Source organism: Nonomuraea recticatena (assembly GCF_039533245.1).
Taxonomy (GTDB): Bacteria; Actinomycetota; Actinomycetes; order Streptosporangiales; family Streptosporangiaceae; genus Nonomuraea; species Nonomuraea roseola.
Map to the genome: position 1 here is coordinate 1 of NZ_BAAATE010000039.1, position 53,528 is coordinate 53,528.

The following is a 53,528-nucleotide window of genomic DNA, read 5'->3' on the forward strand; positions in this document are numbered from 1 at the left end:
GACCCTGTCTTGATCGCACCGCCGAACACGTAGACGAACATCAGCATCATGGCGATCGGCATGATCGCGGTCGTGATGATGGTGTCCGGGCTGCGCGCGATGTGGCGCAGGGATCGTCCCAGCAGGACGGTGGTGTCGCCGACGAAGTGCTTGGTCATCGTGGTTCCTTCTGCGTCCGTAATGAGATGCGGTGTTCGGCGCCGACGAGGGTGAGGAAGACGTCCTCGAGGGTCGGCTGCTTCTCGACGTATTCGACCTTGGCGGGCGGCAGCAGCTGCTTGAGCTCGGCCAGGGTGCCGTTGACGAGGATCCGGCCCTCGTGCAGGATCGCGATCCGGTCGGCGAGCTGCTCGGCCTCGTCCAGGTACTGCGTGGTGAGCAGCACCGTCGTACCCAGGCGGGCCAGGTCCTTGACGGTCTGCCACACCTCGATGCGCGCCTGGGGGTCGAGGCCGGTGGTCGGCTCGTCGAGGAAGATGACCGGCGGGTCGCCGATGAGGCTCATCGCGATGTCGAGGCGGCGGCGCATGCCACCCGAATACGTCGACGCCTTCCGCGCGCCCGCGTCGGTCAGCGCGAAACGGGCGAGCAGGTCATCGGCGATCTTGCCCGGATCCTTGAGATGCCGCAGCCGGGCGACCAGCACGAGGTTCTCCCGCCCGCTGAGGATCTCGTCGACGGCGGCGAACTGTCCCGTCAGGCTGATCGACTCCCGCACCTCCGCCGGGTGCGTGGCGACGTCGAAGCCGTGGACGCTCGCCGTGCCCGCGTCGGCCTTGAGCAGCGTGGACAGGATCTTCACGACCGTGGTCTTGCCGGCCCCGTTCGAGCCGAGCAGGGCGAAGATGCTGCCCCGCGCCACGTCGAAGTCCACGCCGCGCAGCACCTGCAACTCCTTGTACGACTTCTCCAGGCCCTGCACCTGGATCGCCGGGGCTTGCTGTGTCGCCATCAGACGCTCCTGTCTTCTTTCCTGGTGTCTTCGCCGGCGGCTCGGTCGATGGCGCTGGTGAAGCGTTCTCGCTCCCGGCGGATGTACCGTCCCACCGCGTAGTTCTGCACGAACGCCTCGACGAACTCCACGGGGTCCTCCCCGAAGATCTCGCGGATCGGGGTGCCGTCGGCCGCGCTCTGCTCGAACAGATCGGCAAGGTCCTCGAACATCGAAGCCGCGTCGGCGCCGTCCCCCGGCCCGAAGTGCATCAGGTACCGCTCCAGCGCCTCGACCGCTGTGCGATAGTTCTCGGGAAGCTGCTTGACGCGCGCCTTGTACTGCCGCCAGCGCTTCTTGTCCTCGAGCGGCCCGGTGACCACCTCCAGGTACTGCCGGTAGCGCCTCTTCGGTTCGTTCGACCCTGTGTCCATGGCTACTTACCTCCTTCGCGGAGCTTTTCGAGCCGTTCGGCAAGGAAGCTCCAGGTCCTCCAGAACTCTTCGAGATGCTCGCGACCCTGAGCGTTCAGGGAATACACCTTGCGCGGCGGCCCCTTCTCGGACGGGACCTTCTCCACGTCGACGAGGCCGCGCTGCTCGATCCTGACGAGCAGCGCGTAGATGGTGCCCTCGGCGATGTCGGAGAAGCCCTGCTCCCGCAGCCACGCCGTGATCTCGTAGCCGTACGCGGCCCTGCCGGACAGGATCGCGAGGACGATGCCCTCCAGCGTTCCCTTGAGCATCTCCGTCGCCTGCTTGCCCATGACACACCCCCTTTCAGCTACTCAGTGACGCTTGCTACCGGTACAAAGTATCACTGACTACCGGTACATAGCAAGACTGAATAGCTGAGGCGCGAGCCGAGAACACAAGTCGTCAGCTCGCGGCCATACCGCCGCAGAAGACGTCCTTGACGAGCTTGTCCAGCGCCTTCGGGAACGCCCGCGCCGGGTCGATCGCGGCATCCCCGCTGGTGATCGAGGCGGTCAGGGTCTTCTTGCCGTCGGGCGTGCTGTACATCAGCGACCCGTAGCCGCCCACGCTGCCGTTGTGGTTGAGGAGGGTGCCGACGCAGTCCGGGCCCGTGTCCTGCACGTACAGCCCGAGACCGTAGCGGCCGAAGAGGCCGCCGCTCTTGGGGTGCGGCTTGCGCATCTCGGCCAGCAGCGTGGCCGGGATGAGCCTGCCGCCGTTCAGCGCGGAGAAGAACGTGTGGAGATCCTTGGTGGTCGAGACCATGTCACCGGCGGCGGGCAGCAGGGAGGTGTTCTGGCGGGTGACGTCGACCACCTTCCACTGGCCGGCGTCCTCATACCGGTAGTAGCCGTGGGCGTGCGGCCCGCGGATGTGCGTCCGGTCGCCCGGCAGCTCGGTGTCTCGCAGCTTGAGCGGCCGCAGGATCCGCCGCTTCATCTCCTCGGCGAGCGAGCGGCCGGTGACCTTCTCGATCAGCAGCCGGGCCAGCGTGTAGTTGGTGTTGGCGTAGCTCCAGTTCGTCCCCGGCTCGAACTTCGCCGGCTTGGACAACGCCAGCCGTACGAGCTCCTGCGGTCGGTAGGTGTGGAACCGGTTGTCCACCCACTCCTTGCCCACCGAGGGGATCCCCGGCACGAACGTCCCGTCGAGGTAGAACTCGCCGGAGTAGTTGAACACCCCGCTGGTGTGCTGCAGCAGCATCCGCACGGTGATCCGCCGGTCCAGTCCGAGCTCGGGCAGATAGCCGGCCACCGGGGCGTCCAGTCCGATCTCGCCCTCGGCCACCAGTTGCAGGACCACAGTCGCGACGAAGGCCTTGGTGGTGCTGCCGCCCCAGAACCGCCCGTTCGTCGGCGGCTTCGCGCTCGCGCCCAGTTTGCGCACCCCGGCGCTGCCGACCCACTCGCCCCGGTCATCGTTCACGCGCATCTGCACCCCGGCGAACCCGGCATCGACGAAGTCCTGGATGGCCTTCTGCAGCTCCGGGCGGTCCTGCCCGGTAGCGGTTCTCGGCACCGCCCTGCTGTCCGCGGTGCCGGCCGGGGTGGCTACAGCGGGCGTGGCCGTCCCGGCCAGCAGCGCTGCCGCCAGCGCCGTGACCGCCACTCGCCGGGAGACCCGCGGTGTCCGAGCCTCTGCATGCTCGGCGGTGGTGAGGGATCTGCTCATGGTCGTTCCTCAATTCGCGACAGTACGTGTTTAGTGGCCTTCGAAAGCTACGTTGCATTCGAAATTCGGTCAATCAACAGGAGGACATAGACGCAAGTGAACGCCGCTAAATTGATGCAATGACGCTGCAGCCGAACGCAATGCGAAGTTGCAATGAATGGCGGCGAAGGCAATACTGGCGGCATGCCAGGAGGACGACTGACCCAGCAGGACCGCGAGCGCATCGCGGCCGGACTCGCCGCCGGGCTCTCCTACGCCGAGATCGCCAGACGGCTCGACCGGCCGACCTCGACGATCACCCGGGAGATCGGACGCAACGGCGGCCCCACCGGCTACCGGCCCCAGCAGGCACACCAAGCGACAGCGCAGCGAGCCCGGCGCGGCACACCGGCGCCCCCGCGCGCGGCCGGATCCCCTGGCGGCACGATGGAAGAGGAACTCATCGAGGTGGCGGTCAGGACGGGGCTGCCGAGGATGACCGCGCGTGTGCACCTCGACCTGCTGCTGTCCGAGGACGGCAGGCGCACCGCGGCCGAGCTGACCCAGAGACTGAAGATCAGCCCGGCCACCGTCTCCGTCGCCGTGAACTTCCTGGTCGAACAGGGCTACATCCGGCGCGAACGCGATCCGCAGCGGCGCCGCGACATCTACGTGGTCGAGGACGACGCCTGGTACACCTCGATCATGACCAGCAGGCGGCATACGCTCGAGACGGTGCGGGCCACGATGGCGGCGGCCGAGACGTTCGGCCTCGACAGTCCCGTGGGGCGACGGCTGGCCAAAGCAGGGGCGTTCCTGGAGCGGATCAGCCTGGACATGATGGACTCGGCCGACCGCTGGCGCTCGCTTTTGACGTGACGGGTCTCAGCCGAACCACCTGAGCAACCGGCTGACCAGCCCGGCTGATCGCCACCGCCCGCCGCCGGAGCCCGGAGCTTGGACGGTTCCGCCGGTGGGGATACCGGATCCAGAACCAGCCACCGGAGGCGAGATCCGGGCCCGCCCTCGCACACCGTCGTCCACGTCCGTCAGAACGTCGAAGGCGCCCTCGTCGAACCCTGTCCGGCGAGGGTCGTGCGAAGGATCTCGATCCACCACTCGAGCATGCGATCCCGCGCGGTCGCCTCCAGTCCGACGCTCCTGCGAAATTCGTCGCCGAACAACGGCTCCGTCGCGACGGCCTGGTGCAGTCCGGCCACCGTCAGCTGGATCGCCTCGCGTGTCGGCGGCCTCCGTCCGGTGGCGGCGCAGTGCTGACGCGCCTGGGCGTGCAGGTGGTCCACCACCTCATCGAGTAGTCCGCTGCCGGTGTCCCGCCAACCGGACCGGTGCAGCGCGAGCGCGAGTTCGGCGTAACCGTCGGCGTACTGCCCGTGCAGCGCGCGCACCAACTCGGCGGGGTCGATCGGGCCGTCGGTCCACGTCTCCAGCACGGTGTGCAGTTCGGCCTTCAGTTTGGCCCCGCCGAACCGCAGCAGCGACTCCAGGAGCTGTTCACGCGTGCCGAAGTGGTGGTTGACCGCGGCGTCGGACACCCCGATCTCGGCGGCGACGGCGCGCACCTGGACGGCGGCCGGGCCACCTGCGGCGAGCAGCCTGCTCGCCGCCTCGAGGATCACCCGCCTGGCGTCATCGGGTTTGCGTCTCACTCGGGTGACCACACACCCACCTTACCTTGACGAGCCAAGGTACTAGCCTTACCTTGAGGCATCAAGGTAAGGGAGGTGGTTCCGTGCCCGGACCATTCATGATGGCGGCGCTGACGGACCTGGCGGCGGCCTTGGGCGTCACGATCCACGATCCGGCGCCGCCCCGCGAGATCGGCTTCTCCCGTTCGGGCTGCCGGTTGCACGGGTTCGACTGGGGCGGAACCGGAGCCCCGGTGATCCTGCTGCACGGCGGCGGACTGACCGCGCACACGTGGGATCTCGTCTGTCTCGGCCTGCGCGGCGCCGCCCGGCTGGTCGCGCTGGACCTGCGTGGCCACGGCGACAGCGACTGGTCCGACGACTACCGCATCGACACCATGGCGGCCGACGTCGTCGCCGCGGCCGACCACCTCGGCTTCGATCGGGTCCGGCTGGTCGGCATGTCGCTCGGCGGCGTGATCGCGGCCCACGTCGCCGATGCGCGGCCCGACCTGGTGGAGCGGCTGGTGCTCATCGATGTCGCACCCGGTGTGGACTTCGACAGCACCCGGCGCGTACGGGAATTCATGGCCGGCCTCGGTCCGGTGCGAGAACTCGAGACGGTGGTCGAGGCCGCGATGCGGGTCAACCCGCACGCCGACCGCGCGAGCGTCGCCTACCGCATGAGCACGCTGTTCCGCCGGGCACCCGATGGCGATTGGGTGCCGAAGGGCGATCTGCGTCCACCCGACTTCCCCGCCATTCTCGCGGCCATCGATCGGCTGGCCGACCAGCTGACCAAGACGCCGGTGCTGCTGGTACGCGGCGGACGCAGCAGGGTGCTCCCCCAGGCCACCGCAGAACGCCTGGTCGGGCAAATTCCTGACGGGCGACTCGTGGTCGTTCCGGACGCGGGGCACAACGTCCAGGAGGACAACCCGGCCGCGCTGATCATCGCGTTACGCGCCTTCCTGACACGCTGACCACGGCGAAATGCCCGGGCGGGGCCAATCACATCGAGATGGGGCCGAGGTCGGCGGCTGTCTGGGCCAGGGCGCGGACAGCGGGGCCGTCGGCGGTGGAGCGCCACGTCAGGGCCCATTGGAGGGCCGGGGCGTCCGGCATGGGCAGGAAGACGACGCCGGGGGGACTGTTGTAGCGGGCGGCGACGTCGCCCAGCGGGTGGACGCAATGTCCGGCGGCGACCAGGGACAGGATCTCGTGGAAGGTCCGCGCGGCGGGCCCACGCGGAATACGGCGGCCGCGCGGTGTCCGTGTCGGGACCATGGAGGCGACCCAGTACTCGGGCGCCCCGGGGCCGAGGTCGACCACGTGGTTGTCGGCGAGGTCCTCCAGGGACGCGGTGCCGCGATCGGCCAGCGGGTGGTCTGCCGAGACGGCCAGCACGCGGCCTCCGGTCAGCACGGTGGGGCCGACCGTGAGGTCCGGTTCGGCGACGGGCAGCCACAGCACGTGCACGTCGTTGTCTCCGGTGCGCAGGGCGGTGAACGGGTCGCTGCCGTAGACCTCGCCGAACTGGACGTCGCTGCCGGGGTAGCGGGCGCGAAACGCGTCGACGAGGGGGCGTAGTACGTGCCCGGCATGGCCGAAGACGCCCACCCGCAGGCGCTGACCCGCGCCGAGGCCGGCTGCTTCGGCGCGGGCGAGTCCCGCCTGGAGGAGGTCGACGGCCTGCTGGAGGTCTTCGCGAAGGCGCCGGCCGACAGGGGTCAGGCTCACGTGGCGGCTGGTGCGATCGAACAGGGCCACGCCGAGGCGCCGTTCCTGTTTGCTGACGGCCTGGCTGACGCGGGCCGGCGACACGCGAAGCCGTTCGGCGGTGCGGCCGAAGTGCAGTTCCTCGGCCAACGTCAGAAAGATCTCGATGTCGCGCAGCTCCACCAGTAACCCCAGAGTTAATGATCCGCGCACGAAGCTTACATTGTTCCGCCGCTGACCTGCCTCGATGCTGGACACACCACCCCGGACAGGCGGCACACGCCTGATCGGCGCATCGACAAAGGCAGGAGGACCAATGAGCGACATACGGGCCATCGCCGACCGCGTCGAGATCGAGGCGCTACGCGCCGAGGTCACCGACGCGGTGATGATGCGCGACTATGACCGGGTCGCGTCGCTGTTCACGCCCGAGGGCGCGATGCGGTGGCCGCACATCGACAAGGAGTTCGTCGGCAGGGAGGCGATCCGCGCGGGGGTCGAGTGGGGGCAAGGGCTGTGGGAGTTCTTCGTGCAGAACGTGCACCCGGGCGTCATCCGGCTGGAGGGCGACACCGCGAGCGGCCGTGCGTACGTCCAGGAGTTCGGGCGGATGCGTGACGGCGGCTCACACCTGAATTACGCGCTGTACCACGACCGCTACCAGCGCACTCCTGAGGGCTGGAAGTTCAGCGAACGCGTCTATGAGGTCCGATATCTCGACCCCACCCCGCTCGCCGGCTCGCCTCCTCCCGCAGCGCCCGAAGCGCAGGCGTGACTCACGAGCGGCTCGAAGCCGAACGACACCTTCAAGTTCACCGGTGACCTGGCCATCCGCAGTGTCACCAGGCCGGCCACCATAACCGTCGAGCGGGCCGATGCCGTGCACGACGTGCGGGGCGATGTCCGGCGCCGTCACCGTCCGCCTGGCTGCGGCCGGATTCCTCGTCGGGACCGAACCTCAAGCCTCCGCCCCGTCAGCCGGCGGGGAAAGTAACGAAGAGAAGGAAACCTCTACCGTGATTCTGGTCACCGGCGCCGCTGGAAATGTCGGCGCCAACGTCGTCAGTCAACTGCTCGAGGCGGGCGAGAAAGTACGCGTCATGACCCGTGACCCCGGGGACCGTTCCTTCCCGGACGGCGTCGAGGTCGTGGCCGGCGATCTGACCCGGCCGGAGACCCTGCCCGCGGCGCTGTCCGGCGTCGAGCGGGCCTTCCTGTTCCCCGTCTTCACCGGGATCGGCGGGTTCCTCGACGCGGCGCGGCAGACCGGCCTGCGGCATGTCGTGCTGCTGTCGTCGTCTAGTGTCACCTTCTCCACACCTGGGTTGATCGGCGAGCAGCACCTGCAGGTCGAACGGGCGCTCGCCGCGTCCGGGTTGCCGTGGACCTTCGTGCGTCCCGACGCGTTCATGACCAACGACCTGGCCTGGGCGCCGCAGATCGCGGGCGGCGAAGTGGTCCGCGGGGTGTACGGCAACGCCGCACTGGCCCCGGTCGACCCGCGCGACATCGCCGCGGTCGCCGCCCGCGCCCTGCTCGATCAGCGCGCCGGTGAGGCCTACGTGGTCACCGGGCCGCAGTCGCTGACCCAGATCGACCGCGTACGGATCATCGCGGAGACGATCTGGCGGCCGTTGCGGTTCGAGGAGATGCCCAGGGCACAGTTCAGGGAGCAGCTGCTGCGCCACGGCATGCCCGCGCCGGTGATCGACGAGCTCCTCGACGGGCTCGCCGCGAGAGACGGCAAGACCGCGGAGACCTCGCCCGCCGTCGAGGAGGTCACCGGGCGGCCGCCTTTCACCTACGCGCAATGGGTCGCTCACAACGCGACGGCGTTCCTCCCGGCACAGACCTGACGGCGACCGCCCCGGATGCGGGGGAGGCCGACAACCGGCCCTCGATCTCTGGAACTGCGTGATGCCGCTGGGATCAAACCGGGAGGAGCGCTGTCGAACCCGTAGCTCGACAGCGCTCCTCCCGGACATCGCCAGATCTCCCGCGTCCAGGACGAGGAGCTGGGAGGCGTCCGCCTTGAGGTCGCTGACGACGGTGAGCAGGTATCCGTCGTCCTCGTTGGTCCCGCCCTCGGCCGGGATGAAGACGGCCTCGCCCGGCATGCGTCCGGCTCCGTGGCCGAACAGCCGCTGCTGCCCGGTGACGGTGTCGAACTTGATGGTGGAGTAGCCGTCCAGGCCGGCACCGGGGAAGGCGATGGCGTAGCTGTAACTCGTCGATCGCCTCTGCGGCCGACCTGTTCGCCGCGACTTGTCAGGTAGGGCAGCTATGGTCCCGAAGGTGACTACCGCCAAGCAGGTGCCGATACACTGCCCGGCTGGAAGGAGCTTCCTTCTGCTCGTGCTCCGCTGAGGCGGCCAGCAGGTTGCTGACGGATGGTGAAGGAGACCAAACGTGGATGCCCCACAAGAGGTGGGCGGGCCCGTCCCTACGGCGCCTGGCAGGGCCGCGTTGGAGGTGAGCTCGTTGTCTGGCCGTCCCGGTATACGCGCCAGCGGCGAGATCACTGTGGTTACCCGCCCGTCCTGGGAAGAGGCCCTGTCTGAGCTGGCCAGCAACCATGCGGGTGTGTCCTATCTGGAGTTGTCGGATGTGGGGTTCGTTGACGTGGCTGGGGTGACGGCGCTCGCGATCACCGCCATGAACCTGCCTGATGGGCGGGTCGTGGTGGAGCATCCACCGCCGCACCTGGCGCGTGTCCTGGAAATGTTCTGGCCGAACCTGCACCAGATCGAGGTGGCGCCGCGATGAGCATGGCGTCCATCAACGAGACGTTCAAGCATCCTGCGTTGTTCTATCGCACCGCGCAGGAGTACACCGACCAGACGGTGTCGTTCATCCGGGAGGGCCTGGCAGCCGGGGAACCGGTGGCAGTGGCGGTACCCGGCCCCAACCTGGAGCTCATCAAGTCGGGGCTGGGCACCGATGCCGATGGATTGTTGTTCCTGGACATGACCGACGCCGGGCGCAATCCGGGGCGGATCATCCCCGGCGTGCTCCGGAAGTTCGCCGACGCCCACCCGAAGGGACGGGTACGGATCATCGGGGAGCCGATCTGGGCCGGCCGCACCGCGACGGAGTATCCAGCGTGCGCGCAACACGAGGCATTGATCAACGCGGCCTTCGAAGGCCGGGCGGTGACGATCCTGTGTCCGTACGACGAGACGAGGCTGGATGCCGACGTGCTGACCGATGCGAGACTCACCCATCCCACCGTCATCAGCCAGGGCCGCGAGCAGGCCAGCGACGCCTACGACTGGGAAGCGATCGTCGCCCGCTACAACGAGGCGTTGCCGGCCGCCCCCGACGCTGCGGTGTTCTCCTTCGACGCCGAGGAGCTTCCCGCGGCCCGGACGTTCGCTGTCCGTCAGGCTCAGCGGCTGGGCCTGGACGGGACGAGGTTGCTGGATGCCGAGCTGGCGGTCGCAGAACTGACGACCAACAGCGTGATCCACGGTGGCGGGCACGGAACGCTGGCGATCTGGAGCGAGGCGGGACAGGTCGTGGTCGAGGTCCGCGACGCGGGGCGGCTTCTTGACCCGCTTGCCGGCCGCAGGCCGCCGGAGCAAGGGCAACTCGGTGGCCGCGGCCTGATGCTGGTGCACTATGTGACTGATCTGGTGCGCGTGCACACCACGGGCGACGGCACGGCCGTGCGCTTCTACCTCACTCCATGAACCCCGCAGGGTGGCCGCCCGCCCAGGCGGCCACCCTGCGGGCAGACCTTGTGCGAAGGTCCTCTCGCCGTTCGGTACGCCCGCGTGTGTGAGCGTATAAGGGCCGCTCCAGGGACCAGCGGGCCGCGCAGCCCGGACGAGCTCTGCCCGGGGGTACTCGGACATCAGGCGCCAGTCCACTGGGTCGCGCGGCGACAGCGAGCGGGGGAAACAAACGTTCACGCTGGTCACCGGGTACGGCATCGCCCGCGAAGCGCTCGCCTGCCCGCACCTGAGCAGCTCGCGCTGCTGCGGGTGTGGTTCCACATGGGCCGTCAGGGGCTGCGGAAGGTCGCACGGTAGGCCCGCGGGTTGGTGCCGACCTGTCTGGCGAAATGGTGCCGAAGGGCCTCGACCGAGCCGAATCCCGTCGTCCGCGCGATCCGCTCCACCGGCAGGCCAGTGGTCTCCAGCAGTTCCCTGGCCCGCCGCACGCGCTGGTCGAGCAGCCATTGCAGCGGGGTCAGGCCCAGCCTGGCGTGGAAGCGGCGCGACAGGCTGCGCGTACTCATGGCGGCCTGCGCCGCGATGTCGGCCAGGGTCAGCGGCTTATCCAGGTTGTCTTGCATCCACTGCAGGGCCGGGGCGAGATCGTCGGGGTCGCCCTCGGGATCGCGGTGCTCGATGAACTGGGCCTGACCCCCGGAGCGCTGCGGCGGCATGACGATCGCCCGGGCGGCGTCGGCTGCGGTGGCCGCGCCGAGGTCTCGGCGCACCATGTGCAGGCACAGATCCAGCCCGGCCGCGACTCCGGCGGAGGTCAGGACGTCCCCTTCGTCGACGAACAGGACCGATGGATCCACCTCGATGCCGGGGTAGTCTTGCGCCAGCTGATCGGCGAGATGCCAGTGAGTGGTGGCGCGGCGGCCGTCGAGCAGCCCGGCCGCCGCGAGCACGAACGCACCCGTGCAGATGGAGGCCACCCGGCAGCCCCGGGCGGCGGCTGCGCGCAGTACCCGCAGCACCTCCGGGTCCGGCGGCCGCTCAGGGTCGCCGCCCGGGACGATCACGGTGTCGGCGGTCAGCGCGCTGCCAAGGCCATGCTTCGGGGAGATCTGGAAGAGGTCCTGGTCCCAGGCCGTGGCGTTGAGTGGCCGATCGGCGCACACCCGCACCTCATAGGCGGGGCTCAGATCCGCGTGCCGCGCGGCGGCGAAGACCTGGGCGGGGATCGTCAGGTCAAAGGCCACCACCCCGTCGAAGGCCAGAACGGCAATAACACGCATGTGGCCAGATCTTACGCATGCTCGGCATTCGAGCCCCTGTTCACTCCGCCCACGCACCAACATACTGATGCGCCCACCCACCCTCATTCCCTGCGGAGGTCACGTGCGCTCTCTTAGCGTGCACACCGTCCTGTACGACGACGTCGAGGACCAGGATTTCATCGGCCCGATCACGGTTTTCGGCGTCCTGGAGCACGTACGGCACACCTACGTCACCGCCGACGGCCCGCGAGCGGTGACCACCGCGTCTGGGGCCGAGATCACCGTCCGGGCCCCTTGGTCGCCCGGCACTGCGGACCTGATCCTGGTCCCCGGAGGCGGTTACGGCGAAGGCTCCGGCGTGGACCGCGAGATGACCCGCGGCGCGCTGCCGCGTGCACTGGCCTCGGCTGCCCGGCCCGGCCTCGTACTGGCGGCGGTGTGTACCGGCACGCAACTGCTCGCCGCGGCCGGGCTCACCGACGGCCGCCCCTGCGCCACCCACCACATCGCCGAAGACGACGTTCGAGCGCGGGGCGGTGACGTCGTCAGGGCCAGAGTCGTCGACGACGGCGACCTGGTCACCTCCGGCGGCGTCACCTCCGGCCTCGACCTGGGACTGTGGCTGGCCGAACGTTTCTACGGCCCGCAGGCCGCGCTGCTGGCTGAGGAGGTGCTGGAGTACCAGCGCCGCGGCACCGTCTGGCGCGCCGTGCAGTGACCCCTTCGGCCCTCCCAGGGCCCGGGCTCCGACATGACCCGACCGCTCGCCGTGGATCTTCCTGGGACGAAAGGGGCGACCGGTGTGGCTTCCACCCAGCGACGAATGCCGTTCGGCCGCTGGACGGTGAACCGTCGGATGGCCGGCGCCCGGGAGCTCTCAGCTCAGCAGTTCGCGGGCCAGCAGTTCGCCCCACCATCGCTCGACGCGATCGGGCGGCCACCCGCGCTCGTCGGTGAGGGTGATGTAGACGTCGATGACGCAGATGCCCGCGTAGATGTCGACTGCGGTCCGCACGTCCAGCCCGCCGCGCAGCACCCCCTCCGGCCAGGAGGAGAAGACCTGCAGGCGCGTCTCGTCGGCGCGACGGCGACCGTCGCGGTAGACGGTGCCCAGGTCCGGCTCCGTGCGTCCGGCCTCCCGCAGAAGCACGATGATGTCGCCCGCGCGCTCGTACAGCCGGCGGTCGAAACCGGCCATTGCCCGTAGTTGCCGCGCCGGATCCGCGGTGGGGTCCTCCAGCTCGGCCAGCATCTGCGGCACGTCGCCGCTCAAGTCGGCGGCGTCGGCCAAAGCTCGGGCCAGTCCGAGCTTGTTGCCGTAGATCGAGTAAATCGTCGGTACGGACACGCCGGCCTCGCGCGCAACGTCTCGCACCGTCGTCTCCGCCCAGCCCTGAGCAAGAAAGAGCTTGCGGGCCGCACGGGCGATCTCAACGCGAGTCTCCAGCGCTTGTGCGGTGCGGCGCAGCCCATCGTAGCGCCGCTGTCCCCGTTCCTCCGCCATGATCCCTCCAGGCTTTACGCTGCTTATAATGAATATAGATGGCGTGAACCGCTGAGCCATCGACGTCAAACTAGTGGAAGGCACGTACGTGAAACTCGTGATCTTCGGCGCCAACGGCCCCACAGGACGGCTCACCACCACCCAAGCCCTCGCCGAGGGCCACCTGGTCACCGCGGTCACCCGGCATCCCGAGGACTTTCCCTTCAGCGATCCCGCGCTGACCGTCACCAAGGCGGACGCTCTCGATCCCGAAGCGGTCGATCGGGCAGTAGCCGGCCACGACGCGGTGATCTCGACGCTCGGCGTCCCCTACGGCTCCCCCGCCGCCACCACGTTCTCCGAGTCCGCCACCCACATCACCGCGGCCATGACCGCACACGGCATCCGGCGCCTGGTCTGTGTCACCTCCACCGGCGTGCCGATGAAACCCCCACCCGGCGAGACCCTCATCTACCGCAAAGTGATCGTGCCGATGCTCCTCAAGATGGGGCGCCCACTCTACGAGGACGCCGCCCGCATGGAGCAGATCGTGGCCCACACCGACCTCGACTGGACCATCATCCGCCCATCGGGCCTGTTCGACGCCCGCGCGGTCACCGACTACACCGTCGGCCCGCCGCAGATGGTCGGCCGCTTCACCTCACGCCGCGACCTCGCCGACGCACTCATCCGCGAGGCCGTCGACGATCGCAGCCCCCGCTCCATCGTCGAGGTCATCACCACCGACGGGACGCCAAGCGTGTACCGCGTGTTCCTGAAGGAAGCGCTCCGCATCGGCAACGGCAGCGCATGAGGACGCACGAGAACGCCGGTCATCATGCCCTGTGACAGCACCCGCCTTCTTCATGTCTCTGCCGCACTCGCCCAGACCACCGGAAGGAGAACTGATATCGCCGGGCGGGATCAGAAGCCGTCATTGGAACCGTAGGTGCGCACACCGGGTGTCGGCACCGGCCCGACGGCTCCCTACCTCCACGGTTCATCCAGCAGACCTTGACCGCGTGTCCGGCAGCCTCCGCCATTGCGCAGCGGTCCAACGAGCAGCAGAGAGACACCTCTTCCTATGACGACTCCTTTTCAGTGGCTCGCCGCACGAGTCAGCTTCGAACGAGACGCCTTGCGCCGAGCTGCCGGTGCAGCGCTGGCGACCAGCCTGATGATCGTCATCACGGGTGGCATCGTCCGGGTGACCGGCTCCGGCCTGGGCTGTGACGGGTGGCCCCACTGCACCGAGGACAGTTTCGCCGCCACGCCCGAGCTGGGGATCCACGGTGCGATCGAGTTCTCCAACCGGCTGCTGTCCGTGATCGTGTGCCTCGCCGTCGGTTGGCTCATCATCGTTTCCCGGCTGCAACGCCGCCCTGTGCCCGGCCTGACCCGGTGGGGGTGGGTGCAGTTCTGGATCGTCATCCTGAACGCGGTCATCGGCGGGCTCACCGTGTGGGCGCGGCTGAGCCCTTACCTCGTCGCCGCGCATTTCCTGGCCGCCGTGCTGTTTCTGACGGCCACCACAGTCGTCTGGCACCGGGTTCGGGTGCTTGACCGCCCCGTCCGGCCCCTTTCCGTGCCTGTGGGCCTCCTGTGGCCTTGCTCGCAGCCGTGGCGCTGCTGGTCGTGGCCGGCACACTCGTCACCGGCACCGGCCCGCACGCGGGAGACTCCTCCGACGTGCCCCGCATGCCGTTGAACTGGACCGTGATGGCCTGGCTGCACGCGGCCGCCGCCGCGCTCGCCCTCGCCATCGCCCTCGCCCTGTGGGCCAGGACCCGGCGCGAGCCGCGCTCGACCGCGCACCGGCGCACCACGCTGTTCCTCGCCGTGTTCCTCACTCAGGGACTCATCGGCCTGACGCAGATCGCGACCGGCCTCGCCGAGGCCGTCACCGTCGCGCACCTGCTGGGCTCGGCCCTCGTGTGGGTGGGCGCGGTACGCGTTCTCCTCGACACCCGGCCTTCGGCACGGCGGACAGCCCCACCCGACAGGCCATCGACCCAGGCAAGCCGGTCCTGCTGCGCCTGATCAACAGTTCGGAGGAGCCGCACCGCCTCCACCTCGGCGGCACGCCGCACACCGTGACCGCCGTCGACGGCAACGCGATCCGCGGCGCGGTCCCCTGCCGATGGGCACCGACCTGCCTGTCGAGAAGGTCACCCACGACCGCGCCTACGAGATCGTGCTGGACGACGGGTTCGGCTTCGCCCAGGGCTCCTTCACCTACGTCAGCAGCTCGATGAACGGCCGGCTCTACCCTGCGGTACCCACGCTGATGGTGGCCGAGGGAGAACGCGTCAAGGTCCGCGTCGTCAACCGCAGCCTGATCGACCACCCCATGCACCTGCACGGCCATCGCGTCCGTGTGCTCTCCCGCAACGGAACGCCGGCCACCGGCAGCACCTGGTGGACCGACTCGCTCAACGTCGCACCCGGCGAGATCTTCGAGATCGACTTCACCGCGGACAACCCGGGCATCTGGATGGACCACTGCCACTTCAAGCACGGCGCCGAAGGCATGATCATGCATCTGGCCTACACCGGGATCACCTCGCCCTTCGACGAGACCCATATCCCGGAATGACGTCACAGCCGGGAGAGCGCGTACCGCTTCAGCAGTGGCGCCGGCGACAGGCACCGTCGAGCCCTGCCCGAACTCGACGCAGCCGTGGACGGACACCGCCAGGGACGCGTGGTCATCGTCACAGACTCCACCAGTTGCGGAGCGAACCGCTCCGGCATATTCTCTAGGCGGAGCGAATCGCTCCGCGAATTGAGGAGGCGACATGAACCCCGATATCGAGGCGATCGAGCAGGTCGTCCGCGACGCCGAAGAGCTGCAGAGCGACGTCGCCGGTTTCACCGGACTGCTGACCGAGGAGGTGGCCCTGGTCAACTTCACCGGGATCCGGCTGCGTGGCCGCGACCAGGTCAAGGAGGTCATGGCCAAGGCGCTGAGCACCCCGTTGAAGGATGTGCTGACCAAGAACGAGCTGCTCGACGTCACGTTCCTGCGACCGGACGTGGCGCTGGCCCACCTGATCAAGCACGTCAACGACGGCCGCACAGGAGCGCTGACGTTCGTGCTGGTCAAAGAAGACGACGCCTGGCGGATCGCGCTCGCCCAGACCACTCCGGTGATGACGTCATGAGTGTGGCCCTGGTCATCGGCGCCACCGGTCAGCAGGGCGGCGCCACCGCACGTCACCTGCTGAGCCGCGGCTGGCAGGTCCGCGCCCTGGTCCGCGACCCGGAAAGCCCCGCCGCGCGCCGCCTGGCCGGCGCCGAGCTCGCGGTCGGTGACCTGGGAGACGCCGCCTCCCTGGAGCGGGCCATGCGGGGCGTCGATGCCGTGTTCAGCATGCAGGCCCTGGCCTACGAGCCGGAGACCCTCAAGGCCGAGGTACGGCAGGGCATGCTCGTCGCCGACATCGCCCTGGATACCGGAGTCGGGCACCTGGTCTACAGCTCGGTCGGCGGTGCCGAGCGGCGCACCGGGATCGAGCACTTCGAGAGCAAGGCGGCGATCGAGTCCTACATCCGCGCTCTGGGGTTGCCCGCGACCATCCTGCGGCCGGTGTTCTTCATGGACAACCTGCTGCACTACGCCGACGCCGCAGGCGAAAGGGTGATGGAGCTCCCGGTGCTCCCCGACCGGCCCATGCAGCTGATCGCCACCGACGACATCGGCCGCATCGCCGCGCACGTCATCGACCACCGCGACGACTACCTGGGCGCGGAGCTCGAGATCGCCGGCGACGAGCTGACCTTCACCGAGGTGGCCCAGATCTACGAGAAGGTCACCGGAGTGCCGACGCGCCTCCTCCCCCTGCCGATCAAGGAAAGGCTGTTCGAGTGGTTCGCCGAGAGCGGCTACCAGGCTGACCTCGCCGAACTACGCGACCACTTCCCCGGCTTGCTCACCTTCCAGGACTGGCTCGGCGGGCAGACCCGCTAGACGTCACTGACACGCACCACCGCCGTCGTGTCCGCGCTCACCTGGAGGAAGCCCGCATGGAGACCCCGGGCACAGTCGAGTTCATGAGGCCCGCCAACGTGCCCGCCGGGACGCCCATGGCAGTGGAGACGGCGATCCCGCCGATGCGCCTGCGGGAGCAGGCTTCGCGGCGGGCGATCGTGCTGACCGTTGCGGGTCTGTCCCATCAGCCGGTCGCGCGGGGGCACTGACGGATCTTGAAGGTGGGGTGACGAGGCGCGATCCGGTGGAACTCCGCCAAGGGGTCCGTCGGCCCCAGCCCCAGGTGCGGCCGGGCGCCGGGCGCGGCGGCGAGGTAGCGGCGCAGGATCTCGGCGCGCCACTCGGGCGGGATCTCCTCAAGCAGGATCAGGGTCTCACGACCCCGACGGCGGAGCGCGGCCCTGCCGCCCGCGGCCTGGACGTTCCGCACCCAGTTCCGCGACCGGAACCGAAGTGATCTTTCCGCTGCGGCGCCCCACCACCTTCAGTACGGCGGTACGGCGCGGCGACAGCCGCCGAGCCCCGTACACCAGGACATCGAGCCGGTTCATGAGCCGCATGAGCGCGTTCGGCCGCCCTCGTCGATACATCGCCCGTTTGAGTGCCGCGATCGGGCGTACAACGGCACGGCCGACGCTCCGCGCCTGCGTGGCACCTTCGGTCATCGCGCCCTTCTCCACAGCGCGACCGCGGCGAGACCAGGGATGCACGGAAGCACCTGCAGCCAGCCCAGCAGCGGCGCGAGGCCAACAACCCCAGAGGTGTCCTGGACAGTCAGCGTGGCGACCGCGATGCAGGTCGCGGTCGCGAGCAGCCCGATCGCCAGCCACGGAGCCCAGCGCTTACCGACTCGGGCCGCCCAGATCGTGCCGAGCCAGCCGAGGAGTCCCAGCAACCCGATCGTGGACAGGATCGCCAGATACGCAGTGACAGCGGCGTCGATCGCACCGGGCCGGTAGGCCGGATAGCTCGCGTGGATGTGGTCCGCCAGGACCGTCGTGGTGGATTGATCGATGAACGGAAAGAGGGCGGCGATCACGGTGAGCCCCGCCCCGATGTACATCAGCGCCAGCGGGGTCCTGTTGCGCGATCTGTGCTGCAGCGTCGTCATGGCATGAGCTCTTTCAGGTGAGTGGGTCGGTGACGGCCGGCACACAGCGGCGTCATCAGGCCCGCGACGGCGCGCGCCCGGGGCGGGTCGAGATCGTCCGCTTGCCATGCCCACCGCCCATGCTCAGCCGTTCCCCCGGGTCGGCCGGCGTGCGCGGCGCCGAACGCCCGCGCCCGAGGCGAGCCGCCGGCGCTGGCGAGGGTGCCGTCCGCTCACGGGCGCGGTGATGCGGCGCTCCTCGATTTTTCGGCGGTTCTGCGGCGCGCCCAGTAGGCGTACACCGCGGCCCCCAGCAACGGACCCCACACCGGGCACGGGAACACCAGGACGAACAGGACGCCGTCCACCCACGAGCCCATCTGGACGGCCCCGGCCAGCACACCGGGGGCCGAGACGCACAGCGCCACCGCGCCGAACGCGCCCGGCCCGACGGCCAGCATCACCGGGACGGGCCGCCCGCCCACCCGGGGCACCCACCGCGGCACGACCTCACCCCAGCGGCTGATCAGGCCGAGCGTCAGCACGACGGCCAGGACCGCGCTCAGGCCGATCAGGAACCCCTGCATCCGGGTGGCCGCGTCGCCGCCCTCCGCGGCGATCAGCGTGATGTGGCCGGTCCGCGGGTCGAAGCCGCCGAGCGGCCACGGCGTCACCCACGTCAGCCGCGCCAGCGCGTACGGCACGGGACAGAGGGCGGCCGCGATCGTGACGGCCCTCCCCCACCGCGGGACCGTCACCCTGCGCTCACGCGCGAACGATCCGTACGCGAGCCACGCCCACCCGACCGCGGCGATCGCCATCGCCCACGACCAGGCGATCCGCCCGCCGTACACGGCGAACCCGGAGGCCACGTTGACCAGGTAGCGGGAGACCGCGTCGGTCATGGTCAGCGACGCGATCAGCCCGGCTGGGAGCAGCACCGCCAGCACGTACGCGACGGGCCGCCGCCGTACGCACCCCACCGCCACCATCCCGGCGACCCCCAGCAGGACGGCAGGAATCAGCGCATACCCGATGGACGACAGCACGGACGCGTCCGACATCACCAGCAGGAAGAAGGCGCTCTCGACCACGGCGACCACGCCGGCGGCTCTCGGCCGGGACCGGACGCCGAGCGCCGCCAGCACCCCCAGCACGCCGGAGGCCACCATCAGGCCCACGCCCGGCCCGCGCTCGATCCAGTGGTTGACGCCCACCGTGACCTTGGCGGCCGCGCCGTACGGGTAGCTGCCGGGGACGAACCACCACAGGGCCGCGACCGCCAGCGTCGCCGCGGAGATCGTCGATGCCGTCAGACGGCGCATGATCACTTCCCCCCCGATCCCGAATTCACCAGCCGAGCTTGCCCACCGGCCGGACCTGGCGGATCCCCCGCCTGGGGATCTGTCCGGTCGCCGGTGCGGCGCCGGTAGTAGTGCACCGTGACGACGGCCAGCAGCGGCCCCCAGAAGGCCAGCGGCGCGTAGGTGAGGTAGAAGACGGCGCTCTGCCAGCCGTTCACGATCAGCCCGTCGGGCTCACCGGTGATCTTCATACCGAGCATCGACATGACCAGCGCGTACGGGAAGACCAGCAGCAGCGCCGCGCCGTTCCCGGCGCACACGACGACCGCCAGGACGGGGACCCTGCGGCCGCGCAGCACCGGCACCCAGCGCGGCCACACCTCGCCCCACTCGGCGACCAGCCCCACCGTCAGGAACGCCACCGCCTCGCTGACCACGCTGAGCCCGACGATGTACCACCACTGGGCGTCGAACATGACGGGGGCGTGGCTGCCGGGAGGCGGCGTGCCGTGCTCGACCAGCGGCACCCCGAAGTTCATCGCCGCGATCCGCCAGATTCCGGACGGCAGGGCGGTCAGCGCGGTCGCGTACGCCGTCCATACGGCCCAGCGCGGCACGCCGGCCGCTGTCCTGCCGTGCAGTCTCATCATGATGGTCGTGGTGGCGGTTGCGCTGTTCATAGCTGTGAGGCTCACAGCCCGGCGGCGGGCGAACATCCCCCAGGTGGGGGAAGGAGCGGCCCGGCGTGCCGGGCTAACATCGCCGACGTGAGCGGACATATCGGACGTGCCGTACGGGCGGTCCTCTATCAGGTGCTGGGCGCGGCGCTGCTGACCCCGGTCGCCGTGGTGCTCGGCCTGGCCGTCCTGAGCGAGCCGGCGCCGGCGCGCGTCCTGGTGCTGTGGGCGGCGTGCCTGCCCGCCTCGGTGCTGCTCGCCCTGGCGCCGCTGGTGCGGCGCATCGAGATCGCCGCGCTGGCCGAACTGCTCGACGTGCAGGTCTCCGACCGGGCCGACCGGGTCTACCTGGTGGCGCTGACGAGCCTGCACCTGTACGGCGGCGCGACGCTGGGCGCGGGCGTGCTCATGCTGTCACCGGGGCTGGTCCGGCTGGGCGATCTGACGCTGTGGCGCGACAGCCCCGCCGTCCAGGCCGAACCGCTGGCCGCCGTGCTCGAGCTGGAGGACGCCATGGTCGCGGCCGGGTTCGGGCAGCGGTGGGCGGCGCGCCGCCTGCTCCGCGCCGAACCGTCCCGCATGTTGGAGGAGCTCGGCCGCCGCCAGGCCCTCGCGATGGAGCTGCACGACGCGGTCGGGCACGCGCTCAGCGTCGTCCTCGTGCAAGGCATGGCCGCACAGGCCGCGCTCCAGCGCCCCGCCCCCCGTCCCGAGCAGGCCACGCGCTCACTGGACCACCTGCTCGACACCGCCCGCGCCGCCCAGGAGGACCTCGACGTGCTGCTCGGCGTCCTCGACGCCGGCGAGGCGGCACGCACGCCCACGCTCGACTCGCTCCACACCCTCACCCGCGGGCTCGACGTCCACGTGAACGCCGGCCCCCTCGACCGCATCCCCCCGGCCACCTCCCGCACCGCCTACGCCATCGCCCGCGAGGCGCTCACCAACGCCCTGCGCCACGGGTCCGGCCCCGTCACGCTCGACCTCGACACGGATGCCCCCGGCGAGCTGGTGCTGACCGTCGAGAACGCCACCGCCGCCTCCCCCGCCGCACCGGCCGGGCACCGGCGCGGCCTGACGGGCATGCGCATGCGAGCCCGCCTCGCCGGCGGCACGTGCACCACCCGGCAGGCCGAGACGACCTGGCGCGTCGAAGCGAGGCTGCCGCTGTGATCCGCGTCGTCCTGGCCGACGACGAGCCGCTGATCCGCGAGGGATGGGCCGCCATGCTCTCCCTCCACGACGACCTCACGGTCGTCGGTCAGGCCGCCGACGGCAGGCAAGCCGTCGAGGCCGGCGCGGGCGCCGACGTCGTGCTGATGGACATCCGCATGCCCCGCATGGACGGCCTCGCCGCAACCGTCGAACTGACCCGCCGTTCCCCGTCCACCCGCGTCGTCGTCGTCACCACCTTCGAGAACGACCAGCTGGTGTGGGCCGCCCTGCGCGCCGGAGCCGCCGGGTACGTGCTCAAACGCGCCCCGGCCGGCGAGCTGGTGGAAGCCGTCCGACTGGTGCACTCCCGCCGCGCGGTGCTCTTCCCCGACGCGCTGCGCCGCATCGCCTCCCCGCACCACGGCAGCGCCCGGCCGCGCCGCCCGGTCGCGCTCACACCCCGCGAACTCGAGGTGCTGCGGCACATCACGCTCGGACAGGCCAACCCGGAGATCGCCGCGGCCCTGCACGTGTCCCGGGAGACGATCAAGACCCACGTGACCAACGTCCTGGACAAACTAGGCGCCCGCGACCGCACCCACGCCGCCGTCCTGGCCTACGAACTCGGCCTGATCCTCCACGGCATCGAACCCGGCTGAACCCGGACCTACGGGGTTGACCGCCGATCTTCGGGTCGCGCTCCTGACCCGCATGACGAACAGGGCCTGGTTCAACAAGGACCAGCAGCTTGCTCCGACGGTCTTCCCGTCGGCTGGCACGAAGGCGTCCTCGCGCCGAAGCTTCTTCACCGGCGTTTCCCCGGGCGACACCCGATGGCCCACCACGCCGCTGCCCGGCGCGGCGGCAAGCCCTGTGTCAGTAGCTCTTCGCGTCTGCTGCATGGTAGAAGACCTGACGGGCACCTGCGCTGTGCGTGAGCCTGGGCTGCGCGTCGACCACGGCGGAGGGGGTGACCGTCGTTCCCGTCGCCAACGCGTATGCGTGGGCAAGCCGCTCCAGGGCAGCCGACGTCGCGCTGTCGCCGGCACTTCAGTGTGCTCAGTCCGGCAGGCCGGCAGGAGGCCGAGGCCACTTCGTACAGGGGCGCCCCCGACACCTTACGAACATAAATGTAAGTACCTGCTGAAATAGTAGGTACTTGAGGAAATGTCCGTGAAGCCTCCAGCATGGACGAGCACGTCACTGACGACTTGGACTGGAGCATCACATGACCGACCACCGCACCCCGGTGACCGTCCTCGGGCTCGGCTCGATGGGTACGGCGCTGGCCGAGGCTTTCATCGAGGCGGGACATCCCACGACGGTGTGGAACAGGACCGCGAGCAAGGCCGCACCCCTGGTCGCCAGAGGCGCACGCCACGAGACGGCGATCGCCGACGCCGTCGCCGCCAGCCCGCTCATCATCGCCATCCTGACCACCTACGACCACACGCGGGAGGCACTGGAACCGGCCGCCGCCGCGCTGGCCGGGCGCTCCCTCGTCACCCTGAACAGCGGCTCCCCCGCCGGCGCCAGGGAGATGGCCGCCTGGGCGACCGGGCACGGCGCCAGGTTCCTCGACGGGGCGATCAAGAACGTGCCTTCGGCCGTGGGCAAGCCGGACACCCTCCTGTACTACGGCGGCGACAGGTCCGTCTTCGACGAGTACGAGACGACGCTGAGAGTGCTGGGCGGCGACACGGTCCATCTCGGCGACGAGAGCGACCTCGCCGCCCTCTACGAGATGGCGGTGGGCGGCACCTTGCTGCCGGCGCTCGTCGGCTTCTTCCAGGGCGCCGCCGCCGTCCAGGCGCGGGGACTGGAGGCCGCCACGCTGGTACGGTTCACCGTCAAGTGGCTGGAAATGATCAACTCCATCCTGCCGGTCTTCGCGGAGGAGATCGACAGCGGCGACTACACCAAGCCGATGTCGACGGTGAACCTCTTCCTCGAGGGAGCCGTCTATGACGAACAGCTCGGCGAGGAGGCCGGCGTCGACGTGGCCTGGCACGCCCCCTTCCACGACCTGCTGAGGCGGGCCGTCGAAGCGGGCCACGGCGACCACAGCATCTCCGCCCTGGTGGAGGTGCTCAAGAAGCCGTAACCAGTGGCGGATGAGCCAGCCGTCCTCCCTCACCTGGGCGTGTGCCGTCCGGGCTCACCGGCCAGGAAGACGGGTGGTGACCTCCTGGAGCAGCCAGCCGTTGCCGTCGGGGTCGCTGAAGGAGGCGAAGGAGAAGTAGCTCTGGCGGTCCGGAGCCGGGCCGGAGACGCGCCGCCCCCCGGTCCCCGCCTCAGGGAGCGCCCCTCCCGCGTCATGGAACACCTCACCCACGTCGGCCCCGCGGTCGATGAGCGCGGACCGTGCCGCGTCGATGTCGTCGACGATCAGGTACAGACCCTGCATCGAGCCCGGCGCGGCCGAGGTGACCCCGGTGCCGAAGATGACCGAGCACCCCGAGCCGGGTGGAGTCAGCTGTACCGCCCGGAAGTCGTCCCCGGCGACGACGTCGGCGTCCTCCCGCCACCCGAGGGCCTTGTAGAAGTTCTTGGACCTGTCCACGTCGGCGACCGGAACCACCACGACCTCGAGCTTCATGTCCACGGCCTCGGATCCTCCCCCTCGATGCCGGTGACCTGTGTACGCCACCGGGGCTGCTGGTGCGTCAGGGGGGATCGCCCCTCCTACACTCGCGTCCCCCACCGTCGAAGTCCAGGGGCGGCAGCTTCAACTGTTGGCAGGCGATCGGCCAACTTTCGGGGCCGACAAGCCGGCAGGGCGCCGAACCAGCCCGACGCCTTTACAAAGTAGATCAGGTTGGGACGACGAGCCGGGTCTCGTAGGCGAAGACCACCGCCTGTACGCGGTCGCGCAGCTCCAGCTTGGTCAGGATCCGCCCCAGATGCGTCTTCACCGTCGCCTCCGCCACCTGCAAGGCCTCGGCGATCTCGACGTTGGACAGGCCGCGCGCCACCTCCACCAGCACCTCCCTCTCGCGCTGGGTCAGCAGCCGCAGCCGCTCGGCGCTCGTGCCTGCCGCGCCGGTGGGAAGCTGATGGGCGAAGGTCTCCAGCAGGCGGCGGGTGATTCTCGGGGAGACCACGGCGTCGCCGGCCGCGACCGTACGGATCGCCGCGAGCAGCTCCTCCGGCAGGGCGTTCTTGAGCAGGAAGCCCGACGCCCCCGCCCTCAGCCCGGCGAAGGCGTACTCGTCCAGGTCGAAGGTGGTGAGGATGAGCACGCGAGCCTGCCCCCTGTCGCGGACGATCCTGCGAGTCGCCTCGATCCCGTCGAGACCGGGCATGCGGACGTCCATGAGCACGACGTCGGGGCGCAGCCGCCGCGCCAGCCGTACGGCCTCGGCCCCTTCACCCGCCTCCCCCACCGCCTCCATGTCCTCCTGGGCGTCGAGCACCATGGTGAACGCCATGCGCAACAGCGGCTCGTCGTCGACGAGCAGCACCCGGATCGTCACAGGACCCTCTCCCCCGCCGTGCCGAGGTCGAGCGTGGCCGACACCTGCCAGCCTCCGCCCGGCAGCGGGCCCGCGCGCAGCGTCGCGCCGTACGCCGCGGCCCGCTCCCGCATGCCGACGATGCCGTGACCCGAACCAGGGGGCCCCACACCGCGGCCGTCGTCGGTGACCTCGACCGTGACGCTCTCCGGCGAACAGCGGACCAGCACCTCGGCGCCGGTGCCAGGCGGCGCGTGCTTGAAGGTGTTGGTCAGGGCCTCCTGGACCAGCCGGAAGACGGTCAGCTGCGCGGCGACGGGAACGGGCGCGGGATCCCCCTCGAGGGCCAGGCGCAATGGCAGACCCGCCGCGCGCATCTGCCCCGCGAGGGACTCCAGCTCGGCGATGCCGGGCATCGGGTGGCGCAGCGCCTCGGGTTCGTCGGCCCGCAGCACGCCGAGGGAGCGCCGCATGTCGGTGAGCGCCTGCCGTCCGGTGTCGGAGATCTGGCGCATGGCGGCGGCCGCCCTGTCGGGCGAGCGGCGCTGGGCGAAGCCGGCGCCGTCGGCGAGCGCGACCATGACAGAGAGGTTGTGGGTGACGATGTCGTGCATCTCGCGGGCGACGCGGGCGCGCTCGCCGGCCACCGCGAGCATGGCGCGCTGGTCGCGCTCGCGTTCGAGACGGAGCGCGCGATCACGCAGGGAGTCGAGGTAGGCGCGCCTGATCCGCGTGTTCACCCCGGTGAGCACGACGGCCACGGCGACGGCGTTCAGGAAGACGACCGCGCTGAGCAGGCCGCCGTACGGCGCCGCCCACCGCGCGCAGGCCAGCAGGATGCCCGCTTCGAGCGCGACCGCGGCCGCGAGCGTACGCCGCCACGGGCAGCGGGCCGCCACCGTGTACATCGCGACCAGCAGCGCCACGTCAGTCAGCAGCTGGATGTCGGACAGCCACTGGACGAAGGCGACCGCGGCCACCGCGCAGAAGACCACCAGCGGCGCGCGCCGCCGCCACACCAGCGGCGCCGCCAGCGCCGCGTGCAGCAGCAGCGGCCCCATGGCGCCCTGGTAGACCGCGCCGTTGAGCCCCGCGCCGCCGAAGAACACCACCGCCGCCAGGCAGGCGTCGAACGCCGTCGCCGGGATCCTGCCGCCGGCCCGTGACAGGGCCCTGACCGGCCGCGCCATCCGGGCGGAGACGAAAGCGGCGTACTTCACGAGGGCAGCCGATTCATGACGCCAACATAGTCGTCCCGCCCGCGGGCACGGCACGCGCGCGGCGGCCGGCGTCAGACCACAGTCGTACGTCCCACGCTCGCCGCCTCAGGAGAATCCGCAGGTCAAGGCGACTGCGGCGGGCCGCGACCCGAGCACCGCCGCACGGCGGGGAAACCCCACCGGAGGCTGACGCGAAGGACCACCCCTGCGACCTAGCGTCGTACCCCGGCCCGGCGTGTGGCTCTACGAAGGGGAACATTCGATGCGTGGACGAGGGATCGCCGTGACGGCATTGCTGGCGGGTGGCTCGCTGGTCGCCGTGCAACCGGCCGCGGCCGACGGAGGCGCGGCCAGGTTCGAGCGGCAGCAGATCACCTGGCGTGGTTGCGCAACAGGGCCAGGAGATCAGGCCGGCAAGGAGCTGGACGCGGCGAAGGCCCAGTGCGCCGTGGTGACCGTGCCGCTCGACTACCGCCGCCCGGGCGGACCGACGATCAAGGTCGCCATGTCCAGGCTGAAGGCCACCGATCCGGGACGCAGGCGTGGAGTCCTGCTGTACAACCCCGGCGGACCCGGCGTCCCCGCCATGTCCCTCGTGCTCCAGGTGAAGCGGGTGGCCCCCGCCGTGGCCGCCCGCTACGACCTGATCGGGATGGATCCCAGGTTCGTCGGACGGAGCACCCCGCTGAACTGCGGCTGGCCCCGCACGGTGGTCGGGTCCGCGGGCAAGGACAGGCGCACCTTCGACCAGGGCGTCGCGCTGGCCAGGGACCTGGCCGCCCGCTGCGCCGCGCACAAGGAGCTGCTGCCGCACGCCTCCACCCGTAACACCGCCAGGGACATGGACGTCATCAGGGCCGCGCTCGGCGAGCCCAGGCTGTCCTACCTCGGCTCCTCCTACGGCACCTATCTGGGAGCGGTCTACCTGCAGCTGTTCCCGCGCCGCGCCGACCGGGTCGTCCTGGACAGCGCCGTCGACACCGGCCTGTTCGGCCCTGACCTGACCCGCACACAGGGCGCCGCGCTCAACGCGGTCCTGCGCGACTGGGCGTCGTGGGCGGCCCGCCGTCACGGCCGCCATCGCCTGGGCACCACCACCGCCGACGTGCTGGCCACCGTCGCCAGGATCGACACGGCCGCCGCCCGCGCTCCCCTGCGGGTGGGCCGCCACAGGCTCGACACGCGGGCGCTGCCGATGGTCCTGTTCGGCGTCACCGCGGGTGACAGCGAGGAGGCCTATGCCGCCTTCTCCGCCGACGTCCGGGTCCTGAGCCAGGCCGCCCGCGGCGTCGAGGTCACTCCCACACCGGTACTCGACCAGGTGCTGACCGGCCTGTCCGCCCCCGACTCCGAAGGATCGGCCGCGGTCCAGACGGCGATCATGTGCGCGGACCGGGCGGCCTCGCGCGACCCCGAGACCTACTACCGTGACATCCAGGCCCACCGCGCCGACGAAGGCCTGTTCGGGCCGCTGACGCGCAACCTCGGCCCCTGCTCGTTCTGGCCGGCCGCCCCCGCCGAACCTCCCACCGAGGTCCGCAACGACGTGCCCGTCCTGATGGTGGGCGCCACCGGTGACCCCGGCACCCCCTACGCGGGCCAGCTGCGCACCCACCGCGCCCTGACCGGCTCGCGTCTGGTGACCCTGCGCGGCGCCTTCCGCCACACCGTGTACGGCGGGCTCTTCGCCCCCCGGAACGGCTGCGTCGACGACGCGGTCAACCGCTACCTGGCCAACGGCGTCCTACCCGCCACCGACACGTTCTGCTGACCCTCGCGGCTCCGGACTGTCGGCCCGCCGTCAGCCGTCCGGCATGGAGACGGGCCGACCGCGTGGGAGGTGTCACCCCCCGGCCGGCACGCGCTCCAGGATGACCACCGGGATCCGCCTGCTGGTCTTCGTCCGGTACCGCTCGTAGTCCTTCCAGAGCCCCGCCATGAGGCCCCACAGGCGTTCGCGCTCCTCCCCCTCGGCCTCCACCGCCCTGGCCGCGAACCGGTCGGCCGCCACCTGCACCTCCACGGCGGGATCGGCGAGCAGGTTGAGGTACCAGGCGGGATGCTCCTCGCCGCCCCCGTTCGACCCCACGACGATCAGCCGCTCGCCGTCCGTGCCGTAGATCAGCGCGGTCCTCCTGGGCAGCCCCGACACCCGGCCGCGCGTGGTGAGCAGCAGCGTCGTCACCCCCCAGCGCCGATGTCCCTTGCGCCCGTCGGCGTTGGCCCGGGTCAGCGCGATGAGGCTCTCCCCTGGCAGGGTCGTCGAGGTGCGGATGTAGTCGTCGAGGAGGTCGTCCGGGATGTACAGCGACTTCGCCTGAAGCTTGGCGAACCAGGTCTGCCGGGCGAGCGGCGCGGTGAGCCTGACGAGCCAGTGGCTCAGGCCCGGCAACGGTATGCCCTGAGTCAGGGCGCTGGTGATGACCACGCGCGTGACCACCTCGGGGTGGAACGCGGCCAGTTCGAGCGCAAGCTGTGCGCCGAGCGAAAAGCCCGCCACAGTGATGTCCGCGCCGGCAGGGAACCGCCCCGAGGTAGGCGGCGAGCTCGGCGACGACCGCCGCGCTCGTCGTGAAGGCCACGTCATGGCTGTGGCCGTGACCGGTTCCTGCACGAGCCCGCCCGGAGCGACGAGGACCGCGACGAGGACCGCGACAAGGACGCTGCAGGGCCACATCGGGTGCCGCGGGCTTGGCCCTGACGCGATGGACATGCCTGCCTTTGCGAAAGTTTGGGGCAGATCAGGCGGCCGGCGGCCCGATGGAGCGCGAATAACCGGGCTGAGGAGACATTTCCTCACGATCAATGGGAGAACACCATGAAGGGCATCCTCATCGCCGCAGCACTGACGCTCGCCACCTCGGTGGCCGGCGCCACCTCCGCGTCCGCCTCCCCGCAGGCGGCCGCCGAGCCGTTCGGGCCGGCGTGCTCGTCGGTCCCCGCCTCGGGTGAAGGCAGCCTCACCGCGATCGCCGACCAGCCGGTGGCCACCGCGGCCTCCACCAACCCGGAGCTGTCGACGCTGGTCACCGCGGTGAAGAAGGCCGGGCTCGTCGAAACGCTCAACTCCGCCAAGGCCATCACGGTCTTCGCGCCGACCAACGACGCCTTCGCCGCGATCCCGAAGCAGGACCTGGACGGGGTGCTGGCCGACAAGGCCGCGCTCACCAAGATCCTGACCTACCACGTGGTGGACGGCAAGAAGGCCCCCTCCGACCTGACCGACGCCCAGCTGACCACGCTGCAGGGCGGCAAGCTGACCGCCAAGGGCTCGGGCCAGGACTACACGGTCAACGAGGCCAAGGTCGTCTGCGGCGACGTCCCCACCGCCAACGCCACCGTCTACGTCATCGACAAGGTCCTCATGCCGGAGTGACGCCGCCATCGCCTCCCGCGCGTCTGGTACACACGTTCCATGAGTTCGCCTATCGCCCAGCGCCTTCAGGTCGTGCCGTCGGTGTTCGCCGTGGACCACCTGCCGCACGCGACCTTCCCCGAGGACGACGAGTGGATCGCGCTGGTGCGCGCCCCCGAGGGGCTCACCGTCGTGCGCGAGACCTGGCCGAGCGGTTCGGGCGAGCGCTGGATCGGCCTGTACGGCGGCGCCACGGCCCACGACCTCGACGTTCCCGGCATGCTCGCCGCGATCGTGAGCCCGCTGGCCGAGGCGGCGATCCCGGTCTTCGTCGCCTCGACCTACCACGCCGACCTGGTCCTCGTGCCCGAGCAGAGGGCCAGGATGGCGGTCACCGTCCTGGAAGAGGCGGGCCATCGGGTGGACACCAGGCACCTGCAGCCGGCCGACGGCTGACCGGAGGCGGGCGCCCGCTGACACGCGCGAGGCAGACGGGTGATGGCGCGCTAGTTCAGGCGGGTGATGCGGCCCAGCGCCGGCGGCTGGAGAGGGGTGTTGGCGCGGATGTGAGACTCGAAGGCCTCGATGTCGCGGACCTTCTCCACCCGCTCGGTGCCCTCGGTCAGCACGCTGAAGCCGTCTCCCCCTGTGGCGATGAAGGAGTTGGCCGTCACCCGGTATCTCCCCGCCGGGTCGACGACGGCGCCGTTGAGCTTGATGGTCGCCGGGTCGATCTTGTCGCAGGCCGGCTTGGCGTTGTCGTAGGTGAAGGTGAAGCCCTTCGAGACGCCGAGGACCCTGGCGGTGCTCTGGCCGCACCACTGCTGCTCCAGGAGCCGCTCCACCTGTGCTCCCGTCAGGGTCATCGTCACCAGCATGTTGCTGAACGGCACCACGCGCAGCGCCTTGCCGTGCGTGACCAGGTTGGACATCTCGTTGCCCGTCGGGTGGACCAGGAGGTCGCCGCCGATGCCGCCGCCGTACGGGGGCTGGATCGCGATCTGGGCGCCGCCGGTCTCAGGCGAGGAGGTCGCGGCCAGACGCCCGTCGGCCAGGGCATGGGCGATGGTGGATTCGCCCGCGGCGTTCCTAATTGTCGTCAGGTCGCGATGGATCAGGCCGACAGGCCGGTCGAGCAGGCGCTGGGCGTACTGATCGGACTCGCGGCGCAGCGCGGCGATCGCACCGTTCGGCTCGATGTCGTGCGTGACGGTGATGTTCTCCGCCTGGTGCGCGGTCGGGTTGCCGGTGGCGCGGTCGATCGTGAGCTTGATCCGGGTGAGCTCGCGGGTGTGGCCTGAGGTCTGGGTGACGGGGATGCCGTTGATCTCGCAGATGTAGGGGTTGTGGGTGTGTCCGGAGATCACAGCGTCGACCTCGGGGTCGAACTTCGCGACGATGTCCTTGATCGGCCCGGCCAGGTTGTTGCACTGGTTGGGCAGTCCGCCGCCGGTCTGCCCGCCGCCCTGGTGGATCAGGACCACGATGGTGCGCACGCCCTTGGCCTTCAACTCGGCGGCATAGGCGTTGACGGCCTGGGCCTCGTCACGGGCTTCCAGGGGGGTGGTGGGCCCTGGCGCCTCCTTCAACGTGTTCTTGTACGAGACGCCGATGACCCCGATCTTGATCCCCTTCAGCTCCTTGACGATGTAGGGAGCGAAGGCGGGCTTGCCTGTCGTGGTGTCGACGATGTTGGCGCCCAGGTAGGGGAAGGACGCGCCCTTGAAGTTGGGCCGGGCGCAGCCGTCGATGGGGTGGCAGCCGCCGTTCTCCATCCGGCGCAGCTCGGCCACGCCCTCGTCGAACTCGTGGTTGCCGACGCTGGAGGCGTCCAGGCGCATGAGGTTCAGGGCCTCGATGCCGGGCTCGTCGTGCTGCAGGGTGGCGTTCATCGTGCTGGAGGAGATGTTGTCGCCGGCGGCGAGCCGCAGGGTGCCCTCGGGGTTCTCCCGCTGGAGCCTGTCGAAGTGGGCGGCGAGGTACTCGGCGCCGCCTGCCTCGACAGGACCGCCGGGGGTCATGGCGAAGCTCGTCGGCAGGGCGGAGTGGAAGTCGTTGATTCCGAGTAACTGGATGTCGACCGTGTCGGCCTTGACGGGCAGCAGGGCTGTTCCGCCCAGCAGCAGCGCGGCGAGCAGGTTGCGCATGTGCGTCCCTTCGGGGGGTTTCTGTCGGGGGCGAGCGTAGACACGCGCACTCGTGGAAGTAAAGACTCTCACCGATGTGATCGCTTGAGGGAATTATTCACATCACGGAGGAGTGAGTGCCAGGTCAGTCAGGTGAACTATTGACATAGAGCTGTGAAATGGAGGAAATTCCTCCCATGGCCGAGCCGGCAGAGAACTATTCACCCATCCTGACCCGCATCCGCGGGGTCGAGCCCACGCTGACCGCCGCGCACAGGCGCATCGCCGAGACGATCCTCGCCGAGCCCGCCGCCGTCGCCGCCTCCACCATCACGGAGCTGGCCGAGCGCTGCTCCACCTCGCTGACCACGATCACCCGCTTCTGCCGCGAGCTGGGCCTGACCGGCTACCCCGAGCTCAGGCTCGCGCTCGCGGCCGAACAGGGCCGCACCACCGCCAACCCGCGCGACAGCGCGCTCATCGCCTTCTCCCCCGACGACCCGGCGAGCATGGTGCTGCGCAGCCTGCTGGCCAGCGACGTGCGCGCCATGGAGGAGACCGCGGCGCAGCTCGACGTGGCGGCGGTGGACCGGGCCGTCTCCGCCCTGGTGCGGGCCAGGTTCATCGACTTCTTCGCCGTCTCGGGCAGCGCGGGGGTGGCCATGGACCTGCACCTCAGACTGCACGCCGTCGGCCGCCCTTGCGCGCTGTGGCCCGACGTCCACAGCGCCGTCTGCAGCGCGAACGCCCGCGACCACCGTGACGTGGCGCTCGGCATCTCCCACTCCGGCACCACCGCCGAGGTCGTCGAGCCACTGGCCATCGCCAAGGAGCGCGGCGCCACCACCATCGCGGTGACGAACTTCCCCCGCAGCCCCCTGGCGGAGGTCGCCGACATCGTGCTGACCACCGCGGCGCAGGACACCCCCTTCCGCGCCGGTGGGGTGGCCGCCCGCCACACCCAGATGCTCGTCCTGGACTGCCTGTACATCGGCGTCGTCCAGCGCACCCACGAGACCAGTAACCAGTTGCTGACCACCGCCACGGAGGCGGTGGCCAAACACCGCCTGCCCCAACGCTGATCCAGGAGTCCCCCCATGCGTCTGGCCCCCGTAGCGGCCGCCATCGTGCTGTCGGTCGCCGCCTGCGCGCCCAGCTCGCCCTCGACCCCCGCCCAGTCCCAGGACAAGGTCACGCTGTCCGTCTGGGGATGGGGGCCCGAGGAGAACTACGACAAGATGTTCGCCGCCTACGAGAAGCTCCACCCCGGTGTCGACGTCGACGCCCGCTCCTTCACCACCGCCACCGAGTACGACACGATCCTGTCCACAGGCCTGGCCGGCGACAGCGGCCCCGACCTGGCCTGGCTGCGCGCGGGCGCGAACCTGCAACCGCTCGTCGAGGCGGGCAGGCTGCTGCCGCTGGAGACCTCCGACGTGCCCGGGCTCAAGGACTACGACGAGGGCGTGCTGCGCTCGGCCAAGGGCGACAAGGACGGCAAGGTCTACGGCGTCCCGTTCGCCGTGCAGACCCTGCAGGTGATCTACAACAAGAAGATCTTCGCCGACCACGGCATCACTCCGCCCCGGACCTGGGACGACATGATCGCGGCGGCCGAGAAGCTGAAGGCCAACAAGATCGTCCCGTTCGCCTTCGGCGGCAAGGACGACTGGATGCTGCCCATCGTGGCCGGCATCTTCGGCACCGCCACCTGGGGCGGCGACACCTTCCTCGACGACGTCAAGGCCAAGAGGAAGACGTTCACCGACCCAGCGTTCGTCGAGGGCATCGACCAGCTCAACAAGCTCAAGCCCTACTTCCCCGACGACGTGGCGGGCGTCTCCTACACCGACGCCCAGATCCTGTTCTCCTCGGGCAAGGCGGCCATGTTCCCCGGCGGCCTGTGGGAGCTGAACTTCTTCGCCGAGAACGCCAAGGGCGTCGAGCTGGGCGTCTTCACCCCGCCCGCGCCGAAGGGCGGCCAGGGCATGATGCCGGGCTTCACCGACGGCTCGTACGGCATCAGCGCCAAGACCAGGCACAAGGCCGAGGCGCTGAAGTTCGCCGCCTGGCTCGCCTCCAAGGACTACGGCCAGCTCTTCACCGACACGCTGAGCGTCTTCTCCGCCGTGCCGGGCGTGAAGCCGACCGACCCGCTGCTCAAGGAGGTCTCCACCACCTTCGACAAGCAGGGCGCCACGTACTTCATGAACGAGTTCGCGTACGGCAACCCGTCCTCGCAGGCCGTCTTCTCCAAGTCGCTGCAGGAGATGCTGCTCGGCCGCATCACCGCCGAGCAGGCAGCCGAGCAGCTCGACAAGAGCGTGGCCACATGGCTCTGAGCACCACCAGGCGGGGGTCGTCGTACCTGTTCCTGATCCCCGCCTTCGTCCTGTACTCCCTCTTCGTCGTCTACCCGCTGTTCACCGGCCTGACCTACAGCGTGTTCTCGTGGAAGGGCACGCTGCGCGACACCTTCGTCGGCTTCGCCAACTACGCGGGCCTGCTCACCGAGTCCTTCCGCGACCAGCTGCTGCCCGCGCTCGGCCACAACTTCCTGCTGTTCGCGGGGACCATGCTGGTGCAGAACACGCTGGGGCTGGCCTTCGCGCTCGCACTGTCGCGGGTGCGGCGGGGCAAGCGCGCGCTGCAGACGATGTTCGCCCTGCCGTACCTGGTCAACCCGCTCGTCATCGGCTATCTCTGGACGCTGCTGCTGAGCCCGACCTTCGGGCCCGTCAACTCGCTGCTGCGCGGGGCGGGTCTGGAAGGTCTGGCGATGCCGTGGCTGGGCGATCCGGCCACGGCGCTGCCGACCGTGATCGTGATCACCACCTGGCAGTGGGTCGGCTTTCCGATGCTGCTGTTCAGCGCCGCCCTCGGCGGCATCCCCCAGGAGTACGCCGAGGCGGCCCGAACCGACGGGGCGACCTCCTGGCAGGTGTTCCGGCGCATCACGCTGCCGCTGCTGCGCCCCGCGATGGCCACCATCACGATCCTGAGCTTCATCGGCAGCATGAACACCTTCGCGCTGGTCTACGCCCTCGGCGGCTCGAACGGCGCCCCCGCGGGCGCCACCGACGTGCTCGGCCTGCTGTTCTATCGAGCGGCGTTCGCCTCGGGCGACGTCAACGCCCTGGGCACCTCCTCGGCCCTGGCGGTCTTCATGTTCACCTTCATCTTCGGCTCGACCCTCCTGCTCGAGCGCGTGCTGAGGAGGCGGACGTGAGAACCCTCTGGATCAAGCTGCTGCTGTGGGGCTACGCCGTCTTCTCCATGGCGCCCCTCGTCGTGATGGTGCTGAGCTCCTTCCGGCCGACCAGCGAGATCTTCGACGATCCGATCGGACTGCCCACGGGGTCGGCGTTCGACAACTACGCCAAGGCCTGGACCGAGGCCTCCTTCTCCACCTACGTCGTCAACTCGGTGATCGTCGTGGTGTCGGCGGTGCTGCTCGGCGCCGTCGTGTCGCTGCTGGCCGCCTACCCGCTCGGGCGCAGGCGCTTCGGCGGGCGCGGCCTGTTCACCGCCTACTTCATCTCCGGCATGACGCTGCCGGCGCACCTCGGCGTGCTGCCGCTGTTCTACCTGCTGGAGAGCATGGGGCTGGTCGACTCGCTGCTGGGCCTGATCCTCGTCTACGCGGCGGGGTCGATCCCGTTCAACGTCTTCGTGCTCACCGCGTTCTTCCGGCAGCTGCCGTACGAGCTCGACGAGGCCGCCTCGCTGGACGGCGCGGGCCCGCTGGCGACGTTCTGGCACGTGATGCTGCCCCTGGTACGGCCGGCGATCGCGACCGTGATCGTGTTCCAGTTCGTCCCCCTGTGGAATGACTTCTTCTACCCGCTGGTCCTGATGCGCGACGAGAGCAAGCTGACACTGCCCGTCGGGCTCACCCACTTCTTCGGCGAGTTCCAGAACGACTGGGGGACGCTCTTCGCCGGGCTGGTGATGACGACGATCCCCCTGGTCGTGCTGTTCGTCCTCGCCACGCGCCAGATCGTGGCCGGCCTCACCGCCGGCATGAACCGTTGAGGAGCACCCTGTGGACCTTGTGACAGCCTTCGCCGACGAGGCGCGCAGACGCACCGACGAGCTGGTGACCGGCCAGCTGCCCGCCATCAGGAGGGCGGGGGCGCTGATCGCCGAGGCGGTGCTGGCCGGAGGGGTGGTGCACGCCTACGGCACCGGCCATTCCGAGGCGGCGGCGCTGGAGCTCGCGGGACGGGCGGGCGGGCTGATTCCCGCCAACCGGCTCGCCCTGCGCGACCCCGTGGTGCTGGGCTCGGCGAAACCCGGTGACGTCGACCCCTTGGCCGAGCGGGACCCGAGCACCGCCCACCGGGTGCTGGCCCTGCACACGATCGAACCCGCCGACGTCTTCATGATCGCCTCCAACTCCGGCGGCAACGGCTCGACCGTGGAGATGGCGAAGCTGGTCAAGCAGCGCTCGCTGCCGCTCATCGCGATCACGTCCATGGCGCACACGAGCGCGATCACCTCGCGCCACCCTTCGGGCGAGCGGCTGTTCGAGCTGGCCGACGTCGTGATCGACAACCTCGCCCCGTACGGCGACGCGGTGCTGGAGACCGAGCACGGTCCGGTGTGCGGCATCTCCTCGATCACCTCGGCGCTGGCCGTCCAGCTGATGGTGGCGGAGGCGATCGGCCTGCTGGGCGCGGCGGGAATGGTCCCGCCCACCTACCTGTCCGCCAACATCCCCGGCGCCGACGCGCACAACGAGGCGCTGCAGGCGCGGTACGCGGGGCGGATCAGGATCGGTGCGCTGTGACGCTGACGATCGCGGCCTTCTGGCCGCCGCCTCCGCACGAGACCACGGTGGCGCGCTACCGCGAGATCGCCGACGCGGGCATCGACCTGGTCATCACCGGCAACTACCTCAACGACACGATCATCATCGGGCACGCGCTGTCCTGCGCCGACGAGGCGGGTCTGGAGGTGCTGGTCGCCTCCGACCCGCGCGTCGAGGTGCTCATGCGGGACCTGGACCCCGGCGAGGAGCAGACCAGGGCGCTCATCGGCAGGGTGATCGACGACTACCGCGGCCACCGCTCCTTCCGCGGCATCAGCCTGATGGACGAGCCGCTGCCCGACCGCTTCGAGCGCCTGGCGACGGGGGTGTCCGTGGTGCGCTCGCTGGGCCGGCTCGCCTACGTCAACCTCTTCCCGAGCCATGCCACCGGCCCCTACGACGCCTACGTGGGTGACTTCGTCTCGACCGTCCGCCCTGCCCTGCTCTCCTTCGACCGCTATCCCTTCCTGTCCTCAGGCGAGGACGCCGGCTACTTCGCCGACCTGGCCACGATCCGCGACCACGCCGCCAGAGCGGGCGTGCCGGCCTGGATGTACGTCCAGACGCTCGCCTACGACGGGCACCGGGCACCCACCGCCGCCGAGATCGCCTGGCAGGTCAACACGGCGCTGGCCTACGGCTACACCGGCGTCCAGTACTTCACCTACTGGACCCCCGACCCTTCACGCGGAGAGGGCTTCCAGCCCGCCCTGATGGACGGCGGGCGGCCCACCGAGCGCTACGGCGTCGTGCGCGACCTCAACACCCGCTGGCTGCGGCCGGTGGGCGACGAACTGGCGCGGCTGCCGTGGACGTCGGCGGGCCACACGGGCCCGCCGCCCGCCGGAGCGCGCCCCCTGGAGGATGGCGTCGTCGTCGGAGGCGAGGTCGTGGTGGGCAGGTACGGCGCGCGGCACCTGTTCGTGTGCAACGCCCGCCACGACGCCAGCACCGAGGTCACGCTGGCCGCCAGGGCCGCCGCCTTCGACCCGGCCACCGGCTCCTACCAGCCGGGCGCCTCCACCTTCCCGCTCGCTCCCGGCGCCGCACGCCTGGTGCGCCTGGAGTCCTGATGCTCTTCGCCGGCGTCGACGCGGGCGGCACCTCCACCCGGGTCGCGGTGCACACCGCCTCGGGCGCCAGGGTGGGCTACGGCACGGCGGGCGGCGGCAACCCCAGCGCGCACGGGCCCGCGGCGGCGGGCGAGGCGATCGCGGCGGCTCTGCGCCAGGCGATCCACGGCCTTCCGCCTGACTCGGTGACCGCCTCGGTGGCCGGTGTGGCCGGCTCGGACGACGGGTTCGCCGCCGTGCTGCGCCGCGTCTGGGCCGAGCAGGGGCTGACCCACTCCCCCAGGCTGGTCAGCGACGTGGACGTCGCCTACGCCGCGGGCACGCACGCGCCGTCGGGCACGCTGTTGCTGGCCGGGACGGGGGCGGCCGCCGCCAGGTTCACCGCCCGTGAGATCGACGGCGTCGCCGACGGGCTCGGGTGGTTGCTGGGCGACGAGGGAGGCGGCTTCTGGATCGGGCGGGCCGGGGTGCGGGCCGCCGTCCGCGAGCTGGACAGGGGCTCGCCCGGCGGCCCGCTCGTGGAACTGGTCACGCGACGCTTCGCCGTGGCGGGGCCGCCCCGGCGGCGGGCCGACCAGATCGTCAGGATGGCGCAGGCCGACAGGATGACGCTGGCCGCCAGCGCCCCTCTGGTCGGGCAGGCCGCCGAGCTGGGCGACCCGCGCGCCCGCGAGATCGTCCGCGAGGCCGCGGAGCGCCTGGTGGCCTCGGCCGTCCGGGTGCATCGCGCGGGGCCGGTCGTGCTGGCGGGAAGCGTCCTGACCAGCGAGGGTCCGGTCCGCCGGGCCGTACTCGGCCTGCTGGAGGGACAGGACCCCGCGCGGTGCGTCGTCACCGCGCGGGACGCGGCGGGCGCGGCGAGCTGGCTCGCCGCACTCGAGCGGCTGGGCGAGGACGCGGCGGTGCGCGCGCACCCGCGGTTCACCTGCGGACCGCCCGCCGAGACGCTCCCCGCACCTCATCGTCTCCTGGCCGGGGCTGACACGCTCGTACGGAAGGAGGATGCCCCCGCGCCTTTTCGGAGGATGCCGTTCCGGGCGCGGCCCGGCCAGCCTTGACCGCATGACAGCCAGAGAACCGACGCGGTCGGGCGCGCCCCCGGTGCGGCGTGTCCACGAGGTCGATACCGCCTCTGGGCGTCGTCGCGATCGCGGTGGCCATGTACGCGGTCCTGCTCGCACTCAGTGCCTGGTGGCTGCGCGAGCACCGCTACGGCCCGGTGGAACACCTGCTGCGGCGCCTCACCGAAGGGCGGCGCCACCGTTGAACGGCTGAGGCCCGCTGTCACGAGCCGGTCCGCCAAGGGCTGCGCCGGTGGTGAGCGTGGCGGTAGGCGCGAGGAGAGACACCGTGCCGCTTCATGAACTGTTCGCGCAGGACGCCGTCCGAACGGAACCCCACCTTATGCGCGACCGTCCGGATCGGCAGATCGGTGGCCTCCAGCAGCTCCTCGGCCCGGTCGAGCCGCTGGTCGCGCAGCCAGGCGTGCGGGGTCGTGCCCATCGCGGCCCGGAAGTGGCGGGCGAAGGTGCGGGGGCTCATCAACGCGTGCCTGGCCAGATCGGTCACCGACAGCCGCTGTTCGAGCCGGGCGGCGGCCCAGGCGAGCACATCGGCGAGGCGGGCGTCGCCGTGGTCGCCGGTGTCGCACTGCGTGGCCTGACCCGCCGGTGCGGGCACGTAGTACACCTGGCCGCTCTCCCTGCGCGAGGTCACCATGGCCTCGCCCGCCACGGTGGTGGAGACGAAGGTGCCGTGCTCGCGGCGCAGCAGGTGGAGGAGCATGTCCATGCCCGCGGCGGCGCCCGCGCCCGTCACGAGCCGGCCCTCGTCGACGTACAGCGACTCCGACCGCACGTCGATCTCGGGGTGCCGTTCGGCCAGCTGCCCGGCCAGAGACCAGTCCGTGGTGGCCCTGCGGCCGGCGAGCAGACCGGTGTCGGCCAGGAGGAACGTGCCTGTGTCGTACGCGGCGACGATCGCGCCGCGGCGGTGGGCGGCCGTGATCGCCTCCCTGGCCGGCCGGCGCAGCCTGAGCGGCCTGCTGTCGCTGGGCAGCAGGATCACCAGGTCGGCGCCCTTCATCACCTCAGGGCGGTGCTCCACCTGCAGGACCAGGCCGATGTCGGTCCTCAGACAACCGAGGTCGTCGCCGCAGACGGTGAGGTCGAAGGCGGGCAGGCCCATGGCCGTACGGTCGACGAACATGTTGGCCACCACGCTGAGCCCGAACGAGCTCGCGCCTGGCATGACGTAGGCGACCACGCTGCGGAAGGGCGCCGGTGGTGCGGCGCTCCTCAGGTCAGGCCCGCGACGGTCGTCCGGTCGCGCGCAGGTGCGGGAGTGGGATCGGGATGCGGAGACAGATCTGATCACGCCATCATCTCCTCGAGGTGTTCGCGCTGCGGGGTCGCGGGGAAGGGCCGATGCGGCCTATCTCATCAGGAGACGACCCTCGGGGAAGGGCTCGCGGGCCTCGGGCGGCTGGCAACATGCGGCCACGGCGGGATCCGGCCAGCGAGAGGGCCGGGCGGGCACGGCGGCGGAGCGCGGAGCCTCCGGCGCGGGGCTGGCCGCATGAGGACCAGGCCGCAAGAGGACGCAGGTCCTGCTTCCGGCGCGCGGGCGGCTGCGGCGAGACTTGCCCCATCGACATGGAGCGACGGACGAGGGAGTGCGTATGAAGCCGTTGGCTCGCGCCGGAGTGGTCCTGGCAGCGGTGTTCACGCTCGTCGCGGGAGGCGGGCCGGGCCTGGCCGACGCGGTCGAGCCCGACCCTGGCACCGACCCCGGCACCGGCGAGGTGATAACCGACGGCAACATCTGGGGCTGATCGGCGCGGCGCCCGCGAAGGAGCCGGTGCGATGTATGTGATCACCACCCGCCTGCTGGCCACCGAGTGTGGCGTCTCCCCTGTGGCTCAGGACCTGCTGCGCGAGTCACTCCGCCAGGCGACCAGGACCGGGGGCTCGGGTCTCGAGCACGTGTGGCTCCGCAGCGACCAGGAGGGGGTCTCGCTCGTGCTCTTCCTGGTCTCGGGCTGCCTCGCCGACGCCGAGGACACGGCGTTCGTCACGATCAGCAGGATCCTCGACACCCAGGGCGAGTTCGCCGGCTGGACGCTCGCCCATCAGAGCGCGGACCTGATCGTCCTCGCGCTGGACGCGATGATGTTCAGGCCGCCACCCCGCACAGATTTCAGATAGGCGGTGCGGACGGCCCGCCGGGGCGCGGGCTCAGATCCATTTCCTCTCCGCGGCGCGTGCACCGGCCTCGAAGCGGCTGCGGGCGTCGAGGCGCTTCATGATGTCGGCCATCATCCGCCTGATGGTCCGCGGCGAGAGACCGAGCTGACGGCCGGCGCCCTCGTCGGTGAGCCCGGCCATGAGTAACCTGAGCAGCTCGCGCTCCTGGCGGCTGAGGCCGGGGTCGTCCCCCGCGGGCCCCGCGGGCTCGGCGTCCAGCGGGGCGGCGCCCGCCCAGAACTGCTCGAACAGCGCGAGCACGGCCGTCAGCGTCCCGCGATCGGTGACCTGCACCGCTCCTGCCGCGCTGTGGTGCGGGTCGATGGGCAGCAGGGCGACCCGCCGGTCGTAGATGAGCATGCGCAACGGGAGCGCCGGCGCGGTGCGCACCTGCGCGCCCGCCTCGGTCAGCCACCGGAGGTAGGCCAGGGTGCCGGGATGACGGTGCGCGCTGTCGAGCGCGATGGTCCTGATGGCCACGCCGCGCTCGAGCACCTGCTGGTCGATGAGCATCGCGGCCTTGATCAGCTCGGCGTCCTGCGGGCCGCCCGGCATGAAGGTCGCGACCTCGGCCGTGGCACGTGAAGCCAGCTGCTCGATCCTGGCCTGGATGGCGTCCATGCCCCGCAGCGGCTCGCAGCTCGGACCACTCATGCCCGGCCCCGAGTACTCGCTGACCAGCTGGCTGATCGCGGTCCTGCTCTCCGCCAGCTGGTGCTGTTGGCGCAGCAGCTCCGCCTGCTGCCGCTCGAGGAGCAACTGCAGGCCGACGTCGGGTTGGACGGGACGCAGCGTGCCCGGCGACTCCCATGAGGGGCGCAGCAGGGCGAGCTCGGCCAGCCGGTCCAGAGCCAGGCGGATCTCGTCAGGAGAGACGGCCAGCTCTCGGGCGATCCCCTCGATGTCGAGATCGTTGTTCGTCAGGAGAAGTCGGTAGGTGTTCTCGGCCAGTGTGTCCAAGCCAAGAGCCTCGAGCATCCTCGGCCCCCGCAACATAATGATCGAGTCGTGTGCGTCACGCGTCAGAGGCGTCACCCCTTCCGCGCCACCTGCGCAGGCTCCCCCTGGGCTCGTGCAGGCGCGTCGCGTGCGGCGTCGCCGCGGATCAGAGCGTCCTTCCTCAAGCCGTGTCCGTCCAGAAAATAAACCATGGCGGGGCTGATCCGACAGTGCCCAGACTGCCAGCAATCGCGGTTTTTCCGCCATCTGCCCGCCCCTGGACGGCTGCCCGGCGGCGTGCGGCACCGCCTCCACGCTCCCTTCGTCGCCCTTGACCTGCGCGAACCTTCCCCTCGTCCGGGTCACCCTGCCCCCCAGGGGCAGCCGAGCCTTTTTCGCCAAGATCCCGGATCGTCGGGAATCTTGGCGAGTCCAGGCGACCGGCCGGGCGTCAGGCGTTGGCGTAACGGGTGGCCAGGCTGTGCAGGAGGTCGCGCAGCTCCGGCGGGTCCAGGACGGTGAACGGCACACCGAGGGTGCCGAGGAAGGCGGCCAGGTTGTGCAGGGATTCGCCGCCCGTCTCCAGCACCCCGTCGTCGTGCAGGAGGCCGGCGGTGGGCGGCAGGAGCTCCGACAGCTGCGACAGAGGGGCGTGCAGGCGGACGCGGGCCGGGTACCTCCACGCCGTCGAGGCGACGCCACGCACGACATGGGTGGCGGCGTCGCTCGGTGGACGGCGGGGCGTGAAGCGCGGCCCGTTGGGCGTGCGGGGGCGGATGCGGTCGGCGCGGAAGGTCCGCCAGTCGGCGCGGCCGGTGTCCCATGCCAGCAGGTACCAGCGGCGGCCGGTGTAGACGAGGCGGTGGGGCTCCGCCGTGCGCGCGCTCGCCGTACCGTCGTGCCCCTCGTAGTCGAAGCGCAGCTGCTCGTGATCGCGGATGGCGGCGGCGATGACGGTGAGGGTTTCGGCGTCGACGGTGGGGCCGCGGCCCGCGACCGACACGGTGGCCGCCCCCAGGGCGTCGATGCGGCGCCGCAGCCGTGAGGGCAGCATCTGCTGGAGCTTGGTGAGGGCGCGCAGCGAGGTCTCCTCGATGCCGGTGACCGTGCCGCTGGCCGCCGCGTGCAGGCTGACGGCCACGGCCACCGCCTCCTCGTCGTCCAGGATCAGCGGGGGCAGGGCCGCGCCCGCGCCCAGCCGGTAGCCGCCCGCCGTACCGGTGGTGGACTCGACGGTGTAGCCGAGGATGCGCAGCCGCTCGATGTCGTTGCGCACGGTCCTGGTGGTCACGTCGAGCCGGTCGGCCAGTTCGCGGCCCGGCCAGTCGGGACGCGACTGCAGCAGGGACAGCAGGCGCAGGAGCCGGACGGAGGTTTCCAACATTTCCTCAGTCTGCCAGGCGCTGAGGAAACGCACGTTCCTCAACGCCTCCTATGGTTTGAACAGAGGAAAGGAGCAACACATGTTGCGAGGACCGGCGACCGTCAACATCTGGGCCGACGACATGGAGGCCGCCAGGAAGTGGTACGCGGAGCTGCTGGGCGTCGAGCCGTACTTCGAGCGCCCCGGTAACGGGCTGCCGGCCGCCTACTACGAGTTCAGGATCGGCGACTACCAGTCCGAACTCGGCATCATCGACAGGCGATACGCCCCGCCCACGGCCGCGGACTCCCCCGGAGGCGCGGTCATCCACTGGCACGTCGACGACGTGCAGGGCGCGCTCGACCGGCTGCTGTCCCTGGGGGCCACGCCGTACATGCCGCTCACTGAGCAGGGCCCCGGCTTCGTCACCGCCTCCGTCGTCGACCCGTTCGGCAACGTGCTCGGCGTCATGTACAACCAGCACTACCTGGAGATCCTGGGCCGATGATGCACTTCGCGGACGCCGCCGAATGGGAGTCGTGGCTGGCCGGGCACCACGGTGACGAGGGCGGCGCCTGGCTCAAGATCGCCAAGAAGGGGTCGGCCTTCACCTCGGTCACGATCGCCCAGGCGCTGGAGGTCGCGCTGTGCTACGGCTGGATCGACAGCCAGCGCAAGGCCCTGGACGAGCACTTCTACCTGCAGCGCTACTCCCGCCGCCGCAAGGGCAGCCCGTGGTCGCGGGTGAACGTGCAGACGGTGGAGGCGCTGACCGCCGCCGGGCGGATGCGGCCGCCCGGCCTGGCCGAGGTCGAGGCCGCCCAGGCCGACGGCCGGTGGGCGGCGGCCTACACCGCCCAGCGCAACGCCACCGTGCCGCCCGACCTGTCCGAGGCGCTGGCGGCCCGCCCCGAGGCCGCCGCCCGCTTCGAGGCGCTCGACAAGACCGGCCGTTACCTGCTGATCCTGCCGCTGCTGAAGGCCAGGACCCCGGCCGGGCGCGCGGCCCGCGTGCGGAAGGCGATCGCGGAGCTGGCCGGCGGGTGAGAGGCGCCCGGGAGCATCCCGGCCGGCGGTCTCCGCAGGCGGAGCCGATGATCGTCGTGCCGGCGGGCCTACCGGGGACCTCCCCTGACCGCTTGGGGCGTGGAGTCGATCCCCCGTGCGGGGGATCGGCTCCACCTCTGGTGGGAGTCGCGAGCCGGGGCCGGATGACAGCCTCGTGGACATGACGAAGCCTTCGACCGCCGCCTGGGCCGGCGCCGCCGCCCTGGCCCCTTACGCCATGATGAAGACCTACTGGGCGTTCGGCGGAACCGCGGGCAAGCCCGCCGGTGACCTCGCCGCCCAGCTCGAGGCGAACGGCGCGCCCGACGTGCTGGTGTGGATGGAACGGCACGGTCTCGACTTCACCGCCGTCGGGGCGCTGGCCGCGATGCTGTTCCTGGCCGCGCTGGTGATGCCGTGGGGAGCCCGGCTGCCGCGCTGGAGCCTGCTGGTGCCCGGCTGGGCGGGTGCGCTGGCGTTGACGCCGTACGGGCTCGTCACCATGATCGCAGCACCGTTCGGTCTCACGGTGGGCGACGCCGAGGGCTGGTCGGCCTGGGTGGGGATCGTCGCGGGCCTGGCGTTCGCCGGGCTGGGAATCGCGCTCGGCGTATGCAGCCGGTCCTACCAGCGACGGACCAGGCGCGGCGCCGGGGACACGCGAGGCGCGGGGCCTGCGCCGACGGTGTGAGGCAGGGAGCCTCGGCGCGCCTGCGGTGATCCGACGGCACCATCAAGGACGCCCAGGGCAACACCCTCGTCGTCGGCGGCGCGCCCTACCTGGCCACGCACCTGAAGAACCTGCGGGCCGGCAAGGCCCACTCCATCACCTTCTCCACCGGTGACAACTTCAGCGGCTGGCCCGTGGAGGTCGCCCACCACGCCGACGAGCCGACGATCGAGTTCATGAACAAGGTCGGCACCAGCTTCACCACGGTGGGCAACCACGAGCTCGACCGGTCGCTGGAGTTCCTGCGCGACCACATGGGCAAGGGCGAGTGCTTCGGCGTGGTCGGCGAGGACAGCTGCTTCACCGACTCCGACGGCCACCCCTTCCAGGGCGCGACGTTCACCATCTCCACGGCCAACATCACCCGCAAGGGCTCCACCGAGCCGCTGTTCAAGCCGTACGTCATCAGGAAGTTCGGCAACGTGCGCGTCGGGTTCATCAACCTGACCACGCCCACCACCGTGGACGGCTCGACCTCCTACCAGCCGACGCTCGACAACCTGCCGCTGGTGGAGTCGGCCAACAAGTACGCCGCCGAGCTCAGGCACAGGGGCGTCAGGGCCATCGTGGTCAACATCCACGAGGGCGCGGCCGCGGGCAACGACTTCAACGGGTGCGGCGATTCCAAGGCGGGGCCGATCTGGGACTTCGCCAGGGACGCCTCCCCCGACATCGACGCGATCGTCACCGGCCACTGGCACGCGGCCTTCAACTGCTCGGTCCCCGACCCTGCGGGCAACCCGCGCCCCGTGGTCGAGGCCTCCAACCACGGGCGTCTGATCAGCGAGATCAACCTGAGGATCGACCCGCGCACCAAGGACGTGATCAGAGCGGCGACCACCTCGGTCAACCACGCCGTGACCAGGGACGTCCCGCCCGACCCCGAGATGGTCGAGCTGGTCGACCACTGGAATGCCAAGGAGAAGGAGACCTACGCCAGGCAGGTCGGCACCATCACCGGCGACGTGACCCGCACCCGTGACGCCGACGGCGAGAGCGCGCTCGGCAACCTCGTCGCCGACGTCGCCTACGCCGACTCGCAGAAGACCCAGGGCGGCGCCGCCGACCTCGCGATGGTGGCGGTCGCCCCGGTGAAGGGCTCCAACTCCCTGCGCGGCGACCTGCTGTACGCCAAGGGCGCCAACCCGGCCGACGCCGACGGGAGGGTGCTCTTCGGCGAGGCGTGGGCCACCTGGGGCTACGCCAACCCCATGCTGACCGTCTCGGTGAAGGGCGGCCAGATCGAGCAGGCCCTCGAACAGCAGTGGCAGACCCAGGCCAACGGGAGCGTCAGGTTCGCGCCGCTGGCGGTCTCGGGCAACGTCCGCTTCCGCTACGACACCACCAGGCCCGTGGGCGACCGGGTGCTGCCGGAGCACGTGCTGATCAACGATCAGCCGCTCGACCCGGCCAGGACCTACCGCCTGGCCGCCCTCGCCTACACCCTGCTGGGCGCCGACGGCTACACCGCCTTCGCCGGCCACACCGACGCGGTCCGCGGCGAACGGGACTACGAAGCCTTCCGCAACTTCCTCAGGAACGGCCCCGTCACCCCGCCCGCCCTCGACCGCGCCACCCCCGTCACCGCCGCCGGCTGACGGCCTCCCTGGGCCGGGCTGAGTCACGGTGCTCAGCCCGGCCGGAGCCGGGAGTCCCGCTCGCGCGAGGCGAGCACCGGCGTCGGCGAGGCCGGGCGGGATGGCCGGGGCCAACCGTCCCGCTTGGGCAATGTCCTCGCCAAGGAGCATGCGGGGGCGGTGTCCGAGCCGGACGGGGCGGGTAGGAGCTGCGCCTCAGCTCGGATCGGAGGCGCGCCTCCTGGCAGCACCCTGGAGTCCACCGTGACGGTCACGCGGCCTCGCATTCTGTCCGGTCTCGGCAGACCACAACGGTTCGCGCCGCGTCCTATCGTCCTGCTCGCGTTGGTCAGCTGCCTGTACGGCCTGGCGCAGCTGCTCCTCGTCTCCCCCCGGCTGGGGCTCGGCTGGGACGAGGCGGTCTACGCCAGCCAGTTCTCCTCCCACGCCCCGCCCGCGGTGTTCAGCGCGCCACGGGCGCAGGGGGTGCCGCTGCTGGTCGCGCCGGTGGTGGCGCTGACCGACTCGGTGCTCGTGCTGCGCCTGTACCTGACGGTGGTCTCCTCGCTGGCGCTGTTCGGCGCCTTCTCCGTCTGGCTGCGGATCCGGCCGGGCCGGCTGGTGCCTGTGGCGGCCCTGCTGTACGGCAGCAGCTGGCTGTCGCTCTTCTACGGCAACCAGGCCATGCCGAACGGGTACACCGCGCTGGCCGCCGTCGCGGCCGTCGGCTTCCTCCTCCTTGGCGAGCGGTCCCGCCTGGCGCCGGTGGGGCTGGCAGGCTCGCTGGCCGTCATGTCGCTGATGCGGCCCTCGGACGCGCTGGTCGCCGCGGTGCCGCTGGTGGTCACGGCGCTCGTCGGCCTGCGTGGGCGCCGGATCGTCACGCTGTCGGCGATCGCCGTGGGCCTGGCCGTGGGCTGGGGACAATGGGCGATCGAGGCGCAGTTGCGGTTCGGCGGCTTCGTCACCCGGCTCAAGGACGCGGGCGAGCACAACAGCACCGGCTGGAACGTGTCGATCGTCGAGCACGCCAGGGCCCTGGACGGTCCGACGCTGTGCCGGTTCGGCGCCGAGTGCGGCGCGGTGTCGCCGGTGGCGCTGACCTGGTGGCTCGCGATCCCGGTGATGACCGCGCTGGGCCTGTGGTCGGCCGGGCGCCGGCGCCACCTGTTCCCGATCGCGCTGGCCGCGGTCACCGGCCTGGCGATGGCGCTGCCGTACCTGTTCTACGTGGACTACGCCGCGCCCCGGTTCCTGATGCCCGCCTACGCTCTGCTGTCCTTGCCGATCGCGGAGGCCGTCGTGACGGGGGTGCGGCTGCGCCGTCCGGTCGCGGCGGTGGTGATCGTCGGGCTGGTGGCGCACGTGGCGCTCCAGGGCGCGTACGCCTTCCGCATGGCCGTCGTCAGCCATCGCGACCGGGAGGCGATCGACGCGGCCGTACAGGAACTGCGCCGGATGGGGGTGCGCCCACCCTGCATGATCTACGGCCAGTCGGGCGTCCAGATCGGCTACCACCTCCGCTGCCACTCCCATGGCATCATCCAGCGCTTCGCCTCACGCCCCCCGCTCCGCATCCAGCAGGCGTTGGAGCGAAAAGAGCAGGTGGTGATCGTGTACAAGAACCGCAGGCTGCCGTCGTACGTCATGACGTGGCGTGAGGCCGACCTGCCGGGCCCCTGGAAGGCCCGCTTCCCGGGCTGATCCCGGCCGCCGCCTAGAAGGCGTGCCGTGGCACGGAGTCCAGCAGGAGCCGCGTGTACTCGTGCTCGGGCGCGGTCAGCACCCGAGCCGTCGGCCCTGATTCGACGATCCGGCCGCGCCGCATGACCGCCACGTGGTCGGTGACGCAGCCGACCACGGCGAGGTCGTGCGTGATGAACAGGTAGGAGACGCCGCCAGCCGCGCGGATCTCGGCCAGCAGGCCGAGGATCTGCGCCTGGACCGAGACGTCCAGCGCCGCCACCGCCTCGTCCAGCACCAGCACCCGCGGCCGGACCGCCAGCGCCCTGGCGATCGCGACGCGCTGCCGCTGCCCGCCGGACAGCTCCCTGGGCAGCGCCGCCGCCTCGCGCGGGCCGAGACCGACCCTGTCGAGCAGCTCGGCGACCCTCGGCGCACTCGGCTCGCCCGGAAAGTGCAGGCGCAGGACCTCGGTCAGGGACTCCCGTACGGCAAGGCGCGGGTCGAGCGAGCCGAGGGGATCCTGGAAGACGATCTGGATCAGCCTCGCCCTGTCCCTGCGGCCGAGCGTCGCCAGCGGCCTGCCCGCCACGAGCACCGTGCCGGCGTCGGCCCGCTCCAGGCCGAGCAGCAGCCTGGCCGTGGTGGTCTTGCCCGAGCCCGACTCTCCGACCAGGCCGAGCGAGCCGCCCTCCGCCAGGTCGAAGGAGACCTCGTCCACCGCGGTGAACGTGCCGTAGCGCTTGCGCAGGCCCCGGACTTCGAGGTCGATGTTCACAGTTCCGCCTTCACACAGGCGACCCCGTCCACCAGGGGCGGGGCGGCAGCCGTACAGGAGTCCATGACGTGGGGGCAGCGAGGGGCGAAGCGGCAGCCAGGCGGCGCCGACAGCAGATCCGGCGGGCGTCCGGGGATCGCGGGCGGCAGCGTGCCCAGCGCGGAGACGCGCGGGGTGGCGGCGAGCAGGCCTGAGGTGTAGGGATGGCGCGGCTCGGCGAACAGCCGCCGCGTCGGCCCCGTCTCCACCATCCGTCCCGCGTACATCACGTAGACCCGGTCGCAGATCGTCGAGGCCAGTTCCAGGTCGTGGGTGATGAACAGCATGCCGGTCCGCATCCTGGCGCGCAGGTCGCGGAGCAGGCCGATGATCTCGGCCTGGGTGGTCACGTCCAGCGCGGTGGTCGGCTCGTCGGCCAGCAGCAGCCGGGGCTCCCCCGCCAGGGCCGCCGCGATCACCACGCGCTGGAGCATGCCGCCGGACAGCTCGTGAGGGTACTGGCGCACGCGCCGCTCCGGCTCGGACAGGCCGACCAGTTCCAGCAGCTCGACGGCTCTGGCCCTGGCCGCCTTGGCGCCGATCTCCTCGCGGAGGATCTCGGCGAGGAAGTCGCCGATCCGCCGGAAGGGGCTGAGCGCCGCGCGCGGATCCTGGTAGATCATCGCGGCCGAGTGGGTCCGGTGGCGGCGCAGCCCCGCAGGGGACATGGTCAGCACGTCGGCGCCGTCCATCCGGATCTCGCCCGAGATCAGCGCGTCCTTCGGCAACAGGCCGAGGACGGCCCGCGCGGTCAGGGACTTGCCGGAGCCCGACTCGCCGACCAGGCCGACGGTCTCGTTCGCGGCCACGGTCAGTGAGATGTGGTCGATCGCCGGGCGGGCGGTGCGCGGGAGCCGTACGGCGAGCTCGTCGATCTCCAGCACGGTCACCTCCTGGAGACGCGGTCGGCGAGGCTCTCGCCGACGATGTTGAAGGCGATCACGCTCAGCACGATGGCCAGGCCGGGTACGAGGATCGGGCCGAGCGCGCCCTGCAGCACGGCGGACTGGCCCTCGTTGATCATCGCTCCCCAGTCGGCGGCAGGCGGCTGCACGCCCAGGCCGAGGAAGGCGAGTCCGGCCAGGTCGAGCAGGGCGTAGCCGAAGTTGATCGTGGACTGGGCCAGGATCACAGGGGCGATGTTCGGCAGCAGGTGGCGCAGGCAGATGGCCAGGCCGCCGAAGCCCAGCGCCCGGTAGGCGGCGATGTAGGGACGGCCCATCTCGCCTCTGGCCACCCCGCGGACCAGGCGGCCCACGAACGGCGTGTAGGCGACGGCAAGGGTGATCATGGGGCCGATCTGGCCTGGGCCGTACATCGCGACCACCAGGATCGCCAGCAGCAGGCCGGGGAAGGCGAAGACCAGCTCCATCGATCGCGACAGCGCGGTGTCGACCCAGCCGCCGTGCCAGGCGGCGGTCAGTCCGACCAGGACGCCGAGCACCGTGGAGATGGCCACCACGCCCAGCGGTCCGAGCAGGCCGGTCCTGGCCCCGTAGATCACCCGGGAGAGCAGGTCGCGGCCGGAGGCGTCGGCGCCCAGCAGGTGGTCGCCGCCAGGTCCGGCCAGCGCGGCCGACAGGTCGACCGCGTCGGGGTCGGCCGGGGCGATGAGCGGAGCCAGCGCGGCGGCCAGGACCAGCAGTGCGATCACGGCGAGCGCGACCCTGAGCAGGCCGCCGCCTCTGCCCCTGCCGCCGAGACGGCGCAGTCCCGGCCTGACGGCGAAGGTCTCCATCAGCTCACCGCTCCCAGTCGCACGCGCGGATCGGCCAGCGGCGCGAGCAGGTCCACCACGAGGTTGGCGAGCACGAACACCGCCACGGTCAGCAGGGTCAGCGCCTGCACGACGGGGAAGTCCTTGACCGTCACCGAGTACTGCAGCAGCTGGCCCAGGCCGTTGACCCCGAACGCGGTCTCCACCAGCACGGTGGAGACCAGCAGGCCTGGCACGAGCAGGCCGCCGTAGGTGAGCGTCACGGTCATGGCGCCGCGCAGCACGTGCCTGCGGACGATGGTCGATTCGGGCACGCCCCTGCCGCGGGCCACCGTGACGTACTCCTGACCCAGCTGGTCGATCATCGCCGTGCGCGACACCCTGGACAGCACTCCGGCGAAGGTGAGCGCGAGGGCGACGGCGGGCAGCGCGAGGTGGTGCAGCCGGTCGGCCAGTCCCTCCCCCGCGCCGATGGAGGGGAACCAGCCGAGCTTCACCGAGAACAGCGCGATGAGCACGAACCCCAGCACGAAGGAGGGCGTGGCGACCGCGACCGAACTGCCCACCAGCACCGCCTTGTCGACCGCGCCTGGCCTGGTCGCGCTCCAGACGCCGAGCGCCACACCGAGGATCATGGTGAGCGCGAAGGCCATGGCGATCAGGGTGAGCGTGATGGGCGCGCGGGAGGCGATCAGCCCGCCCACGTCGGTGCGGAACTGCACCGAGCGGCCGAAGTCGCCGGTGAGCACGCCGCCGATCCAGTGCAGGTACTGCACGGGCAGCGGGTCGTCGAGCCGGTACTGCGCGCGGATGGCGGCGAGCGCCTCGGGGGTGGCCGACCGCCCGCTGAGCAGGAAGGTGGCAGGGTCGCCAGGGGCGAGCTGGAGGGCGCCGAACACCAGGATCGAGGACGCTCCGAGGATCGCGGCCATCCCGGCCAGCCGCCACAGCAGGAATCCGGCCATCAGCCCGCCGCCCCGATGTCGGCGGCCCACGGGTAGTAGAGGTAGGAGATGCTGGTGGGCGCGCCGGTGATGCGCTTGCCGAGGAACATCACGTTGTCGAGGTCGGCCAGCGGGATCCAGGGCAGCCGCGTGGCCACGCTCTCCTGGAGCTTCGCCGTCAGCCGCGCCCGTTCGACCCTGTCGAACTCGCCTTCGGCCGCGTCGACGAGCTTGTCGTAGGCGGGGTCGGAGAAGCCGCCGTAGTTCTCGAACTGCCCCGTCTGGAACAGGCCGTAGAGCTCCAGCGGGTCGGTGGCCGACAGGTACCAGAACGTGGGGAACAGGTCGATGCCCTTGCGCGCCTCGGGGTCGGAGAACAGCGCGGTGTAGGCGTCGGGGGCGACGGTCCGCACCTCGGCCGCCAGCCCGATCTCCTTGGCCGCCGCCTGTACCGCGTTGGAGATCACCGGGAACTCGGGCGCCGCGTTGGAGGTGGCGATCACGACCTTCCTGCCCTGCGCCCCTGCCTCGGCGACGAGCCTCCTGGCCGCCTCGACGTCTCGCCTGACGGCGGGCGCGGAGGGTCTGGCGTCCGCCGCGTTGCGCCAGGCCTGGACGGGACCTGGCACCAGCGTGGGTGCGCTGTGCTCGCCGAGGGCGGCCTTGACCAGGCCCTGCCTGTCGATGGCAAGGGAGAGCGCCTGCCGTACCCTCACGTCGGCGAGCGTGCCTGCGTTGAGGTCGGAGACGATCAGGTTCGCGGTGGTCAGGTTGGGACCGGCGTAGACGGTGCCCGCGCCCGAGGAGCGCAGCCGGGCGACGGAGGCGGCCGGGATCATGTAGCCGCCGTCGGCCTCACCGGTCACCAGGGCGTTGGTCCTGGCCGCCGTGTCCGGCACGAAGGTGAAGGTGACCTTGCCTGACCTGGCCCTGTCACCCCAGTAACCGTCGAAGCGGTCCAGCTGGATCGACTGGCCCTTGGTCCAGGCGCCGAGCTTGAACGGTCCCGTGCAGTCCAGGCCGCCGTCGGCGGTGCCGAACGCCTTGCCCCGCGCCTTGAGCGAGGCCGCGCTGACCACCGTGCCCGGCGAGGCGCCCATCTCCAGGGCGAACAGCGCGTCGGGTCTTCTGAACCTGACGGTCACCTCCATCGGGCCGGTCTTGGTGATCGACTGGACGTTGCGGAAGCTGGAGACCCAGTAGGAGCCGACCTTCTCGTCGAGGTGCCGGTTCAGGCTGGCCACCACGTCGTCGGCGGTCATCTCGGCGCCGCTGTGGAAGCGCACGCCCTTGCGAATCGTGTAGACGAGGGTCCTGGGATCGCGCTGGACGGCCTTCTCCGCCAGGCCCGGCTCCTCCTTGAGGTCCGGTGTCCAGCGCATGAGGCTCTCACAGACGTTGGACAGCACCATGTTCTGCGGATAGTCGAAGGCGTAAACGTAGTCGAGAGTCGGGGGTTCGGCGTAGGAGACCCAGGTGAAGGCGTCGATGTCGCCCTTGGGCTCGGGGGTGCCGGAGCTCAGGCCCCCGCCGGGCGGGGGCGCCGCGGTCCCGCCGCCGCCGCCGCCCCCGCCGCATGCCGCCGCCGTCACGGCCAGAGTGAGTACGGCGAGCGCTGTTCGCAGTCGTAGGCTCATGAGTCACGCCTTTCAGGGGTTGTCAGGCTTGGTGGACGAGCCGGCCCTCGACATAGGTCCTGACGACCCGGGTCGAGCCGATCTCCTCGGGCGGCCCGGCGAAGGGGTCGCGGTCCAGCACCACGAGGTCCGCGTACTTGCCCACTTCGACCGTGCCGGTGACGTCCTCGAGGTGGTTGATCCAGGCGCTGCCCGCCGTGTACGCGGTGAGCGCCTGCGCCAGGGTGAGCGCCTGCTCGGGCAGGAACGGCTCGCCTGGCTCGCCCTCGGGCACCGTCCTGTTCACCGCGACGTGCACACCCCACAGCGGGTTGGGACTGCTCACCGACCAGTCGCTGCCCGCTACCAGGCGAGCGCCCGCGCGCAGGAGGTCGCCGAAGGGGTACTGCAGGGCCGCGCGCTCGGCCCCGAGGAAGGGGATGGTCAGCTCGTCCATCTGGGGTTCGTGCGCCGCCCACAGCGGCTGCATGTTGGCGGCGGCGCCCACCTGCGCGAACCTGGCGATGTCGGCGGGGTGAACGACCTGCAGGTGCGCGAGGTGGTGGCGGTTGTCGTTGGCGCCGTTGGCCGTCCGCGCGCCGGCCAGCGCGTCGAGCGCCTCCCTGACCGCGCGGTCGCCCAGCGCGTGGAAGTGGATCTGGAAGCCGAGCGCGTCCAGCCGGCGAACCGCCTCCCGCAGCAGGTCAGGCTCCACGAAGCTGATGCCGCTGTTGGCGGTCGCGC

61 protein-coding genes and 1 pseudogene (1 of these 62 running past the window's edge) are annotated in these 53,528 nt (G+C 70.8%); 35 read left to right on the forward strand and 27 right to left on the reverse strand.

Going from position 1 to position 53,528, the window contains the following annotated elements:
* Window positions 1-154 precede the first annotated feature (154 nt).
* The 4 genes from ABFX50_RS43090 to ABFX50_RS43105 all read right to left on the reverse strand — a co-directional run bounded on the left by ABFX50_RS43090 (window position 155) and on the right by ABFX50_RS43105 (window position 3,078).
* Complete coding sequence (locus ABFX50_RS43090) at window positions 155-952, reverse strand: ABC transporter ATP-binding protein (protein ID WP_346155057.1); 798 nt, start codon at window positions 950-952, stop codon at window positions 155-157.
* Complete coding sequence (locus tag ABFX50_RS43095) at window positions 952-1,365, reverse strand: DUF1048 domain-containing protein (protein WP_183642366.1); 414 nt, start codon at window positions 1,363-1,365, stop codon at window positions 952-954. The genes ABFX50_RS43090 and ABFX50_RS43095 overlap by 1 nt, the downstream gene beginning before the upstream one ends.
* Window positions 1,366-1,367: 2 nt before the next feature.
* Window positions 1,368-1,697, reverse strand: a complete 330-nt coding sequence (locus ABFX50_RS43100) for a PadR family transcriptional regulator (protein ID WP_183642363.1) — start codon at window positions 1,695-1,697, stop codon at window positions 1,368-1,370.
* Window positions 1,698-1,809: 112 nt separating this feature from the next.
* Window positions 1,810-3,078, reverse strand: a complete 1,269-nt coding sequence (locus ABFX50_RS43105) for a serine hydrolase domain-containing protein (protein ID WP_346155058.1) — start codon at window positions 3,076-3,078, stop codon at window positions 1,810-1,812.
* Window positions 3,079-3,261: 183 nt separating this feature from the next.
* On the opposite strand from ABFX50_RS43105, the gene ABFX50_RS43110 reads away from it, so the two are divergent.
* Complete coding sequence (locus ABFX50_RS43110; RefSeq protein WP_346155059.1) at window positions 3,262-3,936, forward strand: helix-turn-helix domain-containing protein; 675 nt, start codon at window positions 3,262-3,264, stop codon at window positions 3,934-3,936.
* A gap of 170 nt (window positions 3,937-4,106) precedes the next feature.
* Here ABFX50_RS43110 and ABFX50_RS43115 read toward each other — a convergent pair whose 3' ends face one another.
* On the reverse strand, window positions 4,107-4,727 hold the full coding sequence (locus ABFX50_RS43115; RefSeq protein ID WP_346155060.1) for a TetR family transcriptional regulator: 621 nt from the start codon (window positions 4,725-4,727) through the stop codon (window positions 4,107-4,109).
* A gap of 98 nt (window positions 4,728-4,825) precedes the next feature.
* Here ABFX50_RS43115 and ABFX50_RS43120 point away from each other — a divergent pair, with 98 nt between their 5' ends.
* Entirely contained in the window at window positions 4,826-5,689 is an 864-nt protein-coding gene (locus tag ABFX50_RS43120; RefSeq protein WP_346155061.1) for an alpha/beta fold hydrolase, read from the forward strand.
* Window positions 5,690-5,717: 28 nt separating this feature from the next.
* Here the strand turns inward: ABFX50_RS43120 and ABFX50_RS43125 are convergent, their stop codons facing one another.
* Entirely contained in the window at window positions 5,718-6,638 is a 921-nt protein-coding gene (locus tag ABFX50_RS43125; RefSeq protein ID WP_346155062.1) for a LysR family transcriptional regulator, read from the reverse strand.
* Window positions 6,639-6,741: 103 nt separating this feature from the next.
* Between ABFX50_RS43125 and ABFX50_RS43130 the strand changes: the two genes are divergently transcribed.
* The gene (locus ABFX50_RS43130) at window positions 6,742-7,200 is read left to right on the forward strand and encodes a nuclear transport factor 2 family protein (RefSeq protein ID WP_346155063.1); all 459 of its coding nucleotides are present in this window, start codon (window positions 6,742-6,744) and stop codon (window positions 7,198-7,200) included.
* Window positions 7,201-7,324: 124 nt separating this feature from the next.
* On the forward strand, window positions 7,325-8,281 hold the full coding sequence (locus ABFX50_RS43135) for an NAD(P)H-binding protein (RefSeq protein WP_346155064.1): 957 nt from the start codon (window positions 7,325-7,327) through the stop codon (window positions 8,279-8,281).
* Window positions 8,282-8,386: 105 nt separating this feature from the next.
* Here ABFX50_RS43135 and ABFX50_RS51560 read toward each other — a convergent pair.
* A pseudogene (locus ABFX50_RS51560) lies at window positions 8,387-8,947 on the reverse strand (carotenoid oxygenase family protein); the annotation flags it as partial.
* On the opposite strand from ABFX50_RS51560, the gene ABFX50_RS43140 reads away from it, so the two are divergent.
* Window positions 8,898-9,191 (forward strand): STAS domain-containing protein, encoded by a 294-nt coding sequence (locus ABFX50_RS43140; protein WP_346155065.1) that lies wholly within the window; start codon window positions 8,898-8,900, stop codon window positions 9,189-9,191. The pseudogene ABFX50_RS51560 and the gene ABFX50_RS43140 sit on opposite strands and share 50 nt — an antisense overlap.
* Window positions 9,188-10,117, forward strand: a complete 930-nt coding sequence (locus ABFX50_RS43145; protein ID WP_346155066.1) for an anti-sigma factor RsbA family regulatory protein — start codon at window positions 9,188-9,190, stop codon at window positions 10,115-10,117. Before ABFX50_RS43140 ends, ABFX50_RS43145 begins: the two co-directional genes overlap by 4 nt.
* Window positions 10,118-10,431: 314 nt before the next feature.
* Here ABFX50_RS43145 and ABFX50_RS43150 read toward each other — a convergent pair whose 3' ends face one another.
* Window positions 10,432-11,382 (reverse strand): GlxA family transcriptional regulator, encoded by a 951-nt coding sequence (locus ABFX50_RS43150; RefSeq protein ID WP_346155067.1) that lies wholly within the window; start codon window positions 11,380-11,382, stop codon window positions 10,432-10,434.
* Between the two features lie 103 nt (window positions 11,383-11,485).
* On the opposite strand from ABFX50_RS43150, the gene ABFX50_RS43155 reads away from it, so the two are divergent.
* Complete coding sequence (locus ABFX50_RS43155) at window positions 11,486-12,082, forward strand: DJ-1/PfpI family protein (protein WP_346155068.1); 597 nt, start codon at window positions 11,486-11,488, stop codon at window positions 12,080-12,082.
* 159 nt (window positions 12,083-12,241) lie between these two features.
* Here the strand turns inward: ABFX50_RS43155 and ABFX50_RS43160 are convergent, their stop codons facing one another.
* Window positions 12,242-12,868 (reverse strand): TetR/AcrR family transcriptional regulator, encoded by a 627-nt coding sequence (locus ABFX50_RS43160; protein WP_346155069.1) that lies wholly within the window; start codon window positions 12,866-12,868, stop codon window positions 12,242-12,244.
* Window positions 12,869-12,956: 88 nt separating this feature from the next.
* Between ABFX50_RS43160 and ABFX50_RS43165 the strand changes: the two genes are divergently transcribed.
* The 7 genes from ABFX50_RS43165 to ABFX50_RS43195 all read left to right on the forward strand — a co-directional run bounded on the left by ABFX50_RS43165 (window position 12,957) and on the right by ABFX50_RS43195 (window position 17,047).
* Entirely contained in the window at window positions 12,957-13,661 is a 705-nt protein-coding gene (locus tag ABFX50_RS43165; protein ID WP_346155070.1) for an NAD(P)-dependent oxidoreductase, read from the forward strand.
* A gap of 270 nt (window positions 13,662-13,931) precedes the next feature.
* Window positions 13,932-14,555, forward strand: coding sequence for a COX15/CtaA family protein (locus tag ABFX50_RS43170; RefSeq protein ID WP_346155071.1), 624 nt, complete (start codon window positions 13,932-13,934; stop codon window positions 14,553-14,555).
* The gene (locus tag ABFX50_RS43175; RefSeq protein ID WP_346155072.1) at window positions 14,546-14,887 is read left to right on the forward strand and encodes a COX15/CtaA family protein; all 342 of its coding nucleotides are present in this window, start codon (window positions 14,546-14,548) and stop codon (window positions 14,885-14,887) included. The genes ABFX50_RS43170 and ABFX50_RS43175 overlap by 10 nt, the downstream gene beginning before the upstream one ends.
* Before the next feature lie 100 nt (window positions 14,888-14,987).
* Entirely contained in the window at window positions 14,988-15,443 is a 456-nt protein-coding gene (locus ABFX50_RS43180) for a multicopper oxidase domain-containing protein (protein ID WP_346155073.1), read from the forward strand.
* Window positions 15,444-15,645: 202 nt separating this feature from the next.
* Window positions 15,646-16,011 carry an SgcJ/EcaC family oxidoreductase gene (locus ABFX50_RS43185; RefSeq protein WP_346155074.1) on the forward strand — a complete coding sequence of 122 codons (366 nt, stop codon included), beginning with the start codon at window positions 15,646-15,648 and terminating at the stop codon, window positions 16,009-16,011.
* Window positions 16,008-16,817, forward strand: a complete 810-nt coding sequence (locus tag ABFX50_RS43190) for an NmrA/HSCARG family protein (protein ID WP_346155075.1) — start codon at window positions 16,008-16,010, stop codon at window positions 16,815-16,817. Before ABFX50_RS43185 ends, ABFX50_RS43190 begins: the two co-directional genes overlap by 4 nt.
* 56 nt (window positions 16,818-16,873) lie before the next feature.
* Window positions 16,874-17,047 carry a hypothetical protein gene (locus tag ABFX50_RS43195; protein ID WP_346155076.1) on the forward strand — a complete coding sequence of 58 codons (174 nt, stop codon included), beginning with the start codon at window positions 16,874-16,876 and terminating at the stop codon, window positions 17,045-17,047.
* On the opposite strand, the gene ABFX50_RS43200 is transcribed toward ABFX50_RS43195, so the two are convergent.
* The 4 genes from ABFX50_RS43200 to ABFX50_RS43215 all read right to left on the reverse strand — a co-directional run bounded on the left by ABFX50_RS43200 (window position 17,023) and on the right by ABFX50_RS43215 (window position 19,912).
* Window positions 17,023-17,268, reverse strand: coding sequence for a hypothetical protein (locus ABFX50_RS43200; RefSeq protein WP_346155077.1), 246 nt, complete (start codon window positions 17,266-17,268; stop codon window positions 17,023-17,025). The two genes, ABFX50_RS43195 and ABFX50_RS43200, sit on opposite strands and share 25 nt — an antisense overlap.
* Before the next feature lie 231 nt (window positions 17,269-17,499).
* On the reverse strand, window positions 17,500-17,949 hold the full coding sequence (locus tag ABFX50_RS43205) for a hypothetical protein (RefSeq protein WP_346155078.1): 450 nt from the start codon (window positions 17,947-17,949) through the stop codon (window positions 17,500-17,502).
* Window positions 17,950-18,161: 212 nt separating this feature from the next.
* Window positions 18,162-19,253 carry a hypothetical protein gene (locus tag ABFX50_RS43210; protein ID WP_346155079.1) on the reverse strand — a complete coding sequence of 364 codons (1,092 nt, stop codon included), beginning with the start codon at window positions 19,251-19,253 and terminating at the stop codon, window positions 18,162-18,164.
* 2 nt (window positions 19,254-19,255) lie between these two features.
* Window positions 19,256-19,912, reverse strand: coding sequence for a hypothetical protein (locus tag ABFX50_RS43215; RefSeq protein ID WP_346155080.1), 657 nt, complete (start codon window positions 19,910-19,912; stop codon window positions 19,256-19,258).
* Between the two features lie 87 nt (window positions 19,913-19,999).
* Between ABFX50_RS43215 and ABFX50_RS43220 the strand changes: the two genes are divergently transcribed.
* The 3 genes from ABFX50_RS43220 to ABFX50_RS43230 all read left to right on the forward strand — a co-directional run bounded on the left by ABFX50_RS43220 (window position 20,000) and on the right by ABFX50_RS43230 (window position 23,168).
* Window positions 20,000-21,082, forward strand: a complete 1,083-nt coding sequence (locus tag ABFX50_RS43220) for a sensor histidine kinase (protein WP_346155081.1) — start codon at window positions 20,000-20,002, stop codon at window positions 21,080-21,082.
* Window positions 21,079-21,723 (forward strand): response regulator transcription factor, encoded by a 645-nt coding sequence (locus tag ABFX50_RS43225; RefSeq protein WP_346155082.1) that lies wholly within the window; start codon window positions 21,079-21,081, stop codon window positions 21,721-21,723. Before ABFX50_RS43220 ends, ABFX50_RS43225 begins: the two co-directional genes overlap by 4 nt.
* Before the next feature lie 569 nt (window positions 21,724-22,292).
* A complete protein-coding gene (locus tag ABFX50_RS43230) occupies window positions 22,293-23,168 on the forward strand; it encodes an NAD(P)-dependent oxidoreductase (RefSeq protein WP_346155083.1) in 876 nt (291 codons plus the stop codon).
* Between the two features lie 54 nt (window positions 23,169-23,222).
* On the opposite strand, the gene ABFX50_RS43235 is transcribed toward ABFX50_RS43230, so the two are convergent.
* From ABFX50_RS43235 to ABFX50_RS43245, 3 genes are all read right to left on the reverse strand, one after another.
* Entirely contained in the window at window positions 23,223-23,663 is a 441-nt protein-coding gene (locus ABFX50_RS43235; protein WP_346155140.1) for a VOC family protein, read from the reverse strand.
* Between the two features lie 214 nt (window positions 23,664-23,877).
* Window positions 23,878-24,540: a response regulator gene (locus ABFX50_RS43240; RefSeq protein WP_346155084.1), complete on the reverse strand. Its 663-nt coding sequence runs from the start codon at window positions 24,538-24,540 to the stop codon at window positions 23,878-23,880.
* A complete protein-coding gene (locus ABFX50_RS43245; RefSeq protein ID WP_346155085.1) occupies window positions 24,537-25,739 on the reverse strand; it encodes a sensor histidine kinase in 1,203 nt (400 codons plus the stop codon). The genes ABFX50_RS43240 and ABFX50_RS43245 overlap by 4 nt, the downstream gene beginning before the upstream one ends.
* A gap of 262 nt (window positions 25,740-26,001) precedes the next feature.
* Between ABFX50_RS43245 and ABFX50_RS43250 the strand changes: the two genes are divergently transcribed.
* Window positions 26,002-27,510, forward strand: a complete 1,509-nt coding sequence (locus ABFX50_RS43250; protein WP_346155086.1) for an alpha/beta hydrolase — start codon at window positions 26,002-26,004, stop codon at window positions 27,508-27,510.
* Window positions 27,511-27,582: 72 nt separating this feature from the next.
* On the opposite strand, the gene ABFX50_RS43255 is transcribed toward ABFX50_RS43250, so the two are convergent.
* On the reverse strand, window positions 27,583-28,239 hold the full coding sequence (locus ABFX50_RS43255) for a nitroreductase/quinone reductase family protein (protein ID WP_346155087.1): 657 nt from the start codon (window positions 28,237-28,239) through the stop codon (window positions 27,583-27,585).
* Window positions 28,240-28,557: 318 nt separating this feature from the next.
* Here ABFX50_RS43255 and ABFX50_RS43260 point away from each other — a divergent pair, with 318 nt between their 5' ends.
* Together ABFX50_RS43260 and ABFX50_RS43265 are read left to right on the forward strand one after the other, a co-directional pair.
* A complete protein-coding gene (locus tag ABFX50_RS43260) occupies window positions 28,558-29,115 on the forward strand; it encodes a fasciclin domain-containing protein (protein WP_346155088.1) in 558 nt (185 codons plus the stop codon).
* 39 nt (window positions 29,116-29,154) lie between these two features.
* Window positions 29,155-29,550 (forward strand): ACT domain-containing protein, encoded by a 396-nt coding sequence (locus tag ABFX50_RS43265; protein ID WP_346155089.1) that lies wholly within the window; start codon window positions 29,155-29,157, stop codon window positions 29,548-29,550.
* 50 nt (window positions 29,551-29,600) lie between these two features.
* Here the strand turns inward: ABFX50_RS43265 and ABFX50_RS43270 are convergent, their stop codons facing one another.
* On the reverse strand, window positions 29,601-31,241 hold the full coding sequence (locus ABFX50_RS43270; protein ID WP_346155090.1) for a bifunctional metallophosphatase/5'-nucleotidase: 1,641 nt from the start codon (window positions 31,239-31,241) through the stop codon (window positions 29,601-29,603).
* Window positions 31,242-31,417: 176 nt separating this feature from the next.
* Here ABFX50_RS43270 and ABFX50_RS43275 point away from each other — a divergent pair, with 176 nt between their 5' ends.
* The 8 genes from ABFX50_RS43275 to ABFX50_RS43310 are packed head-to-tail and all read left to right on the forward strand — an operon-like array spanning window position 31,418 to window position 38,373.
* On the forward strand, window positions 31,418-32,302 hold the full coding sequence (locus ABFX50_RS43275; protein ID WP_346155091.1) for a MurR/RpiR family transcriptional regulator: 885 nt from the start codon (window positions 31,418-31,420) through the stop codon (window positions 32,300-32,302).
* A 15-nt stretch (window positions 32,303-32,317) separates the two neighbouring features.
* Window positions 32,318-33,562, forward strand: a complete 1,245-nt coding sequence (locus tag ABFX50_RS43280) for an ABC transporter substrate-binding protein (protein WP_346155092.1) — start codon at window positions 32,318-32,320, stop codon at window positions 33,560-33,562.
* Entirely contained in the window at window positions 33,553-34,449 is an 897-nt protein-coding gene (locus tag ABFX50_RS43285) for a carbohydrate ABC transporter permease (RefSeq protein WP_346155093.1), read from the forward strand. The genes ABFX50_RS43280 and ABFX50_RS43285 overlap by 10 nt, the downstream gene beginning before the upstream one ends.
* Window positions 34,446-35,255, forward strand: coding sequence for a carbohydrate ABC transporter permease (locus ABFX50_RS43290; RefSeq protein WP_346155094.1), 810 nt, complete (start codon window positions 34,446-34,448; stop codon window positions 35,253-35,255). The genes ABFX50_RS43285 and ABFX50_RS43290 overlap by 4 nt, the downstream gene beginning before the upstream one ends.
* 10 nt (window positions 35,256-35,265) lie before the next feature.
* Complete coding sequence (locus ABFX50_RS43295; protein WP_346155095.1) at window positions 35,266-36,012, forward strand: sugar isomerase domain-containing protein; 747 nt, start codon at window positions 35,266-35,268, stop codon at window positions 36,010-36,012.
* Window positions 36,009-37,106: a hypothetical protein gene (locus ABFX50_RS43300; RefSeq protein ID WP_346155096.1), complete on the forward strand. Its 1,098-nt coding sequence runs from the start codon at window positions 36,009-36,011 to the stop codon at window positions 37,104-37,106. Before ABFX50_RS43295 ends, ABFX50_RS43300 begins: the two co-directional genes overlap by 4 nt.
* Complete coding sequence (locus ABFX50_RS43305; RefSeq protein ID WP_346155097.1) at window positions 37,106-38,164, forward strand: N-acetylglucosamine kinase; 1,059 nt, start codon at window positions 37,106-37,108, stop codon at window positions 38,162-38,164. The genes ABFX50_RS43300 and ABFX50_RS43305 overlap by 1 nt, the downstream gene beginning before the upstream one ends.
* A gap of 50 nt (window positions 38,165-38,214) precedes the next feature.
* Window positions 38,215-38,373, forward strand: coding sequence for a DUF418 domain-containing protein (locus ABFX50_RS43310; protein ID WP_346155098.1), 159 nt, complete (start codon window positions 38,215-38,217; stop codon window positions 38,371-38,373).
* Between the two features lie 17 nt (window positions 38,374-38,390).
* Here the strand turns inward: ABFX50_RS43310 and ABFX50_RS43315 are convergent, their stop codons facing one another.
* Window positions 38,391-39,482: a GlxA family transcriptional regulator gene (locus ABFX50_RS43315; protein WP_346155099.1), complete on the reverse strand. Its 1,092-nt coding sequence runs from the start codon at window positions 39,480-39,482 to the stop codon at window positions 38,391-38,393.
* A 304-nt stretch (window positions 39,483-39,786) separates the two neighbouring features.
* Between ABFX50_RS43315 and ABFX50_RS43320 the strand changes: the two genes are divergently transcribed.
* Both ABFX50_RS43320 and ABFX50_RS43325 read left to right on the forward strand, forming a co-directional pair.
* Entirely contained in the window at window positions 39,787-39,939 is a 153-nt protein-coding gene (locus tag ABFX50_RS43320; protein ID WP_346155100.1) for a hypothetical protein, read from the forward strand.
* Window positions 39,940-39,970: 31 nt separating this feature from the next.
* The gene (locus ABFX50_RS43325; protein WP_346155101.1) at window positions 39,971-40,312 is read left to right on the forward strand and encodes a hypothetical protein; all 342 of its coding nucleotides are present in this window, start codon (window positions 39,971-39,973) and stop codon (window positions 40,310-40,312) included.
* A gap of 30 nt (window positions 40,313-40,342) precedes the next feature.
* On the opposite strand, the gene ABFX50_RS43330 is transcribed toward ABFX50_RS43325, so the two are convergent.
* Window positions 40,343-41,311: a LuxR C-terminal-related transcriptional regulator gene (locus tag ABFX50_RS43330; RefSeq protein ID WP_346155102.1), complete on the reverse strand. Its 969-nt coding sequence runs from the start codon at window positions 41,309-41,311 to the stop codon at window positions 40,343-40,345.
* 430 nt (window positions 41,312-41,741) lie between these two features.
* Window positions 41,742-42,674, reverse strand: coding sequence for a helix-turn-helix transcriptional regulator (locus ABFX50_RS43335; RefSeq protein WP_346155103.1), 933 nt, complete (start codon window positions 42,672-42,674; stop codon window positions 41,742-41,744).
* A 79-nt stretch (window positions 42,675-42,753) separates the two neighbouring features.
* Between ABFX50_RS43335 and ABFX50_RS43340 the strand changes: the two genes are divergently transcribed.
* The 5 genes from ABFX50_RS43340 (at window position 42,754) to ABFX50_RS43360 (ending at window position 47,711) form a co-directional block, all read left to right on the forward strand.
* Window positions 42,754-43,161, forward strand: a complete 408-nt coding sequence (locus tag ABFX50_RS43340) for a VOC family protein (protein ID WP_346155104.1) — start codon at window positions 42,754-42,756, stop codon at window positions 43,159-43,161.
* Window positions 43,158-43,700, forward strand: coding sequence for a YdeI/OmpD-associated family protein (locus ABFX50_RS43345; protein ID WP_346155105.1), 543 nt, complete (start codon window positions 43,158-43,160; stop codon window positions 43,698-43,700). The genes ABFX50_RS43340 and ABFX50_RS43345 overlap by 4 nt, the downstream gene beginning before the upstream one ends.
* Before the next feature lie 181 nt (window positions 43,701-43,881).
* The gene (locus ABFX50_RS43350; protein WP_346155106.1) at window positions 43,882-44,391 is read left to right on the forward strand and encodes a hypothetical protein; all 510 of its coding nucleotides are present in this window, start codon (window positions 43,882-43,884) and stop codon (window positions 44,389-44,391) included.
* 134 nt (window positions 44,392-44,525) lie between these two features.
* Window positions 44,526-46,028 carry a bifunctional metallophosphatase/5'-nucleotidase gene (locus ABFX50_RS43355; protein WP_346155141.1) on the forward strand — a complete coding sequence of 501 codons (1,503 nt, stop codon included), beginning with the start codon at window positions 44,526-44,528 and terminating at the stop codon, window positions 46,026-46,028.
* Between the two features lie 243 nt (window positions 46,029-46,271).
* Window positions 46,272-47,711 (forward strand): hypothetical protein, encoded by a 1,440-nt coding sequence (locus tag ABFX50_RS43360; RefSeq protein WP_346155107.1) that lies wholly within the window; start codon window positions 46,272-46,274, stop codon window positions 47,709-47,711.
* 13 nt (window positions 47,712-47,724) lie between these two features.
* On the opposite strand, the gene ABFX50_RS43365 is transcribed toward ABFX50_RS43360, so the two are convergent.
* The 6 genes in view from ABFX50_RS43365 to ABFX50_RS43390 are tightly spaced (at most 22 nt apart) and all read right to left on the reverse strand, a layout consistent with a single transcriptional unit that may run on beyond the window.
* On the reverse strand, window positions 47,725-48,468 hold the full coding sequence (locus ABFX50_RS43365) for an ABC transporter ATP-binding protein (protein WP_346155108.1): 744 nt from the start codon (window positions 48,466-48,468) through the stop codon (window positions 47,725-47,727).
* Complete coding sequence (locus tag ABFX50_RS43370; RefSeq protein WP_346155109.1) at window positions 48,465-49,391, reverse strand: ABC transporter ATP-binding protein; 927 nt, start codon at window positions 49,389-49,391, stop codon at window positions 48,465-48,467. The genes ABFX50_RS43365 and ABFX50_RS43370 overlap by 4 nt, the downstream gene beginning before the upstream one ends.
* A gap of 2 nt (window positions 49,392-49,393) precedes the next feature.
* Complete coding sequence (locus ABFX50_RS43375; RefSeq protein ID WP_346155110.1) at window positions 49,394-50,245, reverse strand: ABC transporter permease; 852 nt, start codon at window positions 50,243-50,245, stop codon at window positions 49,394-49,396.
* The gene (locus tag ABFX50_RS43380; RefSeq protein ID WP_346155111.1) at window positions 50,245-51,189 is read right to left on the reverse strand and encodes an ABC transporter permease; all 945 of its coding nucleotides are present in this window, start codon (window positions 51,187-51,189) and stop codon (window positions 50,245-50,247) included. Before ABFX50_RS43380 ends, ABFX50_RS43375 begins: the two co-directional genes overlap by 1 nt.
* On the reverse strand, window positions 51,189-52,805 hold the full coding sequence (locus ABFX50_RS43385) for an ABC transporter substrate-binding protein (RefSeq protein WP_346155112.1): 1,617 nt from the start codon (window positions 52,803-52,805) through the stop codon (window positions 51,189-51,191). Before ABFX50_RS43385 ends, ABFX50_RS43380 begins: the two co-directional genes overlap by 1 nt.
* Before the next feature lie 22 nt (window positions 52,806-52,827).
* Window positions 52,828-53,528, reverse strand: partial view of an amidohydrolase gene (locus ABFX50_RS43390; RefSeq protein WP_346155113.1) — the 3' end only. Its footprint extends 934 nt past the window's final position; 701 of the gene's 1,635 nt are visible here — the last part of the coding sequence; its start codon lies beyond the right edge, outside the window; its stop codon occupies window positions 52,828-52,830.

Bases quoted from the DNA above. Each gene is read 5' to 3' on its own strand.
- ABFX50_RS43090 (WP_346155057.1), bottom strand. From the start codon at position 952: ATGGCGACACAGCAAGCCCCGGCGATCCAGGTGCAGGGCCTGGAGAAG.
- ABFX50_RS43170 (WP_346155071.1), top strand. From the start codon at position 13,932: ATGACGACTCCTTTTCAGTGGCTCGCCGCACGAGTCAGCTTCGAACGA.
- ABFX50_RS43095 (WP_183642366.1), bottom strand. From the start codon at position 1,365: ATGGACACAGGGTCGAACGAACCGAAGAGGCGCTACCGGCAGTACCTG.
- ABFX50_RS43185 (WP_346155074.1), top strand. From the start codon at position 15,646: ATGAACCCCGATATCGAGGCGATCGAGCAGGTCGTCCGCGACGCCGAA.
- ABFX50_RS43270 (WP_346155090.1), bottom strand. From the start codon at position 31,241: ATGCGCAACCTGCTCGCCGCGCTGCTGCTGGGCGGAACAGCCCTGCTG.
- ABFX50_RS43345 (WP_346155105.1), top strand. From the start codon at position 43,158: ATGATGCACTTCGCGGACGCCGCCGAATGGGAGTCGTGGCTGGCCGGG.
- ABFX50_RS43160 (WP_346155069.1), bottom strand. From the start codon at position 12,868: ATGGCGGAGGAACGGGGACAGCGGCGCTACGATGGGCTGCGCCGCACC.
- ABFX50_RS43340 (WP_346155104.1), top strand. From the start codon at position 42,754: ATGTTGCGAGGACCGGCGACCGTCAACATCTGGGCCGACGACATGGAG.
- ABFX50_RS43350 (WP_346155106.1), top strand. From the start codon at position 43,882: ATGACGAAGCCTTCGACCGCCGCCTGGGCCGGCGCCGCCGCCCTGGCC.
- ABFX50_RS43105 (WP_346155058.1), bottom strand. From the start codon at position 3,078: ATGAGCAGATCCCTCACCACCGCCGAGCATGCAGAGGCTCGGACACCG.
- ABFX50_RS43110 (WP_346155059.1), top strand. From the start codon at position 3,262: ATGCCAGGAGGACGACTGACCCAGCAGGACCGCGAGCGCATCGCGGCC.
- ABFX50_RS43285 (WP_346155093.1), top strand. From the start codon at position 33,553: ATGGCTCTGAGCACCACCAGGCGGGGGTCGTCGTACCTGTTCCTGATC.
- ABFX50_RS43175 (WP_346155072.1), top strand. From the start codon at position 14,546: ATGCCGTTGAACTGGACCGTGATGGCCTGGCTGCACGCGGCCGCCGCC.
- ABFX50_RS43210 (WP_346155079.1), bottom strand. From the start codon at position 19,253: ATGCGCCGTCTGACGGCATCGACGATCTCCGCGGCGACGCTGGCGGTC.
- ABFX50_RS43275 (WP_346155091.1), top strand. From the start codon at position 31,418: ATGGCCGAGCCGGCAGAGAACTATTCACCCATCCTGACCCGCATCCGC.
- ABFX50_RS43150 (WP_346155067.1), bottom strand. From the start codon at position 11,382: ATGCGTGTTATTGCCGTTCTGGCCTTCGACGGGGTGGTGGCCTTTGAC.
- ABFX50_RS43385 (WP_346155112.1), bottom strand. From the start codon at position 52,805: ATGAGCCTACGACTGCGAACAGCGCTCGCCGTACTCACTCTGGCCGTG.
- ABFX50_RS43215 (WP_346155080.1), bottom strand. From the start codon at position 19,912: ATGAACAGCGCAACCGCCACCACGACCATCATGATGAGACTGCACGGC.
- ABFX50_RS43135 (WP_346155064.1), top strand. From the start codon at position 7,325: ATGTCCGGCGCCGTCACCGTCCGCCTGGCTGCGGCCGGATTCCTCGTC.
- ABFX50_RS43120 (WP_346155061.1), top strand. From the start codon at position 4,826: ATGATGGCGGCGCTGACGGACCTGGCGGCGGCCTTGGGCGTCACGATC.
- ABFX50_RS43320 (WP_346155100.1), top strand. From the start codon at position 39,787: ATGAAGCCGTTGGCTCGCGCCGGAGTGGTCCTGGCAGCGGTGTTCACG.
- ABFX50_RS43375 (WP_346155110.1), bottom strand. From the start codon at position 50,245: ATGGAGACCTTCGCCGTCAGGCCGGGACTGCGCCGTCTCGGCGGCAGG.
- ABFX50_RS43190 (WP_346155075.1), top strand. From the start codon at position 16,008: ATGAGTGTGGCCCTGGTCATCGGCGCCACCGGTCAGCAGGGCGGCGCC.
- ABFX50_RS43380 (WP_346155111.1), bottom strand. From the start codon at position 51,189: ATGGCCGGATTCCTGCTGTGGCGGCTGGCCGGGATGGCCGCGATCCTC.
- ABFX50_RS43195 (WP_346155076.1), top strand. From the start codon at position 16,874: ATGGAGACCCCGGGCACAGTCGAGTTCATGAGGCCCGCCAACGTGCCC.
- ABFX50_RS43100 (WP_183642363.1), bottom strand. From the start codon at position 1,697: ATGGGCAAGCAGGCGACGGAGATGCTCAAGGGAACGCTGGAGGGCATC.
- ABFX50_RS43335 (WP_346155103.1), bottom strand. From the start codon at position 42,674: ATGTTGGAAACCTCCGTCCGGCTCCTGCGCCTGCTGTCCCTGCTGCAG.
- ABFX50_RS43260 (WP_346155088.1), top strand. From the start codon at position 28,558: ATGAAGGGCATCCTCATCGCCGCAGCACTGACGCTCGCCACCTCGGTG.
- ABFX50_RS43235 (WP_346155140.1), bottom strand. From the start codon at position 23,663: ATGAAGCTCGAGGTCGTGGTGGTTCCGGTCGCCGACGTGGACAGGTCC.
- ABFX50_RS43250 (WP_346155086.1), top strand. From the start codon at position 26,002: ATGCGTGGACGAGGGATCGCCGTGACGGCATTGCTGGCGGGTGGCTCG.
- ABFX50_RS43305 (WP_346155097.1), top strand. From the start codon at position 37,106: ATGCTCTTCGCCGGCGTCGACGCGGGCGGCACCTCCACCCGGGTCGCG.
- ABFX50_RS43130 (WP_346155063.1), top strand. From the start codon at position 6,742: ATGAGCGACATACGGGCCATCGCCGACCGCGTCGAGATCGAGGCGCTA.
- ABFX50_RS43230 (WP_346155083.1), top strand. From the start codon at position 22,293: ATGACCGACCACCGCACCCCGGTGACCGTCCTCGGGCTCGGCTCGATG.
- ABFX50_RS43145 (WP_346155066.1), top strand. From the start codon at position 9,188: ATGAGCATGGCGTCCATCAACGAGACGTTCAAGCATCCTGCGTTGTTC.
- ABFX50_RS43265 (WP_346155089.1), top strand. From the start codon at position 29,155: ATGAGTTCGCCTATCGCCCAGCGCCTTCAGGTCGTGCCGTCGGTGTTC.
- ABFX50_RS43180 (WP_346155073.1), top strand. From the start codon at position 14,988: ATGGGCACCGACCTGCCTGTCGAGAAGGTCACCCACGACCGCGCCTAC.
- ABFX50_RS43325 (WP_346155101.1), top strand. From the start codon at position 39,971: ATGTATGTGATCACCACCCGCCTGCTGGCCACCGAGTGTGGCGTCTCC.
- ABFX50_RS43205 (WP_346155078.1), bottom strand. From the start codon at position 17,949: ATGACGACGCTGCAGCACAGATCGCGCAACAGGACCCCGCTGGCGCTG.
- ABFX50_RS43280 (WP_346155092.1), top strand. From the start codon at position 32,318: ATGCGTCTGGCCCCCGTAGCGGCCGCCATCGTGCTGTCGGTCGCCGCC.